At 56.3% G+C, this 57,671-nt stretch carries 45 protein-coding genes (1 of these 45 running past the window's edge); 21 read left to right on the top strand and 24 right to left on the bottom strand.

The genetic code is table 11. The annotated features are described in order from the left end of the window. From G494_RS0105855 to G494_RS0105805, 9 genes are all read right to left on the bottom strand, one after another. Positions 1-345 carry the 5' end (the start) of a helicase-related protein gene (locus G494_RS0105855; protein WP_028583779.1) on the bottom strand. Its footprint begins 654 nt before the window's first position, so 345 of the gene's 999 nt are visible here — the first part of the coding sequence; the start codon lies at positions 343-345; its stop codon lies off the left edge, out of view. Next, positions 336-749, bottom strand: coding sequence for an SWIM zinc finger family protein (locus G494_RS0105850; RefSeq protein WP_028583778.1), 414 nt, complete (start codon positions 747-749; stop codon positions 336-338). Before G494_RS0105850 ends, G494_RS0105855 begins: the two co-directional genes overlap by 10 nt. A gap of 179 nt (positions 750-928) precedes the next feature. After that, entirely contained in the window at positions 929-2,113 is a 1,185-nt protein-coding gene (locus G494_RS22155) for a DUF3322 domain-containing protein (protein WP_035245617.1), read from the bottom strand. Continuing rightward, complete coding sequence (locus tag G494_RS0105830) at positions 2,110-5,484, bottom strand: ATP-binding protein (protein ID WP_028583775.1); 3,375 nt, start codon at positions 5,482-5,484, stop codon at positions 2,110-2,112. Before G494_RS0105830 ends, G494_RS22155 begins: the two co-directional genes overlap by 4 nt. Continuing rightward, the gene (locus tag G494_RS0105825) at positions 5,484-6,134 is read right to left on the bottom strand and encodes a DUF4194 domain-containing protein (RefSeq protein ID WP_028583774.1); all 651 of its coding nucleotides are present in this window, start codon (positions 6,132-6,134) and stop codon (positions 5,484-5,486) included. Before G494_RS0105825 ends, G494_RS0105830 begins: the two co-directional genes overlap by 1 nt. Next, the gene (locus G494_RS0105820; RefSeq protein WP_028583773.1) at positions 6,098-7,540 is read right to left on the bottom strand and encodes a DUF3375 domain-containing protein; all 1,443 of its coding nucleotides are present in this window, start codon (positions 7,538-7,540) and stop codon (positions 6,098-6,100) included. The genes G494_RS0105825 and G494_RS0105820 overlap by 37 nt, the downstream gene beginning before the upstream one ends. 226 nt (positions 7,541-7,766) lie before the next feature. Beyond that, entirely contained in the window at positions 7,767-8,363 is a 597-nt protein-coding gene (locus G494_RS0105815; RefSeq protein WP_028583772.1) for a manganese efflux pump MntP, read from the bottom strand. Positions 8,364-8,617: 254 nt separating this feature from the next. Continuing rightward, positions 8,618-13,843: a RecQ family ATP-dependent DNA helicase gene (locus tag G494_RS22150; protein ID WP_051305435.1), complete on the bottom strand. Its 5,226-nt coding sequence runs from the start codon at positions 13,841-13,843 to the stop codon at positions 8,618-8,620. Positions 13,844-14,223: 380 nt separating this feature from the next. Further along, positions 14,224-14,667, bottom strand: a complete 444-nt coding sequence (locus tag G494_RS0105805) for a universal stress protein (protein WP_028583771.1) — start codon at positions 14,665-14,667, stop codon at positions 14,224-14,226. A 559-nt stretch (positions 14,668-15,226) separates the two neighbouring features. Here G494_RS0105805 and G494_RS25190 point away from each other — a divergent pair. Both G494_RS25190 and G494_RS25185 read left to right on the top strand, forming a co-directional pair. Continuing rightward, entirely contained in the window at positions 15,227-17,002 is a 1,776-nt protein-coding gene (locus G494_RS25190; RefSeq protein WP_051305434.1) for an ATP-binding protein, read from the top strand. After that, a complete protein-coding gene (locus G494_RS25185; RefSeq protein WP_084456467.1) occupies positions 17,002-18,306 on the top strand; it encodes a response regulator in 1,305 nt (434 codons plus the stop codon). The genes G494_RS25190 and G494_RS25185 overlap by 1 nt, the downstream gene beginning before the upstream one ends. Positions 18,307-18,360: 54 nt before the next feature. On the opposite strand, the gene G494_RS26645 is transcribed toward G494_RS25185, so the two are convergent. Both G494_RS26645 and G494_RS22135 read right to left on the bottom strand, forming a co-directional pair. Next, a complete protein-coding gene (locus tag G494_RS26645; protein ID WP_153305774.1) occupies positions 18,361-18,531 on the bottom strand; it encodes a hypothetical protein in 171 nt (56 codons plus the stop codon). A 125-nt stretch (positions 18,532-18,656) separates the two neighbouring features. Beyond that, positions 18,657-19,526, bottom strand: a complete 870-nt coding sequence (locus G494_RS22135) for a zinc metalloprotease (protein ID WP_051305432.1) — start codon at positions 19,524-19,526, stop codon at positions 18,657-18,659. Between the two features lie 861 nt (positions 19,527-20,387). On the opposite strand from G494_RS22135, the gene G494_RS0105770 reads away from it, so the two are divergent. Continuing rightward, positions 20,388-21,722 (top strand): glycerate kinase type-2 family protein, encoded by a 1,335-nt coding sequence (locus G494_RS0105770; RefSeq protein WP_028583769.1) that lies wholly within the window; start codon positions 20,388-20,390, stop codon positions 21,720-21,722. Between the two features lie 260 nt (positions 21,723-21,982). Here G494_RS0105770 and G494_RS0105765 read toward each other — a convergent pair whose 3' ends face one another. Next, positions 21,983-23,200 carry an oxidoreductase gene (locus G494_RS0105765; RefSeq protein WP_208597636.1) on the bottom strand — a complete coding sequence of 406 codons (1,218 nt, stop codon included), beginning with the start codon at positions 23,198-23,200 and terminating at the stop codon, positions 21,983-21,985. Positions 23,201-23,643: 443 nt separating this feature from the next. Between G494_RS0105765 and G494_RS0105760 the strand changes: the two genes are divergently transcribed. Next, positions 23,644-24,471, top strand: coding sequence for a substrate-binding periplasmic protein (locus G494_RS0105760; RefSeq protein ID WP_084456465.1), 828 nt, complete (start codon positions 23,644-23,646; stop codon positions 24,469-24,471). 112 nt (positions 24,472-24,583) lie between these two features. On the opposite strand, the gene G494_RS22130 is transcribed toward G494_RS0105760, so the two are convergent. From G494_RS22130 to G494_RS0105745, 3 genes are read right to left on the bottom strand one after another with little or no spacing between them, the layout of a single operon-like run. Then, complete coding sequence (locus G494_RS22130) at positions 24,584-26,971, bottom strand: hybrid sensor histidine kinase/response regulator (protein ID WP_051305431.1); 2,388 nt, start codon at positions 26,969-26,971, stop codon at positions 24,584-24,586. Continuing rightward, the gene (locus G494_RS0105750) at positions 26,968-27,339 is read right to left on the bottom strand and encodes a response regulator (protein ID WP_028583766.1); all 372 of its coding nucleotides are present in this window, start codon (positions 27,337-27,339) and stop codon (positions 26,968-26,970) included. The genes G494_RS22130 and G494_RS0105750 overlap by 4 nt, the downstream gene beginning before the upstream one ends. A gap of 4 nt (positions 27,340-27,343) precedes the next feature. Then, the gene (locus tag G494_RS0105745) at positions 27,344-31,156 is read right to left on the bottom strand and encodes a transporter substrate-binding domain-containing protein (protein WP_161629944.1); all 3,813 of its coding nucleotides are present in this window, start codon (positions 31,154-31,156) and stop codon (positions 27,344-27,346) included. 703 nt (positions 31,157-31,859) lie between these two features. On the opposite strand from G494_RS0105745, the gene G494_RS0105735 reads away from it, so the two are divergent. Then, positions 31,860-32,411, top strand: coding sequence for a flavodoxin family protein (locus G494_RS0105735; RefSeq protein ID WP_084456462.1), 552 nt, complete (start codon positions 31,860-31,862; stop codon positions 32,409-32,411). Between the two features lie 74 nt (positions 32,412-32,485). Here G494_RS0105735 and G494_RS0105730 read toward each other — a convergent pair whose 3' ends face one another. The 3 genes from G494_RS0105730 to G494_RS0105715 form a co-directional block, all read right to left on the bottom strand. Further along, complete coding sequence (locus G494_RS0105730) at positions 32,486-32,734, bottom strand: hypothetical protein (protein ID WP_028583762.1); 249 nt, start codon at positions 32,732-32,734, stop codon at positions 32,486-32,488. An 89-nt stretch (positions 32,735-32,823) separates the two neighbouring features. After that, complete coding sequence (locus G494_RS0105725) at positions 32,824-34,086, bottom strand: nickel-dependent lactate racemase family protein (RefSeq protein ID WP_028583761.1); 1,263 nt, start codon at positions 34,084-34,086, stop codon at positions 32,824-32,826. A gap of 332 nt (positions 34,087-34,418) precedes the next feature. Next, positions 34,419-36,140, bottom strand: a complete 1,722-nt coding sequence (locus G494_RS0105715) for a methyl-accepting chemotaxis protein (protein ID WP_028583759.1) — start codon at positions 36,138-36,140, stop codon at positions 34,419-34,421. Positions 36,141-36,894: 754 nt separating this feature from the next. Between G494_RS0105715 and G494_RS27140 the strand changes: the two genes are divergently transcribed. The 13 genes from G494_RS27140 (at position 36,895) to G494_RS0105655 (ending at position 47,145) form a co-directional block, all read left to right on the top strand. After that, positions 36,895-37,071 carry a hypothetical protein gene (locus G494_RS27140; protein ID WP_161629943.1) on the top strand — a complete coding sequence of 59 codons (177 nt, stop codon included), beginning with the start codon at positions 36,895-36,897 and terminating at the stop codon, positions 37,069-37,071. Further along, positions 37,055-37,303 carry a hypothetical protein gene (locus G494_RS0105710; RefSeq protein WP_153305773.1) on the top strand — a complete coding sequence of 83 codons (249 nt, stop codon included), beginning with the start codon at positions 37,055-37,057 and terminating at the stop codon, positions 37,301-37,303. Before G494_RS27140 ends, G494_RS0105710 begins: the two co-directional genes overlap by 17 nt. Before the next feature lie 271 nt (positions 37,304-37,574). Beyond that, positions 37,575-37,910: a hypothetical protein gene (locus G494_RS0105705; RefSeq protein WP_028583757.1), complete on the top strand. Its 336-nt coding sequence runs from the start codon at positions 37,575-37,577 to the stop codon at positions 37,908-37,910. Positions 37,911-37,950: 40 nt separating this feature from the next. Then, entirely contained in the window at positions 37,951-39,009 is a 1,059-nt protein-coding gene (locus G494_RS0105700; RefSeq protein WP_028583756.1) for a V-type ATPase subunit, read from the top strand. A gap of 1 nt (position 39,010) precedes the next feature. After that, positions 39,011-40,978, top strand: coding sequence for a V-type ATP synthase subunit I (locus G494_RS25180; RefSeq protein ID WP_028583755.1), 1,968 nt, complete (start codon positions 39,011-39,013; stop codon positions 40,976-40,978). Between the two features lie 53 nt (positions 40,979-41,031). After that, positions 41,032-41,352, top strand: coding sequence for an ATP synthase subunit C (locus G494_RS0105690; RefSeq protein WP_035245612.1), 321 nt, complete (start codon positions 41,032-41,034; stop codon positions 41,350-41,352). 11 nt (positions 41,353-41,363) lie between these two features. Beyond that, entirely contained in the window at positions 41,364-41,663 is a 300-nt protein-coding gene (locus G494_RS22120) for a V-type ATP synthase subunit F (protein WP_035245611.1), read from the top strand. Positions 41,664-41,676: 13 nt separating this feature from the next. After that, positions 41,677-42,294 (top strand): V-type ATP synthase subunit E, encoded by a 618-nt coding sequence (locus G494_RS0105680; RefSeq protein ID WP_028583753.1) that lies wholly within the window; start codon positions 41,677-41,679, stop codon positions 42,292-42,294. Next, positions 42,291-44,105, top strand: a complete 1,815-nt coding sequence (locus tag G494_RS0105675; RefSeq protein ID WP_051305430.1) for a V-type ATP synthase subunit A — start codon at positions 42,291-42,293, stop codon at positions 44,103-44,105. Before G494_RS0105680 ends, G494_RS0105675 begins: the two co-directional genes overlap by 4 nt. A gap of 54 nt (positions 44,106-44,159) precedes the next feature. Next, the gene (locus tag G494_RS0105670) at positions 44,160-45,629 is read left to right on the top strand and encodes a V-type ATP synthase subunit B (RefSeq protein WP_232362493.1); all 1,470 of its coding nucleotides are present in this window, start codon (positions 44,160-44,162) and stop codon (positions 45,627-45,629) included. Between the two features lie 3 nt (positions 45,630-45,632). Further along, entirely contained in the window at positions 45,633-46,253 is a 621-nt protein-coding gene (locus G494_RS0105665; protein ID WP_028583750.1) for a V-type ATP synthase subunit D, read from the top strand. A 19-nt stretch (positions 46,254-46,272) separates the two neighbouring features. Further along, positions 46,273-46,728 (top strand): universal stress protein, encoded by a 456-nt coding sequence (locus G494_RS0105660; protein ID WP_028583749.1) that lies wholly within the window; start codon positions 46,273-46,275, stop codon positions 46,726-46,728. A 51-nt stretch (positions 46,729-46,779) separates the two neighbouring features. Continuing rightward, positions 46,780-47,145, top strand: coding sequence for a SpoIIAA family protein (locus tag G494_RS0105655; RefSeq protein ID WP_028583748.1), 366 nt, complete (start codon positions 46,780-46,782; stop codon positions 47,143-47,145). A 219-nt stretch (positions 47,146-47,364) separates the two neighbouring features. On the opposite strand, the gene G494_RS0105650 is transcribed toward G494_RS0105655, so the two are convergent. Then, positions 47,365-48,225 (bottom strand): LysR substrate-binding domain-containing protein, encoded by an 861-nt coding sequence (locus tag G494_RS0105650; RefSeq protein ID WP_028583747.1) that lies wholly within the window; start codon positions 48,223-48,225, stop codon positions 47,365-47,367. Between the two features lie 110 nt (positions 48,226-48,335). Here G494_RS0105650 and G494_RS0105645 point away from each other — a divergent pair, with 110 nt between their 5' ends. After that, the gene (locus G494_RS0105645; RefSeq protein WP_028583746.1) at positions 48,336-48,524 is read left to right on the top strand and encodes a hypothetical protein; all 189 of its coding nucleotides are present in this window, start codon (positions 48,336-48,338) and stop codon (positions 48,522-48,524) included. A 357-nt stretch (positions 48,525-48,881) separates the two neighbouring features. Here G494_RS0105645 and G494_RS0105640 read toward each other — a convergent pair whose 3' ends face one another. The 3 genes from G494_RS0105640 to G494_RS0105630 all read right to left on the bottom strand — a co-directional run bounded on the left by G494_RS0105640 (position 48,882) and on the right by G494_RS0105630 (position 53,451). Next, positions 48,882-50,837 carry an SWIM zinc finger family protein gene (locus tag G494_RS0105640; RefSeq protein WP_161629942.1) on the bottom strand — a complete coding sequence of 652 codons (1,956 nt, stop codon included), beginning with the start codon at positions 50,835-50,837 and terminating at the stop codon, positions 48,882-48,884. Positions 50,838-51,016: 179 nt separating this feature from the next. Beyond that, a complete protein-coding gene (locus G494_RS0105635; protein ID WP_028583744.1) occupies positions 51,017-52,021 on the bottom strand; it encodes an aryl-sulfate sulfotransferase in 1,005 nt (334 codons plus the stop codon). Between the two features lie 83 nt (positions 52,022-52,104). Next, a complete protein-coding gene (locus tag G494_RS0105630) occupies positions 52,105-53,451 on the bottom strand; it encodes a sigma-54-dependent transcriptional regulator (RefSeq protein WP_028583743.1) in 1,347 nt (448 codons plus the stop codon). 132 nt (positions 53,452-53,583) lie between these two features. Here G494_RS0105630 and G494_RS27885 point away from each other — a divergent pair, with 132 nt between their 5' ends. Further along, entirely contained in the window at positions 53,584-53,709 is a 126-nt protein-coding gene (locus G494_RS27885; protein WP_269746548.1) for a hypothetical protein, read from the top strand. A 475-nt stretch (positions 53,710-54,184) separates the two neighbouring features. Here G494_RS27885 and G494_RS0105625 read toward each other — a convergent pair whose 3' ends face one another. Together G494_RS0105625 and G494_RS22115 are read right to left on the bottom strand one after the other, a co-directional pair. Continuing rightward, the gene (locus tag G494_RS0105625; RefSeq protein WP_028583742.1) at positions 54,185-56,284 is read right to left on the bottom strand and encodes a transporter substrate-binding domain-containing protein; all 2,100 of its coding nucleotides are present in this window, start codon (positions 56,282-56,284) and stop codon (positions 54,185-54,187) included. 63 nt (positions 56,285-56,347) lie between these two features. Continuing rightward, positions 56,348-57,304 carry a TAXI family TRAP transporter solute-binding subunit gene (locus tag G494_RS22115; protein ID WP_051305428.1) on the bottom strand — a complete coding sequence of 319 codons (957 nt, stop codon included), beginning with the start codon at positions 57,302-57,304 and terminating at the stop codon, positions 56,348-56,350. A gap of 138 nt (positions 57,305-57,442) precedes the next feature. Between G494_RS22115 and G494_RS26040 the strand changes: the two genes are divergently transcribed. Beyond that, a partial coding sequence (locus tag G494_RS26040; protein ID WP_153305772.1) for a helix-turn-helix domain-containing protein occupies positions 57,443-57,671 on the top strand: 229 nt, incomplete at its 3' end.

The following is a 57,671-nucleotide window of genomic DNA, read 5'->3' as shown; positions in this document are numbered from 1 at the left end:
GGCTGCAGACTCGGTCTCCCCGGGCGCCTCCCCGGCAGGGACGGCGGATTCGCTTTCATCGGGCACTGCCAGCTCCTCAATCAGGGTCTCCAGCAGTTTCTTGGAGATGCCGACCATGTCCTCGCTGGCATCTTCCCTGACCACATTATCAAACAGATTCTGCTTGCTGCCCACCAGGTTCAGGACTTGTTCTTCATAGGAGTCCTGGGCCACCATGGTAATGATCTGGACTGTTCTGGTCTGGCCCAGGCGATGAATCCTGCCGTTGCGCTGTTCCAGTACAGCCGGGTTCCAGGGGACGTCCAGATTGATCAGGGCGGAACCGCTCTGCAGGTTCAGCCCCACTCCGCCTCAACCTGCACCTCTGATTTGGCCCGTTTGATCCGGTCCTTGATGGCGGTGTCCACGGCGGAGAGCAGGCCGTCCATTTCCTGGCGTTTATCGGCATAGGCAAAAAGGACAGCCAGCTGATGGAGGCAGATTCCGCTGAGGCTTGGTTCGCAGTCGCAGGAAAAGAAAAGCTGTGCCTCCTCATTTACTGCAATCTGGATATCCAGGGGAAAGCTAGAGAACTCCTCATCTTCCACCCGTGCCCAAAGCCTGTTTTCATCCTGATCGATTTCCAGGACCCTGTGATCCTGGAAACAGCGCAGCCCCTGGCCGATGAGCTCTTGGTCAGCAAGGGCTTGGAGGTCTTCTCGGTCAAAGAAAAAAATATCTTCATTGGCTGGGGTATAGGAGGTGGGCATAAGGGATAGTCCTCAAGAGTTAGGCATGCACAGGGGTAAAATGAAAGATGTGTTAGCGACCATTGTGTAATGTTGTCGAGTCTGCAGAGACCGGCCTCTCGGAACCGGGAGCAAGGCCTCAAAATCGGTACGTTCTGCTCCTGCAGTCCGGAAAATTTCCCCTGGAGGCAACCCCAGAGCTAAGCAGCGCCCAGTCTTTCAAGGGCCTCTACCACCGCAGGGAAGGCGATCCGTTCCTGCTCCAGGCGGAGTGCTTCTGCGAGTTGATCATGGAGGAGCAGTTGATAGACCTCCTCTTCCCCATGGGTCAGGCGCTTGAGCTCACGTCTGCTGGGTCTTTTTTCCCGGCCCCAGAGCGGGCGGTGGGCCAGTAAGGTCTCCCGGTCCATGAGCAAGGAGCGTGCCTGGGGGAAGGCGGCGCGGAGCTGGTCCAGCATCACGAAACCGTGGCTGTCGATATCGCCCCAGTAGTTGATCTTTTTGTCGACCAGCCAGTCGATCCCGGCCAACCGCTCCAGACCGAATCCCAGCCCGAAGATGATCAGCGCCCTCTCCACCTCAGGGAAGGCCAGGCCGTTGATCTCGTTTTCGGTGATAAAGACCTGGTCCACGGCAAGCTCTAGGCGGCCGAAGTCAGTCACCGGGATCTGCAGGTCCGAGAGGCCGTGGAGGTAGAGCCTGGGGTCGAGCAGCCGAAAGCGAAGCTGTACCGGTTTGGGGAGAAAGCCGTAGCGTTGGCAGAACCCTGCAGCGCCTGTGGCGTTCCGGTCAATCAGCTCAGGGGGCAGGCTCAGATCCAGCAGTTCAGCTAAGAGCTTTCGATGCTGTTCCATGAACTTGGTGTCCACCTCCGGGATGGGGAGTTGGCGGAGGTAGATCCCCGGGTGGGGATGCGCCTTGAGGTAGTGGATAACGGCCAGGAGCCGCGGCCATTCCCGGTGGTGTCGGAGGGCGACCAGAGGGCGTCGCTCCAGCCAGGACCGGAGTTCCGGAAACTGGGCCAGGATTTGAGCAGAGAGCAGATCAAAGCGAGTCGCTGCCTTATCCTTGTTGATAAAGCGGAGCAGTGATTCTTCAGAGCTGAAGAGCAGCGCCTTGGGGATCCTGTTGCGGCCCAGTCGGCGAAGGTTCACCTCCTGCCATTCCAGGGTAAAACCACCCTCCTCTTCCCCCTGGGAGAGCGCTGCAACCCAGGCCCTGGCTGCATCGTACTCCAGGGCCCACTGGCCTGCCTGGGGCCCTTTTAATGGAATCCTCCGCGGATAGGAAGAATCCCCTCCTAACCTGGCGGCCAGGATCTTTCCCTGCTCCCATTCGCGTTCCAGTTTTCTGCGGATATCCCCTGTCCCGGTCCAAGCGTTCACCCGGCTCTGGCCTCCCGCTCTTCCCTATACTCCTCTATGGTCAGGTTGCGCAGCTGGGACTCCCTGCCCCCCTCGTTATGGACAAAGCCCACCGAGGCAACATAGGGCTCTATGATATGGATTTTCTGCAGGGGGGTGACGATCAGCAGTTGGAGGTTCAACTCCTTGAAGAGTTTAAGGGCGTAACGGGTCGACTCATCCGAGCCCCGGCCAAAGGCCTCGTCGATTACCACAAAACGAAAGCTCCTCGACGTGATCTCGTCACGCTCCAGGCCGAACTGATAGACCAGGCTGGCAGCCAGGACGGTGTAGGCCAGTTTTTCCTTCTGGCCGCCGGACTTGCCGCCGGTATCGGTATAGTGTTCGAACTCACTGCCATCCTCCTGGTAGCGTTCAGAGGCGGCAAAGGAGAACCAGTTGCGGACATCGGTCACCTTGGCCACCCACCTTCGGTCTATTTCGCTGAGGGTCTCCCGGCCGCGAAAACGTTCGATCAGCTGGCGGACCTGATGGAATTTATGTTCGGCATACTGCTCTTCCCCAGAGCCGCTTACGCTATCTTCGGTGCAGGCGTTAAGCTGCCTGCGGAAGTCGCGGATTTCCGTATCCCGGCTGACGGCATTTTCCAGCTCGATGTAGCGACCCGGATTATACTCGATGGCGGCCAGGGAGGTGTTGATCTGCTCGATGCGCTCCCTTATGGTCTGGTTCTGCTGGTCCAGGCGGGCCCTGAAGCGGACCACCTCACGGATGGTGTTCTGGTTGAGGAGTTCCTTGAAGCGGAGTTCATATTTGGGCAGGTTGTCGGCCCTGAGTGCGGCCAGCATCTGTTGATACTCAAAGGCAGCCTCGATATTGCGATCCACCTCCTGGGTCTCTGCAGGAAACTGGTTGCAGTAGCTGTGCATGGCAGCAGTGACCCGGTTGACCAAGCGTTGCAGTCGGCCGTCATTGCGGTCGATTTTAGCCTTGAACCAGGAGCGCATCTCCTGTTCACGGTTGGCACAGGATTCCACCGAGAGCTGGTGGGGGCCCAGGGCCTCTTCCCGCACCGAGTCGAGCGAGCCGAAGAGGGTGGGACGCTCCTCCTCCTTGACCTCTTCGACGGCCAGGCGACACTGCTCAAGCTCGCTGCCTGCCTGGCGCTGTTTTTCTTCCAGGGTACCGGCCCGACCAAGCAACTGCCGCTCCTTCTTCTCCAGGTTGAGCAGCTCCGCTTCCACCGTGTCCAGCTGTCTGTTCAGGGTTGCCAGCGTATCGGAGCTCGATTCCAGTGCCCGCCGTTCCTGCACCAGGTCATGGATCTTGCGGGCCTCGTGTTGCCAGTCCTGCTCATGGTATTCGCGGAACTCGTCCAGGAGGCGGAGGGTATTCAGCCGTTCCTGGACCTTGCTCAGCAGCTGCTGGAAGCTGCTGATCCTGGCTGCGATCTCCTGAATCAGCTCTTTACACTGACCGAGCTCATGGGCGATGGCCGCCATCTTCTGGCGGTTATTCCAACCCAGGATGAACCTGCTGCGGTCGTTGAGGCCGTGGCGGTCGTCCTTCTCGTGGCGCCGGCCGCCGGACTTTATCTGGCCTGCCCTGGTGATGGCCTGCTTCTCCCGGCGGAACTGTTCAAGGTCCTCACAGCAGTTATAATTGAAGCGGCGACTCAGCTCATACTCCAGCCAGAGAGAGAACTCGGAGTCTGGTTTGATTGCCAGCTTGTGGACCAGCGACTGGGGGCCGCAGCTCTCTGCCGGCCGGAGCTGTTCCAGGCGGACCCGGTAGTATACCAGGCGTCCCTGGAGATGGGTCCGGTCCACATAGGATGCCACCGCGGAATAGTGTTGCTCCGGGACCAGCAGGGAGAGTCCGAAGTTATGGAGGACCCGTTCCGCTGCCCCTTCCCAGGCGGATTCCTCCTCCCGGACCTGGAGCAGCTCCCCGACAAAGGGCATCTGCTCTTCTTCAAGCTCCAGGGCTGCACAGAGTCCCTGACGGATGCGGATCAGCTTGGCGCTGATATTGCTCTGCCGCTCCCTCAGCGAGGTGAGTTCCTGATCCAGCTCACGCTGCTGTTCCCGCCGCCGCTCCAGTTGTACCGCCTCTGTGGTGATGGACTCCTGGAGTTCGTTGGCGTTTGCCGCATGTTGAGCCGAGAGTCGGGGGAGCTCGCTGCTGTTGTTCAGGAAGGTCTCTTCGCTCTCGACCGGGGCCAGGTCCACCGCAAGGGCCAGTTCGTTGTATCGCTCTGCCCGAGTTTTTCTGGATTTTTTTTGGCTGGTTGCCGCTTCGATGGCAGCCTTGAGCTGCTCCAGGCGATCCCCGCCATTTTCGGCGATGGCCTGTTTGAGGGCATCGCGTTTGCCGGCCTGCGCACTCTTTTGGCGTTCAATGGCGGCGATCTTTTGCTGGAGGCGCTGGGCCTCCTCCCCAAGCTTGCGGAGTCGTTTGTGTAACAGCTCTGTCCTGAGTTCGGAAAAATAGGCATGCAGGCCGTCACGGCTGCGGCGAAGGGAGCCAGTGGTTTCGGCCAGCTCCTGGTGGCGGGCGGACTCTTCAACCAGGGGGGTCAGTTGGCGGATCTGCTCCTTGGCCTTGAGCACGGCCTGGTGGGCCCGGTTGAGATCATCGAAGTGAGCGATCAGGGCGCTGATATCGGCCTGGACATCAAAGGCCTCCAGCATGTGGGCTCGGACAAAATCGGTGAGATTGCCCACGGATTTCATGGAGACGGTCTGGTGAAAGAGCTCCAGGGCCTGCTCGCTCTTGATCCCGAACTGTCTTCTGAACTCGGCGCAGTAGAGGGTGAAGCTGTCAAAGAGTTCTATCCCCTTGGTCCCCCGCAGCCGTTTGCGCAGCTTACCGAGATCCGAGCCAAATCGGGAGAAATCTTCGGCAATGGAGAGGGGGCGTCTGGCAACCAGATAGTAGCGTTCCGGTTGACCCTGCTTATCCTTGGACCAGAAGACCTGGGCCAGGGTGATCTGCTGGTTATAGCCCTGGTTGAAAAAGACTCCCAGGATGACAGAGTAGTCGTTGTGGTCGCGGAGGGCAACCGGGGTGGCGGCACTGCCGAACTCGCTGCGTTCGGTCTTGTAAAAGCCGCGGACATAGGAGCGCAGGGAGCGTTCTTTCTTTTCCGCACCAGCCGCCTTGTTAAAGGCGATCCGCTGGGCAGGGACAAAGAGAGTGGTCACGGCATCGACGATGGTGGATTTGCCGGAGCCGATATCCCCGGTGAGCAGGCAGTTTGCCCCTCGGGGATGGAGGGTCCAGACCTTTTGGTCAAAGGTGCCCCAGTTGTAGAGCTCCAACCGTTCCAGGCGAAAACCTGCGGCAGCATCGCTGGCCACCAGATCAAACAGGGGGTTCTGGATCTGCATCACGCGTTTTCCCCTTCAGCCGGAGGGAGCTCCTGCTGCAAATGGCGCTGGTATTCCTTCAGCCGCTGATCCATCTCATTGAGCCAGTGGGCATTGATAAAGGCCTTGAGAATTCGTCGGACCTCGATCATGTTTTCTTTGCCCCGCAGCCTGCGGATAAAACCAAGTTCTGCGATCTTGTTGATATGGGCATCTATCCGATCGACGAATTTTGCCTCATTGACCCCCACCGGCAGAAAGGTGGCCACCATCTCCACCACCTCGTCCCTGGAGATGATCAGTCGGCTGTCCTCGCCCGAGGCGTCGAATTCGGCAAGTTTATGGCGTAACAGGGCCAAGAGCAGGCTCACCGGGTAGGAGAGCTGCCGGCGTCCCACCAGTCGGGGCAGCGGTTCCTCCTCACCCTCGGGTTCGCGATGGCGCAGGAAGGCATAGCCTTCCGCCTCATCAACCAGCAGAGCGAGTCCCAGCACGGCAACATATTCGCTCACCTGGGCCTGGAGGCTAAGCAGCTGTTGCCAGAGATGGGGATCCGCCTCCTGGTAGAGCACGCCCTTCATCAGGGTGATGACGACTCGGGAGATACCGGAGGGTTGTGGGGTGTCCTGGTTGTTCATCGACTGAAAATGATCCTGGGGATGGTGCCGCATTTCTTGCTGCCGTCCTCCTCCTGCCACAGGATGGTTTCCGGCTGTTCTTCGTCAAAGAGCGCGGTCCTGCTCTCTGCGGCAATGGAGAGGTAGGTCACCAGTTCGGCCAGACCCTGCTGCAGCGGATACGCCTGGATGATCTCCCGGAGCGAGACCTGATCATGGCTGCGGAGCAGGCCTTTGATCTGTCGTTCCAGCTGTAAGCGATCCACCACAAACTGGTCAAACAGGACCTCGGTACTGATGGAGGAGGAATCCGCCTCCACCACCTCGGCGGCAATGATCGGTTTGACCGGTGGGCTGTACATGGGACGCTCAAAGGGCAGGGTGATGGTCGCTGCAGCCTCATTCACCTCCATGAAGGTGCCCTTGGGCTGATTCTGGCGCAGATCCAGGGCGCTTCCCTGGATCTGCTGGAGGATATCGATGATTCGCCTGTTTTCCAGATAGGCCTTGTCGTCCAGGTAGCGGCGTAACTGGTGGGATAACTTGGCCACGGTGCGCTGGGTATGGCTGCCGGCCTCCAGCCAGTCATAGTGGATCCGTTTGAGGCGGGGGTCCAGTTCCAGCTCCTGGATGGCCTGGAGCTCCAGTACCTGTTCGAGCATGGCGCTCAGTTCTGCCTGGCGGCTGGAGGACATCAGGAAGTTCCAGAAGGCCTGAAAACTCATCCCCTGGTCCGAGTCGGCGATGGCATCCCGCTCACTCAGAATCTCTTCCAGGAGCTCGCCCTTGCGGCCGTCCCAGGTGGCAATCCGCTCCCGTACCGCCTTGTCCAGACGGCGAAAGTTATGTTCCACCTCCCGAAAGTCCCGCAGCAGCTCCCTGGCCGTACTCTCCACCTGCTGGATCCGGTCCCGCAGGGCCGTGTCGCTCAAGCGGCTGAGGCTGCCGTTTTTGATCCGCTCGATCTCCTGCTCGAGTTCCTGCTGTTTCTTTTTCAGTTCGGCGATCCGCTTTTCAGGATCAGCCTCAGCCCCCTCCACCATCTGGCGTAACAGTTCAAAGACCATCATCAGCCGCGATTCCGTACCCACAAAGGACCTGGCGACCAAGCTTTCCAGCCAGCCAATGGCTTTTTCGGTGGCTGAGGTGATGTCAAAGGCAGGCTCGTCCGAGCCCTGGGGATAGAATTTCCGCAGCCAGCCTTTCTCGTTCTGGGCCCACTCTTCCAGGTAGTCGGCGGCAGGGCGCGGATATCGCTCCTCCCCTTCTGTTTCCCGGAGGTAAAAGAGCTCATCCTCCAGTTTGGAGACGAGTTCGCTCTGGGAGAGGTTACGGACGTTTGTGCGGATGTAGACCCGGTTGAGAAAGTTGATGATCAGGGGGGCGTGATCGGCAACCAGCAGTCTCCAGGCAGGATGGTGCTTGCGCATGGAGGTGAGGGTATCAAAGTCCAGACTCATGACAGGGGCAAGATCAGCTAAGGGACGGGCAGCAGCGGAAAAAAAGTATCTTCGGCAGCCCCAGGGCACTCAGTTGAGAGCGGTAAGCGGAGATGCAGAGCCTAATTGTAGCCTGAAATGAACCAAATGCAAAGGGGATCCTGAAAGAAGTCTGTTTTTCCCTGTCGGCCAATGGCAGCCTGACCTATCCAGGGTATATGGGGAACGTGGCGCTGAAAGGAGGGGGCTAGAACCATCCCGCAAACACCCCGTGTTCCCGGAGGATGTTCAGGCCGATCAGCCAGAGGACCAGGCCGCCGGCCAGCTCTGCCCAGAGGGAGATCCAGCCCAGGCGGGCGACCCGTTTGCCCAGGTGCAGGCCGATGATGGTAAAGGCCCCGGCCACCAGGCCGATGATCAGGGCCGGGTAGAAGATCGAGACCCGGAGCATGGACATGGAGAGGCCCACGGCCAGGGCATCGATGCTGGTGGCCACGGAGAGGAACACCATGGTCATGCCCCGGGTGGCGTCCCTGGGGGGGGCGTCGGCAGCCCCCTCCTGCTCTTTCTCCAGGGCGAGGGCCTCCCGCAGCATGTTGGAACCGACCAGGGCCAGGAGGACAAAGGCCAGCCAGTGGGCATAGGCCGCGATATAGCCCTGGATAGAGGCGCCCAGGCCCCAGCCGATGACGGGCATCATGGCCTGAAACAGGCCAAAGTGCCAGGAGAGGCGAAAGGTCTGGCGGACACTGACCTGCTTGAGGCAGACGCCGGTGGCGATGGCCACGGCAAAGGCATCCATGGCCAGGGCCACGGCAATACCGAGAATGGTGAGCAAGGGCATAACTGCTCCAGCTGAGCTTCATGGAGAGGGCAGCTTTGAATCGTCCCACTGTTCAAGGCTGCCATAGCTGATGGTGAAGGCTCCCTTTGTACAGGGGGAGGGTTCAGTTTGGCAAGCAGAAATCCCATTTTCGGCCAACGATAGCAGGGGGCAGGCTGCAGGCGGCAACCTGGCTAAGGGCGGTGGCGGAGACCCTTGGGTGGGTCAGCCAAGAGGTCCAGGGGGTGGAGTCGTTGGCGGGCCTCAGCCATCCCTCACAGGGGAGGTGCGGGGCTGCACGGGTGCTCTGGCCAAGGCCTCGAGCTGGAGCGGATCTCCACCAGGGGTACCTCCCAGGAGGGGCCGTGGCAGCGTTTCTGGAAGGAGGGCTCCCGGATATCCTCCAGGTAGCGCCTGACCAGGGCCACTACCCGGATCTCGCTGATTTCCTCCAGCTGCTCCCACCAGGCCATCCGGGCGGCCCTGGAGAGCCGGGCCACCGCTATCCCGCTGCTGTCCAGCAGTTCGATCTGCTCCCTCTGGCGGCGGGCGGTGAGCAGGGTCCCGCTCTGCAGCCCGGCTATGGCCTTGCGTACGGGATGGCCCTGGGGGCGGAAACCGGCGAAGTCGATGAACAGCTCCTTCATCCCCAGCAGCTGATAGTGGTATTCCGGATGAGCGGACTTGGCCACAGGAGACAGGCGCCGTCTGCACAGGGTCTCCCTGCCAAGGTCTCTGTCCAGCTCCGTGATCTGGGGATTGTTCCCCTGGTCCAGGGCAAAGAGGCTCAGGCTCCGGCGGGCCCGGGACATCCCCACATAGCTGAGCCGACGCTCCTCCTCCAGCTCGGCTCCCTGAAGCCCCTGCCGCTGTCCGCCCAGGAGGAAGACATGGTCAAACTCCAGTCCCTTGACCGAATGGATGGTGGAGAGAAAGATGCCGTTGTTCAGGTTCTTGGAGCGGCCCTGGTCGGCCAGGGCCTCGTAGAGATAATCCTGGATCAGGGAGACCGGCTGGGGCGTGTCATGGCTCTCCTCCTGCCACTCCCTGATGAGTTGTCTGGCGTTGTCTTGCCAGACACTCTCTTCTCTCTTTTGCCCGGAGAGCAGCAGGAGCAGTTGGCTGGCTGCGAGGGACTGGAGGCGGTGCTGCTCTAAATACTCCAGGACCAGGGCATGTTCCCGAATCCGGGCCAGGCTGGGAAAGCCGCTGCCACTGCCCCAGTGGAGGTTGATGGGCAGTCCCTCTGCCTCCAGCAGGGAGCGGGGCAGGTCAAGCTGCTGCCACTCCCGGGCCAGAACGGCACAGCCGGCGAGGTCAAGGCCGCTCTCCAGCCCCTCCAGGCGGCGGAGCTCCGCCAGCAGCCCATAGCCCTGTTCCCGGGGATCGGCTGCCTGGAGGAGCTGGACCCTGCCCCGGACCAGGGGGTCGTTGCGCTCCAGGTTGCCTCCCCGAGGCAGGGTCTCCCTGGCCTGGTTCACCCGGATGGGGTGGTCGCTCTTCATCCGGTCACGGTTGTGGCTGATCAGGCTGTTGGCGGCGGCAATGATGTTGGCGGTGGAGCGGTAGTTCTCCACCAGATAATGGACCTCGGCCTGATAGTCCTCTTTAAACCTGCGGATAAAGTCCACATTGGCGCCCCGGAAGCGGTAGATGTTCTGGTCGTCATCCCCCACGGCCATGATGGTCAGCTTTTGTTCAGGCTCCTGCCTGCTCCCGTCTCTGCCGGCAAGCAGGGCCACCAGCTGGTACTGCTGTTCGTCGATGTCCTGGTACTCGTCCACCAGGATGTGGCTGAAGCGGCCCACCAGGGTATCCCAGGGAGAGGTGTCGCCGAAGTCCAGGGCCTGGCTCTCACCTTTGAGCAGCTGGATGGCCTCGCTGATCAGCCGGGAAAAATCGATCTCCTCCCCGTGCTGTCGGACCCCAGCCGCCAGGGAACGGCCGGTCAGGCGGAGGGCCAGGCCATGGAAGGTGAGGGTGGTGACCCGTCCCAGGTCATCGCCCACCAGCTCCCCCAGGCGCCGGCGCAGGCTCATCACGGCACTGCGGTTGAAGCAGAGCACCAGGATGGAGCGGGGCCTGATCCGTTCCACCCGGAGCAGGTAGGCCACCCGGTGGGTGACGACCCTGGTCTTGCCGGCACCGGGACCGGCCAGGACCAGGATGTTTTGCTCCGTTGGCGCGGCAACGATGGCGGCCTGGTGCGGGTTAGCCAGGTCCTCGACGATCCGTTGATAGGACTGCTCACTGGTGGCCCGTTCCAGCAGCGTTTTTCGGCCCGGAAAGAAGCGGCGGATAAAGTCTTCCTTGTCGTCGTCAAAGTAGGAACGCACCAGACGCATGGCTGTGCTGATCTTGACCAGGGCCTGGCGCGCATACTCGTTCATGACATGGACCTGGAAGGTACGCTCACTGTAGTGGGTCTTGAGCGGCGAAAAGTCGGCAGCAGAGTAGCGCCTGCCCTTGGGCTGCGGTTGGAGCTGGAGGGTCATGGCCTGCTTGAAGATGGCCAGGCCCTGCTGGAGCTCCAGGATGGTCAACTCATGCATGAAGAGCAGGGCCCGCTCGGCTGCAGCCAGCGGTTTTCTGAGCAGGGGGCGGAGGGCAAGGTCCTGGCCCAGGGCTGCAATAATTTCTTCCAGGCTGAACTCCACCAGCAGGGAGCCATTGGCCTTTTCCGTGGGGGCAATGGCTTGGAGGATCACCTTCAGGGCGATCTGGGCGGCCTGCTGGCGGATCTTCATGGTCGTCTTTAGCGCCTGCCAGTCCCGCTGCAGGGAGAGGGTAAAGCGATGTCCGCCCCTGGCGCGCAGCATCAGGCTGCCGCTTTGGCCGGCGATTCCCCGGCCGTCCCGGGTCAGACCATGGAGCAGGCGCTTGAGGAGCTCCGGGGTACAGTCCGGGTTGTCCCGGTCCAGTAAGCGCTGGTTGAGTTGACGCAGATCAAGCTCCAGGGCCAGCCCGGGCTCGGCCTCGGGTGCCTCTTCCACCATGAGCCGGAGAAAGTCGCGCTCCAGGGCGCAGATCCGCTGGAGCCGTTTGGCGCTGTGATCCCGGACCTTGTAGCGGACAAAGGCCGTCATGGTGGTTTCCTTGGAAAGGATGCGCTGCTCCGCCATGTCCTGGAGGGTCTTCATCACCCGTTGGGTCTCGGTCTGGTCAGGCGGCTCATCTTCGCCGCAGGCAAAGGCGGAGAGCCCGGCCAGTTCATCGGCACTGAAACCGTCTTGGCGCTGCCGGTCCATCAGGGCAGCGACTATGGCCAGCCAGCGCTGTTGCTGGCGTTGGGACAGGTCCAGCTCCGCGATCTTTAGCGCTGCCTCCCCAAGGTTTCTGACCAGCGGTTTTCCCTGGAAGACCCTGGTGTTGTTTTCATTGCGCTCTAAAAAACCGGCCCGCTCCAGCCAGGCCACCGCGGTCCGGACCCTGGTGTCTCCATCATAGAGCTCTTCCGGGTTGAGTTCCACCACCTCCTGGCGGAGCAGTTCGCCCGGAGTCATTACGACCCTGTCGCCGTCCTTGGCAGCCTTGGAGATGCCCCGCCAGATCTGGCTGATTTCTCTCTTGCTCAGCCGGGAGAGGGCCCCCAGTTGGAACTGCTTTTCAATATCCTGTTCCGCAAAAACCAGGATACACTCGGCCTGTCGGCGGTCACGCCCGGCCCGACCCGCCTCCTGGAGGTAGTTTTCCAGGGAACCCGGGATATCGGCATGGAGCACCAGGCGGACATCCTCCTTGTCAATGCCCATGCCAAAGGCGTTGGTGGCGCAGATCATGGGCAGTTCGCCCTGGATAAAATCCTCCTGGAGCTGTTTTTTTCGGCTGTTCTCCAGGCCGGCGTGGAAGGGTTCGACCCGATACCCGGCCCCCTGGAGTGATGCTGCCAGTTGTTCGCAGTGTTTCTTGGTGGCGCAGTAGATTACCACGCTGCCTTCGCCCTGGTAGCGTTCCCGGAGCAGCTCCAGGATGACCTGCTCTTTGCTGTAGCTGTCCGAGGCAAAGACCTCGTAGTTCAGGTTGGATCGTTCATGACCACCCTCAAAGAGCTGGACCTGGAGGCCGAGCTGACGCTGGATGGTGTCGACGATCTCGGTCTTGACGTCCTGCTTGGCCGTTGCCGTGTAGCACTGCACCGGGGGGATGGCGGTCTTGGCCTTTTGGGCGAACTCGCGGATAAAGCGGATGGCATAGAAGTAGTCGGGCCGGAAATCATGGCCCCATTTGGAGAGGCAGTGGGCCTCGTCAAAGACCCAGGCCCCGATCTCCCGCTGGCTGATGGTGGAGATAAAGGAGTGGTTGCGGAGCTGTTCCGGGGAGACGTAGAGGATGCCGATATCGCCCAGACAGATGGCCTCCTGGACCGCACTGCGCTCCACCATGGTCAGCATCCCGTAGAGGGCTGCGGCGATTGTGGTCCCGGTCTGCTCGGAGACGTTGTCCACCTGATCCTTCATCAGGGCCTGGAGCGGGGAGATGACAATGGTCAACAGGTTGCGCTGCTGGTAGCGCATGATCCCGGGTAGGAGGTAGCAGAGGGATTTACCGCCGCCGGTGGGCAGGGTGGCCAAGAGGGAGTGGTTATCGGCGCCGGCCGCAACCACCACCTCCTGGAGGCTGTTGCCCTCCTGGTCCGCGGGCTGGGGGCGGAACTGTTCAAAACCGAAAAAGTTGTGCAGGAAGTGGCGGGGATTATGGTGGCTGCGGCAGTAGTCGCAATCGGGTTGCCTGCAGTTGTGGGCCCGGAGACGCTGCAGGATGGGTCCGATCCGGGGGAAGTGGTGCCGTACCCAGGGGGGCAGGACCGAGTTGCCGCCGGCCACCGTCAACCAGGCTGTGACATAGGCCAGCTGCGGATAGTCCCGGAGCTGGTCAAGTTCCTCCACCAACCGGTCCACGGCCGTGGCACAGGCATGGCTGCGGCCAAAGCCGGCAAAGGATTGGAGCAGCTCTTCTCCCTGGAGCAGGGGAATGCCCATGGCTGCCAGGGCCTGGGCTGTGCCCAGAAGAGAGGGGTCATGGTGGAAGAAGCTGCGATAGAATAGCGGTGCCTCCATTCCCTTGGCCAGCTGGGCATTCAGGGCTGCCCACTGCTCGGCAAAGACCCTGCCGGCCAGCCTGGCATCCTGGACCGGGTCATTGATGCTGTCCCGGACGAGTTGATAGTTCTTGACCAGCCGATGATAGGGGTTGGCCGGAAAGGCCAGGGGGGAGAGGTAGAGGGTGTCTATGGCCGGTTTTTGGAGGAGGGAAAGCCCGGGGGCCGCCTCCCTGAGGCAGGGAATGTCATGGTTGAGGATGTTGTGACCCAGCAGGTAGTCCGCCTCCTGGCCAAGGCGGTCGAGTTCGGCCAGAATTTTTGGGGCAACAGCGCTGCCCACGGGGCTCTGCACGCTCTGTTCACCCAGGACCGCGCCAATGGAGTAGATGACCTTGTCTTCGTTGATCTCGAGATCAAGGAGCAGGCATCGTTGTTGAAAATTTTCTGACTCGGCGTCCATGGATCCCTGTTCTGCGCTGCCGACAGGCAAAAAAACGGAAAAAGCCTTTCCCGGCGGCTAAGGAGCTGGAAAGTCGCCTTTAAAAACTCCTCTGCCAGGATGTTACCAAGAGTAAAGAGCAAAGAGCAAGGAACAAAGGGCAGGGAAAGGCAGGGAAAATTCCATACTATCAGAACGCAAGGGGGATGTCTACTGAGCACGACAATGGGGGGATGGGGGGATGGGGGGATTGGGGAGCCGGGAAGATCGGGGAGCCCAGTCGGACCGAGGGCCGTTGTGCTTGGAGCGGCTTTCAGGGAGAGGCGAAACGTTTTTTTGCATTGAGCCGGTGTGGCCCCCTTGCAGGGAAGAGGGCCACGCACAGCGAGCAGGCAGGGTTGTTACTTGTAGGGGTTGTAGGTCAGGGTGGGACAGGGGGCCCCTTTGACGACCCGCTCGGCAACACTGCCCAGCCAGACCCGTTCCAGTCCTTTGCGGCCGTGGGTCCCGACGATGATCATGTCGCCGTCGACCTCCTTGGCATAAGCAATGATGGTGTCGGCCACATTTGCCCCCCTGGCCACCTTGCCCTCGCATCCTGAGCAGGTGTTGCGGTTGGCTTCAACCAGGTTCTTCATCTTTTCTTCGGCCAGGTCTCCCATCTTGACCGTAAAATCTTCAATGGTCGGACCAACATAGTCGCCGTAGATGTGCACCTCCTCGACAACATGGAGAAAGCGGAGGCCCGCATCGAGCTTTTTGGCCATGTGGACGGCGAAATCCACCAGCCGGTCAGTGTAATCGAGGAAATCAACCGGGACAACGATGGTGCTGATTGGTTTCATGATAAACCTCCTTCTGTTGAGGATCTAGATGTTGAGTTCGCCCAGGCTTTCCAGGGAACCCAGGGGGCCGGGTCTCACCACTCCGCAGCCCCTCTGTTCCAGTGAATACTGGCCTTGATTATAGTATGTGGCCGATCACCCCGGGCGGCAATTGAGCAAAAATGAGTATATAGTAGTTAGAAAAGATACCCATCGAGTGTCTCTCCCCAAATGAGCCATTTCGTTCAAGGTCAAGGGGTTCAAAAAAATAGAGTGCTGGCATATATTTGATATTTCAGGGATGTTTTTTTGAGCATGACGCCGGGAAGGAGTGAAAGTGCCTTTTAGGGACAGCCACCAGCGAGTGTTGAGCTCACTTTCTGCTTGATTTTTTGTTGGTTTGGCAGACAATGAAAGGGAGCAGGGCTGCCTTTCCACCTGCCTTCGGCAGCAGGAGGCGGGGTGGAGGCAGGCGGGCTCTGTGGTGGATGAGCTCTAGGTAGAGCGCAGAGCGCAGGGGGCTGCGGAGCCGGGGCAGGAACACGATTCCAGGGAATCTATGAGTCAAGAGGAGCGAGGCATGTCATCATGGGCTGCACTCCGAGAACGGGTCGATTCGTTAACTGCGGCCTGTCGGCAGGGCAGTTGTACGCTGATACGGGAGGACTGTCTTGGCCTGCTCAGCGAGATCCAGGCCTTTGAGGAGGAGCTGGAGCAGACCCAGGGCCTGAGTGAGATGAACAGGCTGTTGCAGCTCTCCATCGAAGAGCTTGTGGTCGAAGAGTTGTACCGCAAGTTTCTTGATGTGGTCTGTTCCTTCAGCCGGCTTGGCCGGGAACAGCAGGGGCTCATCTTTCTTTGCCAGCAGGATCGGCTGCTCTTAAAGGCCCATAAAAATGTGCCCAAGCAGCTGCTGCAGCGGTGTGTCGACCGTGATCCGGACCAGTGTCCATGTACCAGGGCCATAGCGGAAAAGAAGATCATCTTTCTCGATGGCGGCCGCCCTGAGCCTGGTCAGCCCCGACCCTGCCTGCCGCACCACTGCCAATACTGTGTACCCATCCTCACGCCGGGAAAGCAGGTTCTCGGCGTTCTCACCCTCTTCCTCGAGCAGGACCTTGGTTTTAACCGCAAGACCGAAAAGATCCTGGCCGCAGCCTCCCGGGTCATGGCCGCGATCATCCGGCGGAAGCTTCTGGAAGAGCAGCTCCAGGCGCAGACCGGGCTGCTGACCTCGATCTATTCGGCAGCCGATTCCATCGGTCTGGTGGTGACCGATCTTCTCGGTCGGGACGGTGGAATCGTTCAGTTCAGCCCCGGTGCGGAGCACATCTTCGGTTACCGGGAAGAAGAGGTGCTGGGGCGTCCTGTAGCCCTGCTCTACCAGCAGGAGGAGCGCCAGGCCATCCCCCAGCTTGATCCCCTGCTCGGTCAGGGCAGGAAGGTGCCGGCCCTGGAGATGACCATGGCCAAGAAAAACGGTGAGCCGTTTCTGGCGGTGGTCACGGTGACCCCCTTTGTCGGCAATCGTGGTTCCCCGTCCCATGCCTTGAGTGTCTTTAACGATATCTCTCCGCTCAAAGAGGTCCAGATGGAGTTGGAACAGGCCAACGCCTCTCTGGAGAGGCGGGTCAGTGAACGGACCAGGGAGCTGCAGTATGTGCAGCAGCAGATCCTCCATGCGGAAAAACTGGCCGCCGTCGGCCAGCTGGCCTCATCCATTGCCCATGAGTTCAACAACCCCCTCCAGGGGGTGATGACCGTGCTCCATGGGGTGGCCAAGAGGGCGGTGCTGGAAGAGGAAGACCTGGAACTGGTGAGCTCTGCCGTGGAAGAGTGTAACCGGATGGTACACCTGATCCGCGATCTCCAGGATTTCAACCGTCCCTCTTCGGGCAAGTTTTCCTGGGTCAACCTGCATCAGATCCTGGATTCACTGCTCCTGCTCTACAAGAGTGACCTGCGCAGTAACAAGGTGGAGCTGGTCAAGGCCTATGGCGATGAGCTGCCGGCCATCTCGGTGGTTCCTGATCAGATACGCCAGGTGGTCCTGAATCTGCTCAACAATGCCGTGGACGCCTCCAGGCCGGGCGGAACGATCACCGTCTCTACCCTGGTGGAACAGGAGCGGGTCAAACTGGTCATAGAGGACACCGGTCACGGGATTGCCCCTGAGCATCTTCAGCGGATCTTTGAACCCTTTTTCACCACCAAACCTGCGGTCAAGGGCACGGGTTTGGGACTGTCGGTCTGTTACGGCATCATCAAGAGTCACAAGGGCAGCATCGAGGTGGACAGCCAGGTGGGTCACGGCACCCGCTTCACCATCACCCTGCCGACCCAGAGGATACACTAGTGGCGCAGCTGAGAGTACTCTTAGTGGACGACGAGAAGGTCATTCGGGAGAGCCTGGCCAGGGAACTGCGCCTGGAACAGTATGAGGTCGCTCTGGCCGCAGACGGTAGCCAGGCCCTGGAGCTGTTGCAGAGTCAGCGTTTTGATGCCATCATTACCGATCTGGTGATGCCCGACATCGACGGCATCTCGGTGCTCAAGGCCGCCAAACAGCTCAGTCCCAGTATCAGCGCCCTGATCCTGACCGGCTATGGTGATCTGGGCTCGGCCATCGATGCCCTGCGTCTGGGTGCCGACGATTACCTGGTGAAACCCTGTGATACCGACGAGCTGTTGCATCGTCTGGCCGGCAGCCTGGAAAAGAGGACCCTGCTTGCCCGTCTGAAGCAACAGAACAGCCTGCTGGAGCAAGAGGTGAATAAGCGCAGGCAGTTTGAACGGCAGCTGCACGCCAGTGAACAGCGTTTGAGGGTGGCCCTGGATGCCTCCTCCGATGGGGTCTGGGACCGCAATCTGGTGACCGGTCAGGTCTGTTACGGGGAGAATTGGCACCGTAACCTGGGCTACAGCGACCAGGAGGGGGGGCAGAGTGTCTCGGTCTGGGAATCTCTGATTCATCCGCAAGATCAGCCGCGGGTGGCAGCGGCCCGGGAGGAGCACCTCCAGGGGCGGGCCCCGCGCTATGAGGTGGAGTACAGGATCAAGAATCGAGCCGGCCAGTGGCAGTGGATCCTCTCCCGGGGCAAGGTCATCGAGTGGAATGAGCAGGGAGAGCCGACCCGCCTGGTCGGCACCCATACGGATATCACCCGGCTGAAGAGGGTCGAGGCCGAGCTCCAGGCGACCCGAAGGGAGCTGGCCCAAAAGGTGATGGAGCGGACCGCAGAGCTGGAGGAGACCAACGTGGCCCTCAACGTCCTCCTGAGCAAGCGGGAGCGTGATCAGGAGAACCTGGAACAGCAGATCCTCGCCAATGTGGCGGAGCTGATCGATCCCTACCTGGTCAAGCTGGCAGAGAGCTCTCCCTCCAAAGAGCAGGGGCTCTATCTTGATATCCTCAAGGCCAATCTGCGCGAGCTCACCTCGACCCTTGCCCAGAACGTGGCTGCCAAGTTCTCCCGCCTGACTCCGGCTGAGATCCAGGTGGCTAACCTGATCAAGATCGGCAAGAGGAGCAAGGAGATCGCCGAGATCATGCACCTCGCCCCGGGCACGGTCAATGTTCACCGCAAAAATATCCGGAAAAAACTCGGTCTCACCAACACCAAGGAAAACCTGCAGACCGTTCTCCTCTCCCACTCCTGAATGGTCCGGGCCGCTAGCCCGGACCCATCCCCTCTGTTGTCTCCGCCCTGCTTCCTACCCTGCCCGTTGCAGGGTCGCATGGGGATCGGCATAGACCACATAGGAGAGCCAGCTCATCTCTCCCCGCATCATCAGGCCGGCATCCCGGATCGAAGCGGAGTTGGCCAGGCCATGGCAGGCGAAGTGGAGGATGTCGAAACGACCGGGCTCTTCGATGGCCTCCATCACCTGGTTGCCGGCTGGTTTGATTTCTGAGCTACCTTGAGGGCTGCCTTGAGGCTAAGCTTGAGCGGGATCTTCCTTTGTCTTCCAGGGGTCCCCTTGGGGCTCCCTGGAAGGGATAATCGTGCTCAGCTGCTCCGTTTTTTGGGGAGTGGCCGATCGTGGGGGATGTTCTCCCAGAGATCGGTGGCTTGAAAATGGTCACGGTCAAGGGTCTTGGCCTCACCCTGCCGGGAAAAGATGACCAGGGCCAGGGACTCCATGAGGGTGTTCAGGTCCGTCTCCCTGGGGAGTTCCTCCATCACCTGATGCCCCAGGAGCTCCATGACACTGATCGTTATTGGCAGCACATGCTCGCTATGGTCCTTGAAGCCGGTCATCAGCTCTCGATCATGGCTCTGTTCGTCCCAATGGGAAAAACGGGTTCCTGGGCCATGGTCGGTTTCAACCCGCATGGTCTCCAGGGCAGGGAGCCTGTCGATGGCGGCTGTGGTGAAGCGACCGCTGGCGGGATCGAACAGCTCCTGCCACTGTTCCCAGCCAAAACCAAGGGTGTGGCCGATCTCGTGGATGATGGTCCCGGCGATCTCGTTGCCGCTGAAGCTGGAGAGGTAGCTGGTGTTGAATTCGACCACGCCGTAGATGACGCCGGTCCTGGTGTAGGGTTTGTAGGCCCTGGCAATGGTGTTGTTGTTGGCCGTGAACACTCCCAGGCGGATAACGATGGATGAAGCGGGAGCAATGAACCTGTTCCAGAAGTTGCAGGCGGTCCTGCCGGCCTGCTTCAGCCTGCCGCCCACATCGGAGACGATCTTGTAGGTGATCAGGCTGGTGACAACCTCGATGCGGAGGATGTCGGCGGCCTGACGGAGATGGGGCAGGGCCTGATGAATGGCCTGGAGCCGGGCCATCTCATCCGGCCTGAGACTACGGCCCTGGATCTGGATCTGTGCTGCTTCCTGGGTGAGGTCTTGAATGAGCTTTTCGAGCGATTCCACAGTTGTCCTCCCTAAGATATGTGTTGGCTGATACCTTGTATCCGTCTTCTATCTAGCTGGATCGGACTTGTAATAAGGTCTACAAAACAGGAGGTTGTCTGTCAATGCCTCCGGGCTGTTTTGCGGGAAAATGTGTTGATGGTGGCTTGAGACCGGAGGGCTGACGGTTAGAAGAGAGTGTTCTTATATCGCTATGAATTGACAATTCTGATGAAATAATATTTCTTGAACTTGTCTGCTGATCTGCCATCAGCCATCTGCTGTGTTGCTGCTGCCTGAGTAAGGTTTTGATTTTGTTTACGCAAAGATGTGTATTGTGAAAAAATCAGGCTGTCGGAGACGATTATCGACGCAAGGCAACCTTGAATAATGGCTTTTTCTTCCAATCTAAGCGTTGCGACCAAAAATTTAGTCTCGGAATATCAGCTATATGTCTCTGTTAAAATTTTATCTCGCGCCTTGACCTTGATCGAAAAATCTAATTATTCAAGATAGCCGCAACTCAGGGTGGCCTTCAGCTGAGGATTGAGGAGGGAAATGGGGGCTATCCGGATCTGCCAAGCTATGAGTTGCGGGGGCCCTCTTACACCGGGTGTGGACCAGCGATCTGCTCAAGCGTGTCTGGGAACAGTAAAACAAGCAGGCAGTAGGCCTTGGCGCAAGAGCAGGAGAGAAACAGATCAAAGAAGGGCCTGGAAGATGGGGAACAGGAGCTGGAGAAAAATGGACTCCACTGGATCCCTATGGGGCCATACTGCACAGACCTGGATGCCCGCCTGCGCGGGCATGACGGAAAAGTGCGCGGCATGATGGTAAAAGCGTGCATTGAGATATCCATAACTGAAAAGCTACGGAATGAACATGACCGGTAAACTCGATCAACTTCGCAGGGATGCGGTTGCAATATTCCAGGCCGGGCTCGCCGCCGTTGCCCCTGGTGCTGCAATCAGGAGATTTTGTCAGCTTGAAGAGGGTGTTCTCAGGGTCAATGGGAAGAGCTACCCCCTCGATGCCTTCAACAGGGTGGTTGTTCTTGGCACCGGCAAGGGCGGAGCCTCCATGGCAAAGGCCATGGAGGAGCTTCTCGGTGAGCACATCTCTGAGGGACTGATTACGGTAAAGTACCGCCATCTGGAACAACTTTCCACGATCGAGCTGATAGAGGCCGGCCATCCTCTGCCCGATATGAACGGCCATGCAGGGGCCCGCAGGATCTTTCAGCTGGCCTCGCAGGCGGATGAGAAGACCCTGGTCATCTGTCTGATCTCAGGCGGCGGTTCGGCCCTGCTGCCTCTGCCGGTGGCTGGGGTAAGCCTTGACGATAAGCAGCAGACAACCAAGGTGCTGCTGGCCTGTGGCGCAACCATTCATGAGATGAATACCATCCGAAAACACCTCTCAGCCATTAAGGGCGGTGGCTTGGCCAGGGCCGTGTATCCCGCTACCCTGATCACCCTGATACTCTCAGATGTGGTCGGGGATGACCTTGACTCGATCGCCTCCGGTCCCGCTGTGCCAGACCCTACAACCTATGCCGATTGCCTGTCCATACTGGATCGTTACGCAATCAGGCAGCAGCTACCCTCCACTGTCTTGCGTCACCTGGAAGATGGCGCCGCCGGTACGGTTCCGGAAACACCTAAAAGGGGAGATAGGATCTTTTCCCGAACCGATAATGTGATCATCGCCAGGAACTGTGATGCCCTGATCGCCGCGAAGAGGAAGGCCGCTGAACTCGGTTATCACACCCTTGCCCTCTCTTCCATGCTCGAAGGTGATACCAGGGAGTCTGCCGCAATGCATATGGCAATCGCCCGCGAAGTGGCCCGCTATGAGCTCTCTGTCGCCAAGCCTGCCTGCATCCTTTCCGGCGGGGAGACAACCGTAACCATCAAGGGGACGGGCAAGGGGGGGCGCAGTCAGGAATTTGCGCTGGCTGCGGCATTGAAGATGGGGGAGATGAAAAACAGTGTGGTCCTCTGCGCCGGCACCGATGGTACCGACGGCCCCACCGACGCAGCCGGAGCGATCAGCGACAGCTCAACCCTGGAGCAGGCCCGTTCCCTGGGCTTGGATCCTGCGGCCTATCTTGAAAATAACGATGCCTACCATTTTTTCCATGCCCTTGGCAGCCTCTATATAACCGGCCCTACCAACACGAACGTCATGGACCTGCGGCTGATCCTGGTCGGCTGAGGAGGTCGAAAACAAGGACAAGGGGCGATCTGTTCCTTTGGGGGAGGGATAAGCCGGAGAATGCGGCTCTCAAGGATCTGGCAGAGCGGCAGGCTTGCATGAGCAACCCTGTTTCAGGGAGATGGTTGATCCTGATTCCTGATTCCTGGTTCTTGATTCCTGATTCTTGAAAGGAGGCAGCAGAGGCGCTGCCTCCTCTCCCGGGATTACCGTGTTTAGCCCCTCTGCTGCCGTTTCTCCCCGATGGCGAGTTGGCCTGTTCAGGCAGGGTTCTTGCTCTCCTGCAGCTTCTTCTCTGCCGCGCAGTGGAGCCCCTCCTTTGTGGCCAGGGTGGCAAAGCAGCGGTTGCAGGAGATGCACGAGGCCTTGCTGCGCTGGCCATCGCGCCATCTCTGCACCAGTTGCGGCTCCCGAATAAGCGGCCGCGAGAGGGCGACATAATCGGCGAGTCGCGACTGGACGACCTCTTCGGCAGAGGGATAGGAGAGAAAACCTCCCACCAGGATCAGGGGGATCTTGACCTCCTGCCTGAAGGCCGCTGCAGCCGTCCTGTAGTAGACTTCCCGCTCCGCCGATTTTGCGGTCCCCACCCTTGAGGGGGTGCTTCGGCCGGATTCAAAGGTGCCGCCGCTCATCTCGATGGCATCCAGGCCACCATCGGCCAGCATCCGGCTCACCTGCACCATCTCTGCCACCGTGAGCCCGCCTTCCAGAAAATCCTCGGCATTTATCTTGACCAGCAGCGGAAAGTGCTCCCCGACCCTGTGCCTGATTTCCTGGTAGACCTCGAGCAGCAGCCTGGCGCGGTTTTCCAGGCTGCCCCCGTATGCATCCTCCCTGGTGTTAAACGAGGGCGATAAGAACTGACTCAGCATATAGCCGTGGGCCGCGTGGATCTGAATGGCATCAAAACCGGCTGCGACTGCTCGTTGGGCTGCCTCGCCAAAGGCGATGATCGTTTTCCTGATCGTGTCGGTGTCCATGGCCGAGGCTGTCTTCACCCCCTCCTCAATCACGTCAGAAGGGCCAACTGCACCGTGCTCACCCGTGCCGATGCCCCTCTTGCCGGCATGGGCAAGCTGCACCGCAACCACGCCGCCATGGTCGTGGATAACCGAGGTGAACCGTTTCAGGCCCTGGACCATGGCCTCGGAGTGGATGCCCAGCTGCCTGGGGCCGGCCTGGCCTGCTCTGTTGACATAGGCGTGACCGCTGATAATCAATCCTACCTGGCCGCGGGTCAGCTCTGCCATGTACTCCAGGAGTTGCTCCCGGACCGTTCCGTCGGAGCCGGCCATGGCCTCGTAGGTTGCGGATCTGATGAAACGGTTTTTAAGCACCATGCCGTTGATCGCTGTTGGTTCAAAAAGTTGGGGCATCTTTTCCTCGTCTGGAAAGGTTGAGTCCCTGAACCTGCCCGCCAGCTGGAGTGTTGAGACAACTCCAAAGGAGGGACAGGGTGGGACGGGTCTGGTCATCTATCTCTGTTGCTGCAGCGCTCGCCTGGACCCTGACTGTTAGATCCAGAAATACCTCAAGTCCAAGGCCTTGACAATAATGATCTTCGCCTGAGACTGATAAGCCGGCTTGAGGGCGGGCGGGATCCAGGGAGCAGAAAAAATTGGCAATAAGTGGTGTCGGAGTTGTAGACTGGTATGAACAGGGAACCGTTGTCCTCTGGCTCAGCCCAAGCTGCCCTGAACAGCCAGCCCTAAGGCTCGACAGGGGTGAGCAGGGGGCGATCTTGTACTGACTCAAGGGTCCTTTGAAAAGTGAGATTGTTTGATTCGGGCCAAGGCACGGAGAAAATGTAACCGCAGCCATCTGGTCGATATCCCGAGGGTAAAAATTTCGACATAAGGCCGGGATTGGAAGGAAAGGCACTTTTTCAAGGGAGCCTCAAGGTAGGGGGAGAGATGAGATGGGAGGGAAAATGGAGAGATCGACCCAGGGGGCTGCACACTCTTTTGTTTGGCCGTTGCTGCTGTTTCTTCTGTTCATTGGCTCTTGTCTTCCAACCCCTCTCCTTGCCCGGGAGACGGCCCTCAGGGTCGCCTTTGATGAGTGGCCTCCCTGGAAGATGACGACCGGTCAGACCATGGCGGGGATAGATGCCGCAATTCTGGAGCGGATTGGAGCCCAGACCTCCCTGCAGTTTGAGTTTGTGGTGGCTCCCTGGAAGAGATGTATCGAGCTGTTGAAAGATGGCGAGGTGGACCTGATAACCAGTTTTGCCGACAATGAAGAGAGAAGGGCCTTTGCCGATTATGTTCAGCCCCATTATTACCTCGATGCGGTCCGCTTTTATGGACTCAAGGGTGCCGGGCTTGTCTTGGAACGGTATGAAGACCTCTATGGGTACCGCATAGGGGTGGTGAGGGGCGCCCATTATGATCATCGTTTTGATCAGGATGGGAAGCTTGAGAAAGAGGTGGTGGCCCACGAACGGCAGCTGAAAGAGATGCTGTTTGCCGGCAGGATAGATTTGATTATTGATTGGGAGGTGCCTTTTGACTACCAGGCAAGGGAGATGGGAAGCTCGGCTCTTCTAAAAAAGTATGGCTTTGATCTGACGGCGGGCGATGATGATTCCGGCGGGAGGCCCCTGCAGCATGCCTATTTCATGGCCTTTTCCAAGAAGTCAAAAAAGATCCATCATAAAAAGGAGTTTGCGAGTGCCCTGCACTCCATGGTTTCCCGGGGCGAGATAGAGCGGATCGTCCAAGAGGTGGTGGCGCAGCAGCCATAGCCGGGAGGCCTTTCCGGCTGCTGGCCATGACCCCTTGTTTTCACAGCAAGAGTGGAAAAATCCCGTTCCCTCCGACCGAGGCAGAAAAGTTGAAGCTGTCATGGAGAACCTGCTAGCTTTCATCCAGCACCGCCCTGACCGCCTGGAGCAGTTCATTACCGGTAATAGGCTTGGCAACATATCTCTGAATGCCCAATTCCAGTGCCTTTTGCTTGGAAACCAAATCACTATGGCCGGTGCAGAGGATAACCGGTAGCCCCGGTTTGATCGCTTTCGCTGCCAAGGTGAGTTCCGTCCCGGTGAGGCCTGGCATGGTCTGGTCGGTGACGAGCAGGTCAAACCGGTCCGGACTGATAGCGATTTTTTCCAGGGCATCTTGACTGTTGCTTGTGGCTGTCACCTTGTATCCCATATCTCTCAGTTGGGTCTTTGTCACCCGGGCAAGAAGGGGGTCGTCGTCCACCACCAGGATGTGTTCACCCCTGCCCTTGGGGGAAAGTTGTTGGCTGGATCGAGTCGTTGCGGGCCTCTCTTCCTGCGATACCGGGAAGTAAGCGGCAAAGGAACTTCCCTTTCCTGCTTCACTCTTCACCACCATAAAGCCATGGCTATCCCGGACAATCCCATGGACCAGGGCGAGCCCCATGCCTGTGCCCTCCTCTCTGGTGGTAAAAAAGGGCTCAAAGATTCGATCCATGGTTGCCTGGTCCATGCCAACACCGGTGTCCGTGACCGTGAGGACGATGAAGTTCCCTGGAGAGACCGTGGAACCGGCAGGTATATCTGCAGCAGCTACCTCCCGCGCTTGGAGGCGTACCCCCAAAATACCCTTTTGCTCGGTCATCGCTTGCAGGCCATTGGTGCAGAGGTTGATAACTATCTGATGGAGGTTTGTGGGATCAGCCAGAATTGTTCCGCAATCCGGTTCAATATCTTCCTCTATGGAGAGCGTTGTCGGCAGGGTTGCTCGGAGCAGCTTCAAGGCCTCCTTGACAATCAGATGGGGGAGTAGAGGCTGCTTGTCGCTCTCCGCCTTATGACTGAAGGTGAGTATCTGCTTGACAAGATCTGCGGCCCGTCCTCCTGCTTCAAGGATGTTTCCGACATATCTTCCCGTCTTGCTCTCAGCAGCGACCTCTCGTTGGATGAGTTCAGAATAGCCAATGATTGCGGAGAGTATATTGTTAAAGTCGTGGGCGATGCCGCCGGCCAGGGTACCGATGGCTTCCATCTTCTGGGTCTGCCGGAGTTGATGTTCAAGGCGTTTCTTTTCTGTGATATCTTTGGCTGTCTCCACGATGCTAACCAGCTTTCCATCCTTGTCAAATCTGGGAAAGGAGGAGACCAGAAAGGTTCTGTTCAGTCTTTTGTGTTCAACTTCTCCAAAATGGGGGCAATTATCGCTGAGGGTGGCCGTGACAGGGCAGCCGGCACAGGGCTGATGGCCATCATCAAAGAGGGCATAGCAGGGCTGACCAAGCAACTCTTCCGGTTTTGCCCCGAGTAAGGTGGACGTTGCAAGGTTGGTGCGCAGAATACGCAGCTGGGGATCCAGGATGGTGACCGAGTCGTTGATGGCCTGAAAGGTCATCTCCCACTCGTCTCTGGCTTTTGCCAGCTCTTGTTCCGCTTGATGACGTTCTGTTATGTCATGGGCAATCCCCTCCACAGCCACGACCTGACCATCCTGGCCAAAGATCGGTTCTTCCGTGACCTCAAGATGGCGGACTGATCCATCCCTGTGAAAGATTTCAAGCTCGTATGCCGGCTGCTTTACGCCTTGCATACTCAGCTCGGAATGATGCTCTACGGTCAGGTTAAGCGGATTGTCTGTCAGGTAGTCTGAATAATGTCTGAAAAACTCCGCTGGGGTATAGCCAAGTACCGTGGTGATTGAAGGACTGAGGTAGCTGAAGACACCCTTGGTATCACGGGTGTAGAAAAAATAGTTGTTTCTGATTGCCTCAACCAGTCTGCGGTATTTTTGCTCACTCTGCCTCAGCTTGTCCCGTTCATCCTTCAGCTCCCGGATCTTCTTGTCAAGTTTCCTGGCCAGGATTTCAGAGTACTCTCTTTCCAATTCCGGCTCTTTTTTTCCAATTCCTTTTCCTGTGGGCAGCTTCCCCTGCCGCTGTTCTTCCAGAATCCCTTCGATTTCTGCCAGGAACAGGGGCATCTCCATCGGTTTGATGAGAAAGCGCGAAGCCCCCAGGCTCATGGCAAACTGTTCATCTTTAGGGTCGGTATAGGTGGCAGTATAAAAAACGAGAGGGATGAGCTGAAACCGTTCATCTGCCTTGAGCGTCCGGCAGAGGGCATAGCCATCCATCTCCGGCATCAAGATATCTGAAATGATCAGATCAGGCAGGAAGCCTTCCTCCATCCGGGCCAGGGCCTGTTTGCCGTTTTCGGCACTCTGCACCTCATAGCCACTGGCGGTGAGTACGTTTTCCAGAAGTACCCTGGAGTCTTCGTTATCTTCAGCGATAAGAATCTTCATCCATTCTCACCTATGACCTTTCTGATCTGTTCAATGAATAAAATGGGATCGATGGGCTTTTCTATATAGCCGTCACAGCCGGCAGCCAGCAGTTTTTCCCGGTCACCTGACATGGCATAGGAGGTCACGGCAATGATTGGAATGGCGGTGCCTCTCTCCGACTTGCGGATCATCTTGAGCACCTCGGTACCCGTGATGTCCGGCAGCTGGATATCAAGAAGGATAAAGTCCGGCTGTTCCCGGAGGGCCAGCTCAATACCCTTCCTGCCGGTCTCTGCCTTGAGGGTTTGGTAACCGTGCATATCCATTATGAAGTCGATGAGTTCCATGTTGTTTTCATTATCTTCTATGATCAAGGCTCGCATGATCAACTCACTCCTTTGTCGATGGTCCAATATCTTTCATGATCACCATGCCGAAGGTGCTTCCCTTGCCTGGCTGGCTCGTGACCATGATCGCACCCTGCAACAGTTCGCTGGTAATCTTTTTGGTCAGATAGAGGCCCAGACCGGTTCCGCCGGCCTTGACCCGCAGATGGGTTTCAAGTCTTTCAAAGGGTTCAAAGAGTTTCGTTATGTCTTCTTGAGCAATGCCAATGCCCGTATCCGTCACCCTGATCTCAACCTTGTTGCCAAGTTCGCGGGCAGTGACCGTGATGCCGCCCTCCTCGGTGAATTTCACACTGTTGCTCAGGTAGTTGATTAAACATTGCAAAAGCCGTTTGCGGTCTGTTGTTAACTGCAGATTGGGCGCTAGCTCAAGCTTGAGGAAGAGCTGCTTTGCCTTCAACTGCGGCTGGATGTTTTCCACTGCTTCGTCAACGACTTCAGCCAGGAGAAAGGGTTCTGGGAAAACTTCGATTCTGCCTGCCTCGATTTTAGAGATGTCGATGACATCTGTAATAAGTGAGAGCAGATGTTTGGCCGAGCGGTATACCCTGGAGAGCTGATCTTTCTGGCGTTCGTTGATCTCCCCGGTCATGCCCTGGAGGATAACCCCGGTGAAACCGATAATGGAGTTCAGCGGGGTGCGCAACTCGTGGGACATGGAGGCAATAAACATGGATTTGAGCTGGTCCAGGCTCTTCAGGTGGACATTGGCCTTTTCCAGTTCCTCTGCATAATGGTGGAGCTTGTCCTCGGCGTTTTTCCGCTGCATTATTTCCTTTTTAAGCCTGTAGTTCCAGACAAAAAAAGCCAGGAAGAGCAGCAGGGATCCTGCTGCAATTTTCAGGATATAGCGGAGAACTGTTTTTGGGGCGATGCCCTGTTCATATTCCACCGAGACCCACTTTTGATAGATCATGGCTTCTTCTTCCGCCGTAATGGAGGAGAGGCCCTTGTTCAGAATAGAGACAAGCTCAGGCCAGTCCTGGCGGACGGCAAAGTAGAGGCTTTGCCTGCTGCCCGCCTGCACGGGGGCTGCAACCTTCAGGTTGGTCAGGTTCAGCTTTCTTATCCAGAAGGTGGAGGTGGCCAGGTTGCCGACAACGGCATCGGCTTCACCGCTGGAGACCGCGGTGAGGGCATCCTGGAGGGTTGCGAAACGCAGGGGGGCAAGGTCGGTGTTGTCACGGAGGAAACCGTCATGGGAGGTGTTGGCCTGCACCGCCAGCCTGACATCTTGGAGCTCTTCCAGCCCGCTGATAAAAGGGAAATCAGAGCGGGCAATGACAACTCTCTGAAAGTTGAGATAGGGTGCGGAAAAGTTCAGATAGGTTTGCCTCTCCTTGGTCTGGCCTACGCAGGGTAAGATGTCAACTTCCCTCTTTTTACTCTTGCTGATGACCTCGTCCCAGCTCAGGTCAGGGACAATCTGCATCTTAAGGCCAAGGCGTTTGTTGAGAAGTTGTATATAATCAGAGGTAATGCCGCTGTACGAACCGCTCTGGTCGAGATACTCAAACGGAAAAAATTCCGGATCAACTCCCAGGCGAAGGAGAGGATGGTTTTTGATAAAGGCCTTCTCCTCTGCGCTTAAGATGGGTAGTGGTAAGGGTGTAGCACTCTGGTCTTTGATAGGTATCCACCTGGAGAGGATTGCAAGTTTCTTTTCCTCGGAAATCGTATCCAGGGCCTTGTCCAGGATGGTCGCCAGCTGGGGCCAATCCTTGCGCACACCGTATCGCTGATAGTTGGTGTTCAGATCGTAGGGAGCTGCGACCTTCAGGTTGGAGATGCCGTGCTGTTTGGCCTGGTGGACATTGATGCCCAGGACACCGACATAGGCATCTGCCTGTCCCGTGGCAAGGGCCTGTAACCCTTCCAGGGGCGTGCTGACGGCGACAACTTCGATCGATGGAACCTCTTCCAACACCCGTTTGGAAGAGGAGTATTCTGTTACCAGTGCGACCCTTCTCCCCTTAAGGTCATTATGGTTCCGAATAGTGGTATCATCGCTGCGACTCATGATCACCAGCGGGGTCGGAATATAGCCTTGGCTGAAGGCGAGGTAGGCCTCCCGTTCCGGCCGCCACGAAGCCGTGGTGATAACATCCAGGGTCCTGTTTTTCGCACCCTCAAGGATCTCCGGCCAGCTGAGTCCGGGGACCACCTCCAGGCGTACCCCCAGCTTTTGGCTGATCAGCTTTGCATAATCTCCAGCAACTCCCTGAAAGGATCCCTCTTTATCCAGGAAGGCGTAGGGTGCATAATCTTTATCCACCCCGATACGGATCACCGGATGCTCCCTGAGCCACTGCTGCTCTTCTGCTGTCAGGGGGACGCCCTTTTCAAGGCTGTGATAATATCCCTGAGCAGGATTTCTCAACCACTTGTTCTCCAGTTGCCGGTATTCCTCCATGGAGATAGACTGCAGTCCCCGGTTGATACGCTCAAGCAGCAACCTGTTTTTTTGGTTAACAGCGGCTGAGATGGAGGAGTCACTGGAATAATCTGTTATTTTGGCAAATTCTCCCTGGCGTCCCTGCCTGAGTAATAAATCTTCCACAGCAAGTTCGTCATCGATAAAGGCCTCCACCTCCCCCCTGCGCATCTTGCCGAAAAGGTCCACATAATCCTTGACCGAGACGACCTCCAAGGCTGGATTTGCCTTTTTCAACACCTCTGCATAAAAAGGGTCGATTGAGGCGACCTTTCTGCCTGTCAAGTCGTTTAAAGAGAGAAATTGTTTTTCACGGGGGAAAAAAACTCTGGCTGAGAGTTTATAGAAAGGTCGAGATGCAACAAGCCAGGGGTCATTATTTTCAAGGCCGGAGTGAACATCGGCCAAGCCCTCCTTGACCGCGAGCATGCTGTTCTCCCAGGTGTCAAAGAGGAAATGGACCTGCACGCCCTCTTTCTCTGCCCATTTTTTCCAAATATCAACAAAGAGGCCGGCCGGCTCTCCCCGGGCATTGAGCATGGTAATGGGGGCGTAATCACTGTCGCAGGCAATGATAAACGCCTCCTGCTCTTCATCGCCTTTGATGCGTTTGAACCAGCTGCGCTCGATATCGATTCGTTCCGCAGCACTGATCTGCGCCAGCCCCCGGTTGACCACATCAAGTAACACCTGATTGCCTTCCTGCACGGCGCCCTGATAGGTGCGACTATAGACTGGTTTTGTGGCGTTATAGCGGAAGGGATTGCTCAGCCCTTTTTGTTTCAGGTGGTATTCAAGGTTCATCACCGGGGAAATAAAGACCTGGATGCTACCTGCCATGGCCGAGTCGTAGAGTGTCGGAAAGTTGTCGTACACTGCAACGGCGGCATTCGGCAGCCTCTCCTTGACAAAGGTGTGGGTGTATCCCCTGGGGACCCCGATGCGGAAGGGGATTAAGGTATCGAGGGTGTCGAGAGCAGGGAGCTGTTCATGGTGAAAACTGTAATAGTTGATATCAACGAGGGGAGATGAATAGTCGAGGAAGTTCTCCCGTTCTTTGCTATGAAACAGGCCGGCATGGATATCGGCCTCTCCTTTCTTTATCATCTCCAGGGACTCTCTAAAGAGAGCTTCTTTGAACTCGACTTCTATACCGGTTTTCTTGCTCCAGAGGCGCCAGATGTCGACAAGAATACCGTCGGCCTCACCCTGCTGGTTTGTATATTTCAGGGGTGGATTGCCGATATTATAGGCAATAGTTACTTTGCCGGTGGGTGTTGAGCTCGTTGTAAGCTCGGCCTTGGATTCTTCACTGCTCAAGGTTAGGAGGAGAGCGTAGAGAAATATAGAGATAAGAAACACCTTGTTTGCACAGAATAGAGTGATATGTTTCTTCATGTTTTATTTTTGTGGTCTAGTTTTCGGCAATACTATTTATGTGGTGTTGTAAATAATATTGTTGATGATCTGGTGTGTTATAGTCCTTGTCTGTTTTTCCTGGCTCTGTTGTGGTGAAGTCAGGTGATTTGTCGATGCGATCGAAAACGATGCTTGAAGAAACGGTGGTACCGTAATGAGCAGCTTCTATCCTGTCGGGAAGAAGCTGCTGGAAAATAGGTCAAAAACAACGATATCTCATAGATAAGAATATAATAATCTGTTTTGAAAAGCCAGGGGAGATTTGCGAAGATCGGCCCTGGGCGGAGACCCTGCCTAAGGGGGGCCGATGAGGCATTATCGATACATTTGGCATTGAATGATAACAATTCTTCAGTCCATGCCGAATTGAGAAAACGGTGCAGAGCGTTGGCAGTGACTCCCTGCCTGAGTGAGGGGGCCAGCAGGGAGTGGCATGAAAACCGGTCCAGGCGAAATCTCAAGCAGGCTTCAAGAACAGGCGCCTTGTATCGGATCAGGAATCAGGGTGTTGAAAAGGGCTTGACTGGCCTCTCATAAGGAGGTAGGAGGGGGCCGGTATGACGACCAGGCCATGTCCCCGAGAGGGGGCGGTCCGCTGTCGCTGTGGATGCCAGGTAACTGATAATTCAATAAAAAAGGTTTTTATATGAAGGTGTTAGCGATTTCAGGGAGTCCCAGAAAGCAGGGCAACACGGAAACTCTCATGGCAAGGATGACCGAAATACTTGAACAAAGAGGGGGGGAGGTGGAGCTGGTTCGTTTGAATGATTTTCCGCTCCAGGGGTGCCAGGCCTGCAAGTACTGCCGGACCAAGGGGGATGCATGTGTGCTGGATGATCCCATCTCGGAGCTGCTGACCAAGCTGAAGCAGGCTGATCGCATCATCATCGGCGCACCCAACTACATGGGCACGGTGTCTGCCCAGCTGAAGATCCTGCTGGACAGGATGTTCTCGCTCAAAGACAGCAGCAGGACCCCCCGGCTTGCTCCGGGTAAAAAGGCTGTGCTCATCTTTAGCCAGGGCAACGCCAACCAGGAGGCCTATGCCGACTACTACGGCAGCGTTCAAAAAATAATTGAATCCAATAACATCGAGGTGAACGACACCATCATCGCCTGCGGCGTGGAGGCCCCTGGCGCGGTGGCGGAGAAGATCGAGATCATGGAGCAGGCAGAGCAGGCCGCAGCCAGCCTCTGACAGCCCTTTAAGCCGGTTCCGGGCTAGGACCCCATTCCGGGGAACGCCGATTGTGGCCTCTGCGATCCCTGTTGTTACTCTTTTTTCCTCTGTTCAAAAAGTATGGAGCCGGCGAAGAGGAGGTAGACAAGCACAGTGCTCCAGGAGGTCGCTCGAGTGAGTGGGGCCTGCCTGGCATAGGCCTGGTGGATGATTTTCGTCTCTCTGGGCGTGGCCTCATACTGGTGGATGAGCCCCTGGGGCCTGCTGCTGAAGGCAGGGATGATAAAGAAAAAGAGTGCCAGGACATAGAGGGTGGCCAAGATGAAAAAGAGTCTCTTCATGGTCGTGTTGTGGCGTTGTTTAAGGTGAGTACCGGGCCCCTTTGCAGGAGGGACAGCCCCGGTACAACCGGTGTTCATCTTTTCCGAGGCTAGCTCTGGGTGATCTTGCCCACCACATAGGGGCCGTCCGGGATGACCGCCACCCTGTTGTGGCTCTTCAGCAGCTGGTCGACCGTGGCCTGGAGATCGTCGATCTTTATCCCCTGGAACCGGTCCACGTCCTCCTTGGAGAGGCCGGGGGAGTAGATGTAAATCCTGCCGGCATGGCCCAGAGCCTGGTAGATGTTCTGGGCGCACCACTGGTCGATCACGAAGTTGTCGGGATCGCTGTGGTGCCGGTTAAAATCCTCCGGAGTGGGGTTGGAGCGCATGATGGTGCAGAACTCTTCGCTGCCCAACCCCTCTTCGCAGCCGCAGGTCACCACAATGGTGCCGTCTTCCACCAGGATATCCCGGGCGCTGATCAGACATTTTGAGACCTGGTAAAAGGTGGCATCAAGGGGGGCGCCACCGGCCGAGGTGATCACCAGGTCGACCTTCTCCTCCAGCTCGGCAACGGCATGGGATACCACCATCTCGCAGCCCGCCCTGTGGGCAGCTTCATAGTGGCCGCCAAAGACCCCGGCAAGCTCCCGCTCCTGATTGATCACCACGTTGAGGATAAAGTCGACCCCGACCAACTCGGTCACCTCCATGGCATAGTCGTGGAAGATGTTATTTTCCAGGCGGCAGTTGGCCTCGTGCAACTGGTCGATCACCTGGAAGGAATGCATGAATTTCATGGTCTCGAAACTGGAGATGCCCGGGAGGATCGACTTCCTGCTCCCGGAAAAACCGGCATAGAAGTGGGGTTCGATCAGGCCGGTGAGGATCTTCAGGTCGGCATCCAGGTAATGGCTGTTGATCTCGATGGCTGCCCCTTGGATGCGGGCCACCTCCCGCAGCTCTTCCCCCTTCTGGCAGTAGTGGTTGACGATTCGGTAGTTGGTCATGATTTCAGGGCCGACCATGGATTCCAGCTCCTCACCCAGGTTGGGGCGATGCATGCCGGTGGCGATCAGGATGGTGATCTTCTCGCGGGCAATGCCGCTCGCCTCCAGGGTCTGGAGCAGGGGCGGGAGGATCAGCCGGTTGGGGACCGGCCTGGTGATATCGGAGATGACGATGCAGGCGTTGTCCCGGCCCCGGGCGATCTCCTCCAGGGGTGGGGTGTTGATGGGCTGGGTGAGAGCCGCGAGCACGGCTGCCTCCGGATCGGCCAGGGCAGGTGCCGGCCTGTTTTCGATGAGCAGGGCCTCATCGGGGAGGTCAAGGGCAATGACATCTTTACCGCAGAGCAGATTCGCCTTCATGGGGATCTCCTTTGTCGTTGTGGGGCGGCCCGTGTTCCACTGGGGAGGTGTGGAGCCGTGGCCTGGAAACCAGGGACTGAGCAGGAGCTTTATAGTAGGATATGGTTTGTTCCAGGATACAGCAAGTTAAAAGAGGATCAGCATGCCTGGGCAGAGAGGCGAGACACCCTTCGGCAGGCCGCTGCTCAACGGGAAGCTCAGCTTGAGCCTGGGGTTTTGGTAGAGCGGATGAAGCGGAGCAAGGGGGGCGGTACAGGAGGGTGGGTTCGGGTCTGGTCTGACAGCAGCCGGCTCGTCCCGGTGCCTGCCGGATCAGACCCGAACCAGGGGGGTTAGATCTTAAAGCTACCGACAATAGCGTTCAGCTCCTGTGAGCGGTCAAACAGATTGGTGGCGCTTTGTTTCACCTCATGGCTGCTGTCGGTGATCTTCTGGGCAGCCGAAGAGACTTCCGTGATATCCTGGGAGATGTCGGTCGCGACTACAGAGCTCTGGGTCACGTTTTCGTTTACTTCCTGGATCCCTACACTTGCCTGAGCAATATTGTCGGCAATCTCCTGGGTGGCCGCTGTCTGTTCTTCCACGGCAGTGGCAATGGTCGTAACGATGTCGTTGACGTCGGTGATGACGGCAGATATCTGCTCGATCCCTTCCTCGGTCGACTCTGAGGTCGCCTGGACATCATCGATGAGGTTCTTGATGTCAAGGGTTGCCTCTGCAGTCTGTTTTGCCAGGTCCTTGATCTCGTTGGCGACCACGGCAAAGCCCTTGCCGGACTCTCCGGCCCTTGCGGCCTCAATGGTTGCGTTCAGGGCCAGGAGATTTGTCTGTTCCGATATCTCGGTGATGGCCTCGGTTACCTTGCCTATCTTGTTTGCCGCGATGCCGAGTTGCTTCATCCGGTCAAACGCACTGTTGGCCTGATCAACGGCATCGGCGGTGACCGTTCTCGCCTTTTCCGCATTTTCAGCGATTTCATTGATGGTCGAGCTCATCTCCTCTGCTGCGGTTGCCACCATGTTGGCATTGGTCGAAGATTGCTCCATGGCCGCGGCAACACTGTTCAGGTTTGCGCTCATCTCTTCTGCTGCAGTCGCAACATTGGTAGAGCGATCCGAGGTGTCTTCTGCGCCTGCAAGCAACTCCTCGGAGATGGCTGAAAGCTGTTCCGAATTGCCGCCCACATCTGCCGAGTTAGTCGCTATATCGCCGATGATGCCCTGCAGTTTTTCAAGAAATATATTGAACCAGCCGGCAAGTTCCGCGATTTCATCTTTTGCCTTGATTTCGATACGCTTGGTCAGATCACCTTCACCCTCGGCTATATCCTGAAAGCTGGCGACCATGGATTTGAGGTTGCCGACAATGCCGACGGCTATCACGATGATGAGGGTGATGATGGCCGCAAAGATGAGGCCGGCGCTGATGAGCATGGTGGTGATGCTTTTTTTGACCTGTGAGCTTATTTCGGCCCCCATCTGCGCCTCGTGAGCCTCTATGTTGTCAAGGTATACTCCGGTGCTTATCCACATCCTGGTCCCGGGGATCATCTCGGCATAGGCGATTTTTGGGACATCCCCTGCGCCCGGCTTGGGCCAGACATAGCTGACAAAGCCGCCGCCCCTTGCCGCAGCATCCTTCAGTTCCCTGATCAGGTAGACCCCGTTCTTGTCCTTTGTATTGGCCATGTCCTTGCCATGGTTTTGCGGACGGATGGGATGGGCGACCACCTTTGCCCCCTCGTAAACAAAGAAGTAGCCTGACTCGTCAGCCTCGTACCTGATCTGCTTGATGTACCTCCGGATCGCCTCGATCTGATCTTCATGAACGGCAAAACCTTTTATTGCCTCTCCGATCGACAGGGCCAGGGCATGGGTGGCAACCTGAACCTTGTCCTTCTGGTCAGCCAGCATGATCTCGTTGGTTTTGCTGATCCCCATGTCCCGGGCGTTGTTACCGTTATCAACGGCAAAGTAGGTCATGACGACAAAGAGTGCCAGGATGGCCACTATCACCAGGTACAGACGTTGTTTGACGGTAAATCTGTTGAGCATTGAATCTCCTTTGCAGAAAAAGTTTGGCCCCCTAAGGCTGTTGGACAGAGTCGGTATCTGTTCTTTATTATCTAAAAGGCAGAAGGAATATTCAAGGGGTATTTAAGCTGTACCTTGCGGGCAAGGAGTGAGCCTTGGCCTCGCGCTCTTTTTTTTAAATGATTAATAATGGTAATACTCGGAAGGGCTATGGTCAATTGTGATAATAGTTATCTTTGCTGCTCTTTCGGGCGTAGGGTGCTTCCTCCGGTTCCAGGGGAAGCTTGCTGGCAATTTCGGCGCTAGGCCCCATATGGGTTGGGACAGGGCTCAAACTGTGGATGTCGGAGGGAGGGCAACTTGCAGGGGGAAAGCCGGTGGCTAACGGGGCGGGATAACGAGGTGACCGGATCAAGGGCTGGTCTATTGTACCTTCTGGCCTTTTCTTCAGCTGCCAGCTTGTGGGTTAGCTCTTAACCCTTTTGGGAAGTTCGGATAGAATCAAATAATGAATCTCTCGTCCGTATGTAAAGCGGCTAGCAGAAGATTGTGGCAACCAGGTCCTGACATGGATCAAATCTCATGTTCAGTTATTGCTTCACATAAGGTCTTGAACCGCTGTACAATTGAACTGTTGGGAGGAGGCTGGTACGTGAGAGCTTTTCTCGGCAGGAGAATCCCTTCTCAAGTTACTCGCTTATATATCTGATAAGGTATGGCTTTGAAGAGCTGGAGGGTACTTTGAAAAATAAGATTTTTCGATCAAGATCAATCCATGTGGAAAATTGTACCGCAGGCAGATACAGGATATTTCGAGGATACGATTTGTACCATAACCCAGAGATTGGAAGAAAAAGCAAACTTTCAAGGTAGCCCAGAGTTACTTCTGGTGATTCTAGCTGTGAACCCAGGAAGAGGTTATGAGGAACAAGGCGATGAAAGACAGTGGTAAGGTTGTCAAAGGCTTTGAAAAGAAAGGGAAAAAGATCCGCAGTCAGGCAAGGAAGCAGGGGCTGATGGTCATGAGCAATCGGGCCCGCCTCTTTATCGATGGCCGTCCGAACAGACGTTGGTGGTTTGCCGATGCCAAATCAGGGATACTTGTCTCAGAGGAGTACGGCCTCTGTGATGATGAGGCCCTGGCAAAGCTTGCTCGTTTCAGAATCCAGGCCGAAGCTGAGTAAGGGGCCCGGAGAAGGGTAAGATCTTGCCCCTGTCCCGGGGGAGGGGGCCATCCTGTACCTGGGGGGCGCCCTCAGCTTTGGATCAGAGCTCCTGGCTGATTGAAACAGGCTGAACTCAGAAGAGCAGGCTATCTTGAAAAATGAGATTTATCGATCAAGGTCAAGGCGGGCGATGACTTGTACCGCAGGCATAGAAATGATATTCCGAGGATAAAATTTTGAGTGCAACGCCGAAATTGGAAGAGAAGGCCATTTTTCAAGGTGACCTCTAATGAACAGGGAGTGTAATCCTGCTGCTGTCGAGCAGATCGTATCCGCCGATGAGTCGGCCAGGATGGCTGTTGAAGGTGCACAGAGGGTGGCTGGGGAGATCCTCAGCAGGGCAGGAGAGGAGGCCAAGGCTATCCTGGATTGCCTTGAGCAGTACAACCTGGAAAAGGAGCGCCGTGATATCCTCCCCATCGTCTCAGCTGGTCAGGAGCAGGCCGAGCGAACCATGGAGCAGGCGGAACAGTATGTTGCAAGGCTCAGACAGGTGCTGGCTCTGAAGAAGAGGAACATTGTGACTACTTGTATTGAGAGTGTGGTGACAACCGGAAGTCCTTGACAGGGATGGCGTGACAGGGATGGCGTGACAGGGAGGGAGCATGTTGCTGGCCGCAGCCGGATATGGCTATCCAAATGCAAAGATAAGAGCGCTGCGCAGCAGAAGGCTCACCGAGCAGGATCGTCATTTTCTCCTGGCCGCAAAAGATCTGGCCAGCTGTCTCTTTTATCTCGCGACCAGCTCCTACGCTCCCTGCCTCCCTGTTCTGGAAAAAGGTACTCCGGAGCTTGCTTTCCTGGAAAGGCAACTCGCCCGTCCCTTAATGGATCACTATGCGAAAGTTGTCCGTTCCCTGCCAGGGGCAAAGGAGCGGGAGCTGATTCTTGCCCTGTTCAGCCGTTTTGAAGCAGAGAACCTGAAGCTTATCCTGCGGAGTTTGTTTGCCGACCTGAGCCGGGAGCGGGTTTGCCATTTACTCTACCCCCTTGGGCCCTTAAGTGATCTGGACTGGGATCTCTTCTGGAGCTGTAGGTCCATTCCTGAACTCATCACCAGGCTTCGGGCCAATATCTTTGGCCGCTCGCTGCAGCATGCCCTTGCTCAGTTTGAGGCACAGGGCAGGCTCTTTCCCCTGGAGATGGCTCTGGATTTTTCCTGCTTTCGCATCCTGCGCCAGGCGGCTGCCGCTCTTACCAGGCGCTATGATCTCGCTGTTACTGAAAATATCCTCACTTCCTACATAGACCATCTTAATATCTCATGGGTGATACGGCTTAAGGTAGAGTATGGCCTTGCTGCTGAGGAGATTGTCAACTATACCCTTCCCGGGGGTAAGCTGATAAGCCTGGATTGTTTAAACCGTTTGTCAAGGGTCGAAGGCCTTGCCGATTTCATCGCCCAACTCCCGGTGGTCTTTCAAGCCGAACTCTCCGCTCTTCGCGACTGGGGAGGCATCAGGCCTGCCCTTGAGGCGTACCTGCTCAAAGTTCTGGCGCGTATTTTTGCCGGACAGCCCTTTCATCTGGGCATTGGCGTGGCGTATCTCCTGGAAAAAGAGCTTGAGCTTGCCAACCTGATCACCCTGCTCCAGGCCAAGGCCAGGAACCTCTCTGTTGCCGAGATAAGCAGCGCCTTACCTCGGCAATTTACGGAGGGTTGAGATGTTCAGGCCGGTACAACTTACCAGGGTAACTATTCAGATCCCTGAAGAGTATATATCGGTGGTGATGGCCATTCTGGGAGACCTGCGCCTCTTGCATCTCATCCGGGTGGAGGAGACCCCGCTGGGCAGGATGGGATATGTCGCCCATGTCAATATCCCGCTTCTTGAGCGATATGATGCCCTCCTGATCAGGGTAAACGGCCTGCTGGAAGAGCTGCAGGTTTCCGGGGCTGCGCCTCTTCTCGGCAGGGCCCAGCAACCGGATAAGCTGATCTTCCGTCTGGAGGAGGAGTGTGCCGGCGTTGAGCAGCAAGCCCTTGATATTCTCCGAGAGAAGAAAAATCTGCACACCACCCTGGGCAAAGATCAAGACCTGATTGACCGTTTGCGTCTGCTTGAACCTCTCGGGCTTGAGCTGGGCCGCCTGGCTGCGCTTCGCTACACGGTTTTTCAGGTCGGCCTTATTCCAGAGGAGAGCCTTGAGCGCCTGGAAACAAGTCTTGGTGAAATCCACCATAGCCTGATCCCCATAGAGCGGAAACAGGGGCGGATAGTGTTGTTTGCCATGGCACTCAAAGAGGATGAGGCCGTCCTGCTGCGAGCCCTGAAGAGTGCCTTTTGGGATCCCCTGGCATTATCCACCGAGCTGCAGGGCAAGGTCCCCGCTATCCTTGAGCAGTTGACCGAGGAAAGAGAAAAGACAGCGGCCGAGCTGACAGAACTGGAAAAGAGAGCTGAGGCCCTGGCCCGACAGTATGGCGGCGTACTGCTGCAGCTGCGTGAGCAACTGCTGGTCGCACGACAGCTCATTCTGGCCCAACAAAAGTTTGGTCAGCTCGACCACACCTATCTGCTGACAGGTTGGCTGCCCCTTGCCCTCTTTGAGGAGCTCAGACAACGGATCATGGCAGCCAGCGCAGACAAGGCCATTGTCGAGCAGCTCGCCCCGGAAGAAGTCAAAGAGGTCCGCTCCGGCATCCTCACCATTCCCATTCTTTTTAACAACCCTGCCCTGATCAGACCCTTTGAGCGCTTGACGATCCTCTATGCTACCCCGAGCTATGAGGAAGTCGAGCCGACCGCTTTTCTGGCCATAACCTTTCTCCTGCTCTTTGGCCTGATGTTTGGAGACGTTGGCCATGGTGGTCTACTCGCTGTTCTTGGTTACCTCATCTTCAAGAAGATGTACCGTTATCTCGATTACGGCATTATTCTGATGGAGTGCGGCCTCTCGGCCCTGCTCTTCGGCATCCTCTATGGCAGTGTTTTTGGTCTGGAAGATCTCATCCCGGCGCTGTGGATGCACCCCATGGAGAATATAGGTTATTTCATGAAGGTATCCGTGGTCATCGGCATCACCATGATCAGTGTCGGCCTGATCCTTAACCTGGTCAATATACTCCGGCAGCATCGCTATGCAGAGCTCCTCTCTTCCTCTGGCCTTGCCGGTGCCCTGTTCTACTGGTTGCTCTGCGCCCTCTCCATCCGCTACCTGCTGATCGGCCCGCCTTCTGCCGGTGAAATTCTCTTTGCCAAGGCAGCAGGTGGCCTCCTCTTTGTTCTGATGATTTTCCAGCATCCTGTCAGGCAGTTGCTGGCTCGATCAAGGCAGAAGAGAGAGGGACGATTCTCTATCTCGGGCGTCGGCGTAAGCTTTCTGGAATCAATCGTCGATGTCCTTGATGAACTCTTGCGTTACCTGGCCAATACCGCCTCATTTGTGCGGATTGCAGCCTTTGCTCTTGCCCATGCCGGCCTGTTTATGGCGGTCTTTACCCTTGCCGATATGGTCCGACATGCCCAGGGCAGCGGTTTTCTCTACTGGCTGTCTCTGGTCTTGGGGAACGTGGTCATCATAGGGCTTGAAGGACTGGTTGTTTCCATTCAGACTGTGCGGCTGGAGTACTATGAGTTCTTCAGTAAATTTTTCCGGGGTGGCGGTAAACCGTTTCAGCCCCTGTTGTAAACCATACAGCCATGGCTAAGCGCCGAAAGCGATAGCCACAAAGGAGAGAGACTATGCACGTGAAGGGATGCCGGATATGGCTCACTCAGCTCTTCTTGCTTCTCCTGCCGACCATCGGCTTGGCCCAGGAAACGGTGGCCACTGCTGGTGGCTCAAGCGAGGCGGCCAAGTGGGGGTATATGGCCGCTGCCGTTGCTGTTGGCGCCTCTTCGCTTGGTGCAGGCATTGCCGTCGCCCTGGTGGGGTCCGCGGCCATGGGTGCCTTGAGTGAAAGGCCGGAGCTGGCTGGCCGGGCCTTGATTTTCCTGGGGCTGGCAGAGGGGATTGCCATCTACGGTCTTATCGTGGCCATCATGATCCTGGCTAAGATCTGAGTGGAGCGGCTGTGCAGATTCTTGTCATTGCTGATCATACCACCTGCCTGGCCTTTTCCCTGGGTGGGATCATGACCCGCCCGGTCAAGGGGCGGGAGGAGGTGCTGGCCGCTCTCGAATCTGCCAGGGGCAACCAGCAGATCGGTCTGGTGCTGATTACGGAAAAGATGGCAGCCCTTGTTCGTCCGGAGGTGGAAAAGATCCTCTATGCCATGCATCTCCCCCTGGTCGTTACGATTCCCGATTCCGCTGGTCCCCTTTCAGCCCGTCGTTCTGCCAAAGAACTGATGGTCTCTCTGATGAGCCGCTGACAAGGAGAGTAATGTGGCCTTACCTGATCAAGTCTCCCTCCTCTGCCGGGCAATCCGGAAAAAAGGTCAGCTTGAAGCTGAAAAGATCCTTGGCCGTGCCAGGGAAGAGGCGGAACAGATGGTTCAGGATGCAGAGCAAAGGGTGAGGCAGGAGCATGGGCTCTATCTTGCCAGGAGGCGGCAGGATGCCTTTCAGCAGGCCAGGAAGCTGGAGGATGAGGCAAGTCTCAAGGCCCGTCAGTTGATCCTGAGGGCCAGAGAGGAGCTGTTGCAGGACCTTTTTCAGGAGGCCCGGCAGCAGCTTGCGAGCAGGAGAGATGGTGCCGGCTATCCTGAACTCCTCCGCTCCCTGGCCCTGCAGGGGATCAGGGCCTTAGCTGAAGAACGGGTGTGGCTCCAGGTGAGCAGGGAGGATCAGTCCCTGTTGACTCAGGCCTTCTGCCGTGAGCTCGAAGGGTTGAGCGGCGTGGGGGTGGATCTCTTTCCTGAGCCGGCGGCCATCTCCGGCGGCTGCCTGGTATACAGTGTCGATAAAAGAATTCTGGTCGACTTTTCTTTCTCAGCGCTCCTTAAGCGGGCACAGCCCAGACTCAGGGAACTGTTGGCCAGAGAGCTGCTGGAGGAGCAATGAACAACTCGAGGCCCCAGATCCAGGGAGGAGCACCAGAAGCTCTGGCAGAGGTCACCAAGGTCAGCGGCCCGGTGATTAAGGCGCGTCCAGCCTCACTGTTTGTCATGAATGAGCTGGTTGAGGTCGGTGAGGAGCGGCTGGCAGGGGAAGTGATCAGCCTTGATGGTGAGCTTGCCACCATTCAGGTCTATGAAAACACCAGCGGCATCGGCCTGGGCTGCTCGGTGCATGGCCTTGGCCTGCCCCTCTATGTGGAATTGGGGCCTGGACTGATCGGGAGGATATTTGACGGTATCCAGCGTCCCCTTCAGGAACTCTGTCAGCAGTGGGGGGATTTCATCCATCGAGGCCGATCAGGGGCGCCCCTTGATCGGGAACACCTCTGGACTTTTTCACCGCTGCGCTCCGCCGGGGAGCAGCTGAGCGGAGGAGAGATCCTGGGGGAGGTAGCTGAATCGCCAATCCTTACCCACAGGGTACTGGTTCCCCCGGAGGTCGAGGGCAGGCTGGAGCGGATTGTCCCGCCCGGAGACTATACCCTGGATGACCTGATAGCAAGGGTGAGCAGTGCCACCGGCCACAGCCATGAGCTGAAACTCTTTCATCGCTGGCCTGTGCGGAAAATCCGGCCCTCCCGTAAACGACTGCTCTCCGCAGATCCCCTGATCACCGGCCAGCGGGTTATTGATACCTTTTTTCCCCTTACCAAAGGGGGAACCGCGGCAATCCCCGGAGGCTTTGGCACCGGAAAGACCATTACCCAGCATCAGCTGACCAAATGGACCGATGCCGATATCATCGTCTACATCGGCTGTGGTGAACGGGGCAATGAGATGACCGGTGTGCTGACCGACCTGCCCCGGCTTCTCGATCCAAGAAGCGGACGTCCCCTGATTGAACGGACCATCCTCGTTGCCAACACCTCTGACATGCCGGTTGCGGCCCGCGAGGCAAGCATATACACCGGGATCACCATTGCCGAATACTACCGGGACATGGGCTATGATGTCGCCCTGATGGCCGACTCTACCTCCAGGTGGGCCGAGGCCCTGCGGGAAATCTCCGGCCGACTGGAAGAGATGCCTGCAGAAGAAGGGTTTCCCGCCTACCTTGCCAGCCGGCTTGCCGCCTTCTATGAACGGGCCGGCCAGGTGATAACGCTGGCCAACAACACGGGCTCGGTCACCCTGATCGGAGCAGTCTCTCCGCCTGGCGGTGATTTTTCAGAACCCGTGACTTCGCACACCAAGCGTTTTGTACAGTGCTTCTGGGCCCTGGACAAGGAGCTGGCCAGTGGCCGCTACTTTCCTGCCATCAACTATCTGCAGAGTTACTCCGGCTACAGTCGTCAGGTCGAGCCCTGGTGGCGCAGGAGGGTAGGGGAGGGCTGGCTTGAGCTCAGGGACAGGGCCATGGAAATCCTCCAGGAGGATGCCAAGCTGCAGAATATCGTCAGACTCTTAGGCGAAGAGGCGCTTCCCGATGACCAGAAACGGATCATCGAAGGGGCGCGCCTGTTGAAAGATGGTTTTTTGCAGCAGAGTGCCTTTGATGAAATAGATAGCTATGCCGGTCCGGAAAAGCAGTTTTTTCTCCTGGAGATAATACTCCACCTCTTTGACCGCTTGGCAGAGGTGGTGGCTGCCCGTATTCCCCTGTTCAGGGCCCTGGAGCTTCCGGCGATATGGGCCATATATCGGCTGAAATCCACCCTGAAAGGCGATGAGTCTGCACCCTTTCAGGCTCTCAGGGAACAAATCGATCTGGAGATAGATACCCTGCTCCGCCGTCACCACGAAAGTTCGTTCTAAGCCCCTGCCCGTTTGCCCTCGGGAGCAGGACACTCGGCACACTCGGAGGAATTTTTGAAAACCACAGATCAACCCCCGGAAATTTTTCGCAGTAGCGCCAGGCCTTCGATCCTGGAGTATATCGGGCTTGAACGTATCAACGGTCCTCTGTTGGTGGTGCAGGGGGTTAAGGGGGCCAGCTTTGACGAACAGGTGGAAATACTCGTGGCCAAGGGGCCTCCTCGTCAGGGCAGGGTGCTCTCCATCAGTGAGGAGTGCGCCGTCATCGAGGTCTTTGAAGGGACCTCCGGCCTCAGTCAGGTCTCTACCAGGGTGCGGTTTCTTGGTCATCCCTTTGAGCTGGCGGTATCCCGGGAAGAGGTGATGGGAAGAGTCTTTGATGGCCTGGGGCAGCCCCTTGATGGCGGCCCGCTTCTGACTAAGGGAGCACGGTGTGACATCAACGGATTGCCCATCAATCCTGTAGCCCGTGTTTATCCAGAGGAGTTTATTCAGACAGGGGTTTCTGCCATAGACGGTATGAACACCCTGGTGCGGGGCCAGAAGCTGCCTATCTTTTCCGGCAGCGGCCTGGCCCACAATGAGCTTGCCGCCCAGATTGTCCGCCAGGCAAGGCTCCTTTCAGATGATCAGGGTTTTGCCGTCATCTTTGCGGCCATGGGGGTCCGCCATGACGAGGCCGAAGGTTTTCGCCGGAGTTTTGAGGAGAGTGGGGTCCTGCAAAATGTTGCCATGTTTCTTAACCTTGCCGATGATCCGGCAGTGGAGCGGTTGATCACTCCGCGGGTAGCATTGACTGTGGCCGAGCACCTTGCCTTTGAGGAGGGCATGCATGTTCTGGTGCTGCTTACCGATATGACCAACTACTGTGAAGCCCTGCGGGAGGTGGCGACCTCCAAGGGAGAGGTGCCGAGCAGGAAGGGGTATCCCGGCTACCTCTACAGTGACCTGGCCTCCATCTATGAACGGGCCGGTCGCCTCCAGAATCGGCCGGGGTCGGTGACCCAGATCCCGATCCTCACCATGCCCGATGATGACATCACCCATCCCATCCCGGATCTGACCGGCTATATCACCGAAGGCCAGATCGTGCTTGATCGTTCCCTGGCAGCCAAGTCGGTTTACCCGCCTGTCAATGTTCTTCCCTCGCTCTCACGCCTGATGAGTGATGGTATCGGTCCGGGAAGAACCCGGGAAGATCATCAGGACATTGCCAATCAGCTCTATGCCGCCTATGCCAGGGCCCGGGAGGCCCAACGCCTGGCAGCCATTGTGGGTGAAGAAGATATCTCCCCCATTGACAAGCTCTACCTCCGTCTTGCCAGGGAGTTTGAAGCACGCTTTCTCGGACAAAGGCCTGACGAGAACCGCACCATCCGGGAGACGCTGGATCTGGCCTGGGAACTGGTCATGCTCTTGCCTGAGCAGGAACTCTCCCGGCTCAAACCCGCCGATATCGACAGCCATGGCAGGGGACAGACCAGGGCCGGAGCCCAGGTGCCTTGGGGGGAGGAGGACGAATAAGCCATGAGGGAAGATAAGGATATGCCGGCAACCAGGAGTACCCTCATTCGCCTGAAGGATGAGCTGGCGTTCAGCAAAGACGGTCTCGAGCTGCTGGAGATGAAGAAAGAAATTCTGGTGCGTCAGATCTCTTCCCTTGCTGTCAGGGCAGACAGGGTGCGGGCAGAGATGGACCAGCGTCTGGCAGAGGCCTATGATCAGTTGCACCAGGCCCTGATCCGCCATGGTGAGGCCGCAGTTGAGTCCGCCGGCCTGGGACTTCGGGCAGAGGAACAACTGCAGGTTCGGGAAAGAAGCCTGATGGGAGTGGTCCTGCCCCTGGTAGGTCTCGAGTTACCGCTTTTTCAACCTGGCTACGGTCTCTGTGGTAGCGGTAAGGCCATGGACGGGACGGCCGCAGCAATCCACAGGGCAATGGAAGTGGCAGGTGAGCTTGCCGAAGTGGAAGTCAGTGTTGAGCGCCTGCTGGTAGAGCTGAAAAAGACCATCAAACGCATCAACGTACTGGCCCGGATTCATGTTCCCCGCTACCAGCAGACTATCAAGGCTATCGAGGGAGATCTTGAGGAGAAAGAGCGGGAGGCCCTGTTTCGGCTCAGACGAATCAGGAGCCAGTCCGAATAAAAGAGGTGAGGAGGAAGGGATGGCAGAGCAAATCGACCAGCTGTTCACGAAAATTCTTGTCCCGGTGGACGGCTCAAAATTCAGTCTGCAGGCGGTTAAACTGGCGACACGTCTGGCTCGACATTGTGACTCCAGCCTGCTCCTGCTCCATGCCTTTGATGCCGCAGTGGTGGCTCAGCTGGAGGGGATCAGTGACAAGAGCCATGATGAAATCCGCGCAGATATGGAAAAAAACGTAAAGGGCTTTCTGCGGGATATGTCGCTGGAGGTGAGTCAGTGGGATATTCCCTTTGAGGTGATCCTCAGGGAGGGCACGCCCCATGAGGTGATCCTGGAAGAGGCGGAAAAGTGGGGGGCGGAGATCATTGTCATGGGAAAACTCGGCAAGCGGGGGGTAAGCAGGATTCTCCTGGGAAGCGTTGCCGAGCGTGTGATAGAATTCACCAGGCTGCCGGTGATGCTGGCCACGGCCTAGGGCAACCCGAGCAGGAACCATTCAAAAATATTTTTACCCACAGGAGGCAACATGTTCAAGGTTACGGAAAACGGCACCAATCGGCTGGATATCGAACTCAGCGGCAAGCTGGATTCTGAGGGGATGAGAAACGCCCTAGACGAACTGGTGGAAAAATCCGAGCATATCCAGCAGGGCAGGATGCTCTATGAGGTAGTCGAGTTTCAGCTGCCCTCTTTGGAGGCCATCGCCATAGAGCTTTCCCGCTTACCCGCCATGTTCAGATTGATGAAAAAATTTGAGCGGGCAGCCGTGTTGTCCGACAAGAACTGGATCAAGACCGTCAGTGAGATTGAAGGGGCCCTGATTCCAGGTCTGGAAATCAAGGCCTTTGATCGGAACCAGCGGGAAGAGGCTGAGGCCTGGTTGATAGGCTGAAGCGGATCATCCAGCGGGGCAGGGCCCGGTAGCCAAGAGGTCGGGTCTGGCCCCTGATCCGTGGATGGACCGGGGTGCGGAGGCAGCCTGGTGCAGGCGAGATCCGGACGACCTGGGCCTTGGTCACCTCATCTGAGGAAAATCTCCAGTCCAAGGAGGAACGCTGTTCCAACTTGAGAACAGCAGGGAACGGGCGGACTTCTTCCCCGATACTCAGGCTCAGCTCTCCGTCATCTCTCGAAAGCTCTCCGTTACATAGCAGGCAAGGGAGGCCGCTGCCTGGGAGAGGGGGTGGCGTGCCTGTACCAGGGTTACCGTTGATCGCGGCAGTTCCGGGAACCCATCAGCCGGGCCAAGAACGAAGAGATCATCGCTCAGACAGCTCTCACCCACCACCGTCACCGCAAGACCGCCCTTGGCGGCTGCCAGGAGTCCTGAGACACTTGGGCTGGTGCAGGCAATCCGGTAACTCCGTCCTGCTCCTTCCAGTGATTTTACGGCCCAGTCTCGCCAGATGCAGGCCTCATAGTAGACCGCGATGGGCACCGGATCCTGTTCATGGACACAGTGCTTTTTGGAGGCAGCCCAGACAACCTGTTCATGGCCAATGGTCTCACCTCTCCCCGGAACTTCCCCATTGGTCTGGATCAGGAGGTCCAGTTCGCTATCATCCAATGCCTGTAAGAGGGCTTGGGAGGGAGAGCAGGCGAGTTCCACTTCAACGTGTGGATATGTTTGGGCAAAGCGTGAAAGTATCTGCGGAAGTTGTCGCTCGGCATAGGTTTCGGGTGCCCCCAGCCTGACCCTTCCCGATAATTCTGGCTGCACCATGGCTGCCACCGCCTCTTCCTGGAGTTTGAGTAGCCGCCGTGCGTACCAGAGCAGGGTGTGGCCTTGGCGGGTCAGTTTCATGGTGTGGCCGCTGCGCTTGAAGAGTTTGCAGTCCACCGTTTCCTCCAGGCGCTTCATCTGCATGCTCACTGCCGATTGGCTGCGATGGATGATCTCCGCGGCCCTGGAGTAGCTTTTTGCGTCGGCTGCGGCGACAAAGGTTCGGAGGAGATCGCTGGGTAGATCCATAAAGACTCCCGCACTATCAGGTTTGTGAATATAATCTATTTGAACTATTCGTTTCTCTTATCTTTCATCGTCGCTTACCTTGCAGATAAAGTCAACCATGGAGGCAGCTGATGAAGAAAAAGATTTGTGATTCTAGAGAGAAGAAGGGTTTTGATTTCGGGCGATTGTTGCTGCTGTTGCAGGGGGATTGCGGTGCAGGGATGGTCCTTGACAAAAGGAGGGCGCCCCAGGAGATCAGGCGCTTTGGCAAACATCTGCTGGCCGACTTGGGCTTTGACGAGGAGGGGAGACCCCTGTGAGCTTAGACCAGGGGCTCCTCTCGTTCCTCTGGCCTGGTTTTTACCGTCCTGCCGGCGCAGGCGGCCATCCAGGATAGAGAGAAGGGGACATTGTGACGGTGTCGTCATGCCCGTGGAGGCGGGTATCCAGGTTCTTGTTTAAGGGTATCTTGAAAAATTAGATTTTTCGATCAAGGTCAAGGCGCGCGATAAATTTTACCGCAGGCATATATCTTATATTCCGAGGATAAAATTTTGAGCGCAACGCCGAGATTGGAAGAAGAAGCAATTTTTCAAGGTGGCCTCAAACTATAACCTCACTGGCTGCTGTTTTGTTAAGGGGCCGGGAGAGCGGTGATGCCGGGCGGGACGCTGTGATCACTCGATCAGCTTGCGATTCTTTTCCAGCCCATCCAGCACCTCCATCAGCCGCCACTTGGCCTTGTGCTCCAGCCGCAGGCCCATGAGGAGCGCCTGCCACTCGGCGAGGCGATCGGTCTGCTCGTATAGCTTGTGCATCTGGCGGAGATAGCTGGCGGCCTTCTGGTAGGCCTTTGGTTTGACCTCCCCGATCAGGCGGTCGGAGATCGCTTTCCAGATCTGCAGGGCCAGATCGGGGTGGCTGTCGGAGACGGCCTTGGCCAGCTCCTCGTCTATCCCGGTTCTCCAGCCCAGGCGTCTGGACGTGGCCAAGTCCTGGTAGAGGGAGACGGCATGGTCGTGGCGCCCCTCCAGGAGGGCGATCTCAATCAACAGTTCCTGTTTGGGAAAGCTCTGCAGCCGCTTTTTTCCGTCGGATTCGGGCCTGCCTGCCTCCACCTTCGGCAGGGGCCAACCCCTCTTTCCCCTGGTACCGGGCAGGGGACGTTGTCCTGTCTGCAGGTAGGCCAGCGTCCCTTGACGAATCGCATCCCAGAGAAGGGCCTTCTCCGCTGCCTGGCGCAGATCGACGAAGGATTTTTTTGAAGGTCGATCAAAGAAATCCTCGGCCCGGTAGGCTGCTGCCAGATCAAATTTCCCCTCCTCTTCTGCCAGCTGCCGCAAACGCGCCTGCAAGTCGGCGGCAATCCCGGGTGCCTCATCACAGCTCCTGTTGAAGCCCTGAATGCACCACTGACGGGCCCGGTCACGTTCGCCGATCTCAAGCAAGGTCTTCACCAGGGGTGCGTAACTCCGGCAGCGATCAGCTTCCTTCTCCAGCAGGGGGATCACCTTCTGCGGTTCCCCGCTTCGCTGGTAGGCCTCTTGCAGCCAGGTGATGAGCTGCTTGCGGCGATCGGTTTCGGCAAACCGTCCCGACTTGGGAATTCTCATCTGCCGCAGTCGTCCTTCTAGGGTCCTGGCCACCGCCTGCCAGTGGGCCTTGCTGTAGCAGGGATCGTTGAGGAGAGCATCTGGCTCGCCCAGCAGGCCGTATTCATCTTCCAACTGATGGTCGATCAGCCAGAGCAGCTGCTCGGGCATCGAGAGTCGGGTCCTGGGGAGTGCCTGCAGGACCAGCTCCAGACAGGCGGCAATCTCCATGGCGGTCTCTCCTTCGTCATGGGCCTCCTCGATTTGCTCGATGCCTTCCTTCCAGAGCTCTTCGCCGAGTTCAAAAACCGGATCAGCATGGCCCCTGTCCAGGAGGGCACGCAGTTGCTGCTCCACGTGCGAGTAGTCGGGCAGGTTCCCTTCCTCTTTCCAGGGATTATACCAGGCTTCCTCAGAGGTCAGTCGACGGATCTCCCTGCGCAGGGAGCGGACGATCTTGTCGGTCTGTCCCCTGTCGAGCTGGTCATTTTCGCGGATCCGGCGGGCCACATCCGGAAAATCGAGTGCCAGCTCAAGCAGCAGCGCCTGCAGCTCGTTGCGGGATTTTCCCTGCAGAGCCGCCTCAAGCTGGGGAGAGCTTCCCACAGGCTGGTTTGGGGGCAGGTCGACACCAGCCAGGTCGTCATCAAGGCCGCCTTCTTCCCACTCCTCATCCTCTTCGTCTGCGTCAGCCAATACCTCCAGGTAGAGATCACCCTCCGGGTCGAGCAGGGGGATCTCTTCGTGTCGGCTTAGCCGTTCTGCGGCCGCCAGCACCACGGCAACCGCATGTTTGCAGGGGCCCCCGTAATCATAGGGACAGGTGCAGTCGTAGTCGAACTCCCCTTTCCCCTCATGCCGGATCGAGGTGGCATAGTCGTCACTGCCGGATACCCAGGCGAACAGGGTGCCGTCCTCGGTGCGAGCCAACTGGGAGACCCGGGCCAGGTAGCCCTTGCCCCGTTCATAGATCGTGCTTCCGGCCCAGTCGCGCAGGTCATCGTGGCTGAGGCTCTTGAACATGGTTCTGAGCGATTGCATAAAGGGTACCTTGAAAAAAAAGAGTTTCCGATCAAGGTCAAGGCCTGTGGAACACTTGACCGCGGGCATCTGGTTGATATTGGGAGGGTAACGTTATTACCATGGTCCGGAAAATGGAAGAAAAGGCGATCTTTCAAGGTAGCCGGTGGTCTTACGCCTTTTTTTTGCCGGATACGGGCTTATCCACCGTAGGCTTTTCCGTCTGCACCGATGCGAATGGCCTTGTGGAATTTGCGGTGGTTTTTGCCTCCGGCAGGAGCAAGCATTTGCCAGACAATGGTCCCATCTGGTCCAATTTCGATAATCTTGTTCCCTGCTGTGCCAAGCGTATTACCATTGGGAAGGCGGTTGGCTTCACGATTGGTTCGCAATTCTCGTCCACCACCGGGATGGGTCCAGCTCCAAACAATTTCCCGGGTCTCAAGGTTGAATTCAACAAAGCGGTTGGGTCTGCGTAGAGCTAACAGCATGTTGCCATTGTCCAGAATCTCCGGTTCATGGTTTCGTTCCCCTCTAATTTTGCCATGGGTTTGAACCCCGGTGCGCTTGTCCTTACCTCTAAAGGTCCACTCACGGACAACTCGGCCGTCAAGGCCGACTTCAGCGACGGTGTTGAAATTACGCATACTGACCAGGGTATTACCGTTTTTCAGGCGGGAAACACCATTCACATGCATCCAGCCTTCAGAGTCAATGTCAGCGAATGGTTCTCGATCATAGTCATGGAGCCCCTGCCATGACCAGACAACCTTACCGCTGGGGTCTATCTCTCGCACCACATCTTCCCCTTTTTTGCGCCAGCCAAGGTTGTAGAGGGTGTTCCCGTTAGCTAGCCGGTCAGCATCATGTGAGGCTCCGGGATCCCTGTGGGCCCAGACCACCTTGCCGTTAGGGTTAACTTCATAAATGCCAGAGTGACGGATAGTTATTAATATGTTGCCATTTTCCAGCTTAGCAGCGTCCAGGATTGCCCCACGGATGTGACCGGCTGGTCTGAATTTCCACAGTATGTTGCCGTTGAAATCAACCTCGACCACCTTTGCCTGTCTGGGATCAGACATGTCCGCCAGCAGGGTCGTGCCGTCGAAAACCTTGGATCTTTCCAGGTGGGTTACCCTGTAGTCCCCTGCTAATGCAGGCCAGGTGTGCAGGATGATAAGGGCGATAGTTGTGAGGCGAATCATTCTTTTTTCTCATCAAAGTTGACGGAAAAGGAGCAGCCAGGGCCAGGGGGTACACTTTTCAACCCTGTCTTAATCAATTCAGATCAGTTGAGCTTATAGCGCAGGTTACGCTCACTGATTCCCAGGGCTTCGGCGGTTTTGCGACGATGGCCGTCATACGCCTTCAAGGTCTCCTGTATAAATTTTTCTTCGAGTTCCCGTAGGGTCAATCCGACAAAAGGCTGCAGGGAAAGGCTCTGTGATCCGGCTGATGGGGAGAGCGGCATGTTTTTCAGATGCTCGGGCAGGTCCTCTACTCCCACCTCCCTGCCAGCAGTCATCACCATCGCATATTCAATAATATTAACCAACTCCCGAATATTTCCCGGGTAATTGTATGCCTGCAAGCGCTGAATCGCCTCCCTGGTAAAGCCGCGGACTTCAAGATTGTGTTCCGAGTTGTATTGCTTAAGATAGTGAGCAACCAACAGCGGGATGTCCTCTTTTCTCTTTTTAAGGGAAGGCAGGTGAATTTCAATGACATTAATTCTGAAAAAAAGATCTTCCCGAAAGTTTTTTTCTTCAATGGCCTTTTTTAAATCCACATTTGTCGCCGTGATAACACGGACATCCAGGCGAACTGTTTTGTTTGATCCTAACCTGGGGATCAGTCTTGACTGAAGAACGCGCAGCAGTTTTACCTGGAGAGGAGGAGGCATGTCTCCTATTTCATCCAGGAAAACAGTGCCCCCCTGGGCCATCTCCAGTTTCCCTGCTTTTGAAGAGGTCGCGCCGGTAAACGCCCCCTTCTCGTAGCCAAAGAGTTCACTCTCCAAAAGATGCTCAGGGATTGCAGCACAGTTGATGACTTTAAAAGGACCTTTTCGCCGCTTGCCGCAAAAATGAATAGCCCTTGCGACCAATTCCTTGCCAGTGCCGCTTTTACCGGTAATCAATACGGTCGAATCCACCTCGCAGACCTTCTTGATCATGGTATATACCGGCTCCATGGCCTTACTGGTTCCTATCAGTTCCTGAAAACGGTACTTGTTTTCCAATTCATTGGATAGATATTCAACCTGTGAGTTCAGTTGGTTGAACTGAGAGGCTTTTTCGATGTTGACCTTGAGCTCGTCAATATCAACCGGCTTGGTGATGTAGCTGAACGCTCCAATCTGGAGGGCCTTGACTGAAGACTCTATCGAACCGTAGGCTGTTATCATGATCACTTCAATGGATGGCTGGATTTCCTTGATCTTTACCAGGATGTCCAATCCACTTTCATTGCCTATCCTCAGGTCGAGCAGGCAAATATGAAACTGCTCTTTCTCAAGCGCAGCCAATCCCTCGGCAGGAGAGGTGAATCCTGTGGTCTCGTAGGTATCCTCAAGGGCAAACTCGAGCGACATGATAATCGCAGGCTCATCATCTATTAAGAGTATTTTAATCATATTGAATAGTTCGGCTCTTGGGGCGTGTCTGTGGATAAAAGGAGCATTTTCTGGAAAGGGAAAAAAGTGTGCATCCATTCCGAGCGGCGACTAACTTCGCGCTCTCCCGGCAAAGTTCCCTGAAAAGGAGGAATGAGTACACCTGAAGACTTTGCTCAATCATCTGCTAAAATTCAAGGGAATTGTTTTCCAGAGCCCCTGCTTAAGCCGGAAAGAAGAGCTGTTGCAGATAGCGGTAAGAGCCCCGGAGGAACTTAAACTCATCTGCGCTCGCTCCGGCCTGCCTGGAACTGCTCTCTGCTCATTTGCAGCAACGGTGCGCTCTGCTTCCTCGGATCTGGAAGATGATGGTCGTGTTGCTGTCCACAATGTCCCGAGTCCTTTGCAAATACTGTGCAACAGTGGTCATCGACCAGCTCCCTTGGGCCACCACTCAAGGTGGCCTCTAGAGGGGGTAACAGCAGCTCTGTGTTTCGGAGTGATACATGGTGAAAAGCAGCGCTGTGTCACTCAGTTGGCCGTCTGGATGTTCCGGATCTCATCCATGGCTGGGTAAGCCGCCACAGGCGCCCCATCTTCACGCGGTCGGAGTTGGGGTTTTCCTGCGAATCACCGCATAGAGGGGGGCTATGGCGGTCATTCGCATCTGCGCAAATCTGGAGCACCTGTGACGTCACCTTTTCGAGTTGTTACCTTTCGAGTTATTACCTATGGGGAGAAAGCCTGTGATGGCTTAGATTGATTTGTCAGGAGAGGCAACAGTTCTTTCCGCCCTGTTGAAAAGAATGGTTGCAGTCGTTTCAATATCTTTCTCGCTCGCTATAAGCAACTCGCCCCCGCTTTCCTTGACGAGTTGTTGGGCAAGCGGCAGGCCAAGACCGGTTCCCTTTGGTTTTGTTGTGTAGAAAGGTTCCAAGGCATTGGAAAGTTCCTCTGGGGTCATGCCCGGGCCATTATCCTTTACCTGAAGAATCACACTCTGGTCAGTGGCGTAGGAGCTGACCTCTAAGACCTTGGGTGTTGTCGATTCGGTTTCGCTCAAGGAGTCAACGGCATTAATTATCAGGTTGATGATGACCTGTTCGATCTGGTCATGGTCAACGATAATGATATGGTCCTCAACCAGGTCGCGCTTGAGCGATATCCCTTTGCTTTTGATATCGTGCAAGAGAAGGGTCACCACTTCATCGATGAGTTTTTTGCTTGAGATCAGTTCCTTTTTTGCCTTTCGTTGCCTGGCATATCCTATCAGGCTCTCGATGAGTCTGCTGATGCGCGTAATTTCCCGGGGGACGCTGGTTGAAATTTCCCGTTGGAATTTTTGGTTGTGAATCTTACTGGGGATCAACTCCACAAAGGTTTTAATGGAGCTGAGCGGGTTTCGAATTTCATGGGCGATTCCTGCAACCATCCGACTCAGGGCCCGGTGTTTTTCCTGATCAAATAATTTTTTTCGTACCTCAACTTCCCTGCTTATATCCTCTATGGTGAGAATTATGCCGATAATTTCCTGGTTATACTGGTACAGGGGATAGACGCAGTAGCGGACATGGCGCATCATGGTACTGTTTTTTTTCACAAGCTGGAATTCACCGGTAAAATGAGGTGTGCTCCCTATTAAGACAGGATCGAACTTGTCTTTAAGCAGGCTGTCAAGAAAGGCAATATCCTGATACGATTTTCCTTTTAATTTTTCGCTGTAGCCAAATATTTCAGCAATGCTTCTGTTGTGTTTGGCAACTGCACCGTCTCTGTTTATTATAATTATTCCCCGAAGGCTGCTTTCTATTATCTGGTTGAGGAATTCATTGTTGTTTTTTGCGATTTCTACCTGCTGGACAAGAGAGCTGTTGAGTTCTATCAGGTCAGCGGTCTTTGAGTCTACCTGGCGCTTCAGTTCACGGTTCCATTTAACCCCAATGTAGAGTAGGAGCAAGAAGACAGCCGCAATCGCCACCCCTACTTTCCAGAGGGCGCTCAAGATATTGCTGACCCGACTTTCTTCCTTGCCAAACCATTTTCTATACAAGTTGTTGTACACTCCGGTGCTTTTCAGACGACTTAACCCTGAGTTAAGTTGATAGAGGAGTGTGACGTTATCTTTGGCTACACCAAAGCAGAAGACAGAAGACATGAAATGCGGATTGGAAAACTGGTATTGGCTATCAAGATGAAGCTTTTTTAAATAATAACGAGCAGTATCAACATTGCCGACAAAGATATCCGCCCTTTGGGCAAAGAAAAATTCCAAAGCCGTATGCTGACTGTTGCTTACCTGGTATTTGATATCCTGCACCCGCCGTAAAAAATCATATTCAACCGTATCTTTTTGCAGTGAAACAAGACGGCCGGAGAAATTTGCAATTGAGACCGGCGGATTTTTTTGCGTTTTTGGGGTGAGAATGCCAACAGAGGATGTATAAAATGGTTCTGAAAATCGGACGTTTTTCGTAAGCTTCCTTGAAAACGGGATGCTGGCGAAAAGGTCAATCTCTCCTGTGTTAATGGCTGTTATTGCCTCGCTTTTTACAAGGGGAACGAAAACCAGCTGAACCGGTTCTCCGGCAAATATCGCCCGTAACAGATCTGCGCTGAAACCGGCGACGGTATTGTTATCATCGTAGTTAAGCGGGGCCAGGTCAGGCTCGTACCCCACCTGTATAACACCCTTATCCCGGTAGGCTTTGACAGAGGCCGGACAGAGCAAAGACGTTAAGAGGAGCAAGACAATGATGTAAAAGCGATTTGCAGATTTCATGTCAGTGGGTAAGGCAAAGATACGTGAAGCTAAAGAAAAAGAGTTGTCATTGATAGGAAGGTCCCTGTTGCCCAAAAAAGCATTCCTTTGTCGAAACGCAGGCTCTTGGTAGTTACCTGTGAGGTCCAGCCATGCTGCTTACTGTAATGCCCCAACCTCCCTAAAATATTTTTCTGCACCTGGGTGAAAAGGTATCGGCATGCCCTGCGCCACACTGTCCAGGGTTATTTTTCTTGCAGCCTTGTGGGTAGAATAAAAAATATCGAGATGTTCAAAGATGCTCTTGGTTATCCTGTAGACGATTTCATCGGACATTGAGTCTTTTGCGACCAGTATATTGGACGTAACAGCGGTCGGTACATCCTGCATCTGGCTGTAGGTGCCTCCTGGTATTTTTCCCGGAGTGAAAGCAGGGTATTTTTTCGTAAGAGAGGCGAGGGCTTTCTCGTTTATGGGAAGAAGTACTACTTTCCGCTGCAAGGATAAATCCGTAATGGCCCGGTTCGGCAGGCCGCTGGTTACAAAAGCAGCATCAAGGGTCCCCTGTTCAAGTTGATCAATGGCCTCCCCAAGGCTAAGATAAACCTGCTGAAATGTATCATAACTCAGGCCACTTGCCTCCAGAATGAGTTGGGCATTCAGTTCCACTCCGGAATGATGCGCACCAACACCAACCCTTTTTCCGGCCAGATCTTCAAGGCTCTTGATACCGCTCCCTGCCGTAGTAACAACCTGAACATAGTTAGGGTAGAGCGAGGCAAGGCCACGGAGACTCTTCATTGGTTTTTTCCGACTAAAAGCGCCGTTGCCATTGAATGCCTGACTCGCAGTATCAGCCGTGACAATTGCCAGTTCAGCCCTGTTGCTATTCAAGAGCTGGATATTTTCAACAGAACCTTCGGTGGACTGCACCGATGTGGATATTTTGAAATTATCTGAGAGTAGGGAGGCAATGGCACTCCCTATGGGATAATACACTCCGGATAATCCACCGGTTGCAACGGTGAGCAAACGCATTTCTTCAGCGTTGACACCTTTTGCCATACCAGAGAGTAAGCCCATACAACAAAGCGTGAGAACAATAAAAGTCTTCATGTTGTTTTCTTGTAGTCCTGAATTCGTATAATAAGCGCATAACCTCTGTAGGTAGCTGAAGAGAAACGCATCTTTGAGAAAAGCAAGACTTAGGTGTATTTTGGAAAAAAGCTACCAAACTATTTCCAGAGGGTACAAATGAGCTACCAACACCTAAGCCTTGCAGAAAGGCACTATATCGAAATGAGCCGAAAAAAGGGAGTATCTCGTAACCAGATCGCAAAAGATCTCGGACGTTCTCAAAGTACGATTTCCCGTGAAATACTCCGTAATACAGGGCTAAGGGGCTATCGGCATAAACAAGCTAATCGTTTCACAGTGGATCGTCATGCCACAAAGCCAAAATCCGTTAAGCTTACAGATGAGG

Source organism: Desulfogranum mediterraneum DSM 13871 (assembly GCF_000429965.1).
GTDB classification, from domain to species: Bacteria; Desulfobacterota; Desulfobulbia; order Desulfobulbales; family Desulfobulbaceae; genus Desulfogranum; species Desulfogranum mediterraneum.
Note: the sequence above shows the minus strand (reverse complement) of the source record. Positions and strands in the feature narration are given on the sequence as shown.

Bases quoted from the DNA above. Each gene is read 5' to 3' on its own strand.
- G494_RS0105850 (WP_028583778.1), bottom strand. From the start codon at position 749: ATGCCCACCTCCTATACCCCAGCCAATGAAGATATTTTTTTCTTTGAC.
- G494_RS0105830 (WP_028583775.1), bottom strand. From the start codon at position 5,484: ATGCAGATCCAGAACCCCCTGTTTGATCTGGTGGCCAGCGATGCTGCC.
- G494_RS0105825 (WP_028583774.1), bottom strand. From the start codon at position 6,134: ATGCGGCACCATCCCCAGGATCATTTTCAGTCGATGAACAACCAGGAC.
- G494_RS0105820 (WP_028583773.1), bottom strand. From the start codon at position 7,540: ATGAGTCTGGACTTTGATACCCTCACCTCCATGCGCAAGCACCATCCT.
- G494_RS0105815 (WP_028583772.1), bottom strand. From the start codon at position 8,363: ATGCCCTTGCTCACCATTCTCGGTATTGCCGTGGCCCTGGCCATGGAT.
- G494_RS22150 (WP_051305435.1), bottom strand. From the start codon at position 13,843: ATGGACGCCGAGTCAGAAAATTTTCAACAACGATGCCTGCTCCTTGAT.
- G494_RS0105805 (WP_028583771.1), bottom strand. From the start codon at position 14,667: ATGAAACCAATCAGCACCATCGTTGTCCCGGTTGATTTCCTCGATTAC.
- G494_RS25190 (WP_051305434.1), top strand. From the start codon at position 15,227: ATGTCATCATGGGCTGCACTCCGAGAACGGGTCGATTCGTTAACTGCG.
- G494_RS26645 (WP_153305774.1), bottom strand. From the start codon at position 18,531: ATGGAGGCCATCGAAGAGCCCGGTCGTTTCGACATCCTCCACTTCGCC.
- G494_RS0105770 (WP_028583769.1), top strand. From the start codon at position 20,388: ATGACCGGTAAACTCGATCAACTTCGCAGGGATGCGGTTGCAATATTC.
- G494_RS0105765 (WP_208597636.1), bottom strand. From the start codon at position 23,200: ATGACCAGACCCGTCCCACCCTGTCCCTCCTTTGGAGTTGTCTCAACA.
- G494_RS0105760 (WP_084456465.1), top strand. From the start codon at position 23,644: ATGGGAGGGAAAATGGAGAGATCGACCCAGGGGGCTGCACACTCTTTT.
- G494_RS22130 (WP_051305431.1), bottom strand. From the start codon at position 26,971: ATGAAGATTCTTATCGCTGAAGATAACGAAGACTCCAGGGTACTTCTG.
- G494_RS0105735 (WP_084456462.1), top strand. From the start codon at position 31,860: ATGAAGGTGTTAGCGATTTCAGGGAGTCCCAGAAAGCAGGGCAACACG.
- G494_RS0105730 (WP_028583762.1), bottom strand. From the start codon at position 32,734: ATGAAGAGACTCTTTTTCATCTTGGCCACCCTCTATGTCCTGGCACTC.
- G494_RS0105725 (WP_028583761.1), bottom strand. From the start codon at position 34,086: ATGAAGGCGAATCTGCTCTGCGGTAAAGATGTCATTGCCCTTGACCTC.
- G494_RS0105715 (WP_028583759.1), bottom strand. From the start codon at position 36,140: ATGCTCAACAGATTTACCGTCAAACAACGTCTGTACCTGGTGATAGTG.
- G494_RS27140 (WP_161629943.1), top strand. From the start codon at position 36,895: ATGTGGAAAATTGTACCGCAGGCAGATACAGGATATTTCGAGGATACG.
- G494_RS0105710 (WP_153305773.1), top strand. From the start codon at position 37,055: ATGAAAGACAGTGGTAAGGTTGTCAAAGGCTTTGAAAAGAAAGGGAAA.
- G494_RS0105705 (WP_028583757.1), top strand. From the start codon at position 37,575: ATGAACAGGGAGTGTAATCCTGCTGCTGTCGAGCAGATCGTATCCGCC.
- G494_RS0105700 (WP_028583756.1), top strand. From the start codon at position 37,951: ATGTTGCTGGCCGCAGCCGGATATGGCTATCCAAATGCAAAGATAAGA.
- G494_RS25180 (WP_028583755.1), top strand. From the start codon at position 39,011: ATGTTCAGGCCGGTACAACTTACCAGGGTAACTATTCAGATCCCTGAA.
- G494_RS0105690 (WP_035245612.1), top strand. From the start codon at position 41,032: ATGCACGTGAAGGGATGCCGGATATGGCTCACTCAGCTCTTCTTGCTT.
- G494_RS0105675 (WP_051305430.1), top strand. From the start codon at position 42,291: ATGAACAACTCGAGGCCCCAGATCCAGGGAGGAGCACCAGAAGCTCTG.
- G494_RS0105665 (WP_028583750.1), top strand. From the start codon at position 45,633: ATGAGGGAAGATAAGGATATGCCGGCAACCAGGAGTACCCTCATTCGC.
- G494_RS0105660 (WP_028583749.1), top strand. From the start codon at position 46,273: ATGGCAGAGCAAATCGACCAGCTGTTCACGAAAATTCTTGTCCCGGTG.
- G494_RS0105655 (WP_028583748.1), top strand. From the start codon at position 46,780: ATGTTCAAGGTTACGGAAAACGGCACCAATCGGCTGGATATCGAACTC.
- G494_RS0105650 (WP_028583747.1), bottom strand. From the start codon at position 48,225: ATGGATCTACCCAGCGATCTCCTCCGAACCTTTGTCGCCGCAGCCGAC.
- G494_RS0105645 (WP_028583746.1), top strand. From the start codon at position 48,336: ATGAAGAAAAAGATTTGTGATTCTAGAGAGAAGAAGGGTTTTGATTTC.
- G494_RS0105640 (WP_161629942.1), bottom strand. From the start codon at position 50,837: ATGCAATCGCTCAGAACCATGTTCAAGAGCCTCAGCCACGATGACCTG.
- G494_RS0105635 (WP_028583744.1), bottom strand. From the start codon at position 52,021: ATGATTCGCCTCACAACTATCGCCCTTATCATCCTGCACACCTGGCCT.
- G494_RS0105630 (WP_028583743.1), bottom strand. From the start codon at position 53,451: ATGATTAAAATACTCTTAATAGATGATGAGCCTGCGATTATCATGTCG.
- G494_RS27885 (WP_269746548.1), top strand. From the start codon at position 53,584: ATGAGTACACCTGAAGACTTTGCTCAATCATCTGCTAAAATTCAAGGG.
- G494_RS22115 (WP_051305428.1), bottom strand. From the start codon at position 57,304: ATGAAGACTTTTATTGTTCTCACGCTTTGTTGTATGGGCTTACTCTCT.